The sequence below is a fragment of the Streptomyces sp. NPDC052114 genome (assembly GCF_040680155.1).
GTDB lineage: Bacteria > Actinomycetota > Actinomycetes > Streptomycetales > Streptomycetaceae > Streptomyces.
Genome location: NZ_JBFAWC010000014.1, coordinates 57,143 through 112,306, shown reverse-complemented (window position 1 = coordinate 112,306; position 55,164 = coordinate 57,143). Strand labels below are relative to the sequence as shown.

The 55,164-nt window shown below is 71.0% G+C and carries 53 protein-coding genes, 1 tRNA gene and 2 riboswitches (2 of these 56 only partly in view); of the genes, 25 read left to right on the top strand and 29 right to left on the bottom strand.

What is annotated here, in order from left to right; translation table 11 throughout:
* The 4 genes from AB0L89_RS28740 to AB0L89_RS28725 form a co-directional block, all read left to right on the top strand.
* Nucleotides 1-135 carry the final stretch of an SH3 domain-containing protein gene (locus AB0L89_RS28740; RefSeq protein ID WP_365146894.1) on the top strand. Its footprint begins 228 nt before the window's first position, so only the last 135 of its 363 coding nucleotides appear in the window; the start codon falls outside the window, past its left edge; it ends in the stop codon at nt 133-135.
* A gap of 25 nt (nt 136-160) precedes the next feature.
* Nucleotides 161-296: riboswitch (cobalamin riboswitch) on the top strand.
* Between the two features lie 38 nt (nt 297-334).
* Complete coding sequence (locus AB0L89_RS28735) at nt 335-556, top strand: CbtB-domain containing protein (protein ID WP_365146891.1); 222 nt, start codon at nt 335-337, stop codon at nt 554-556.
* A 22-nt stretch (nt 557-578) separates the two neighbouring features.
* Nucleotides 579-1,340, top strand: a complete 762-nt coding sequence (locus AB0L89_RS28730) for a CbtA family protein (RefSeq protein ID WP_365146888.1) — start codon at nt 579-581, stop codon at nt 1,338-1,340.
* Between the two features lie 99 nt (nt 1,341-1,439).
* Nucleotides 1,440-1,730 (top strand): hypothetical protein, encoded by a 291-nt coding sequence (locus tag AB0L89_RS28725; RefSeq protein ID WP_365146885.1) that lies wholly within the window; start codon nt 1,440-1,442, stop codon nt 1,728-1,730.
* 54 nt (nt 1,731-1,784) lie between these two features.
* On the opposite strand, the gene AB0L89_RS28720 is transcribed toward AB0L89_RS28725, so the two are convergent.
* Both AB0L89_RS28720 and AB0L89_RS28715 read right to left on the bottom strand, forming a co-directional pair.
* A complete protein-coding gene (locus tag AB0L89_RS28720; protein WP_365146882.1) occupies nt 1,785-2,366 on the bottom strand; it encodes a histidine phosphatase family protein in 582 nt (193 codons plus the stop codon).
* Nucleotides 2,367-2,427: 61 nt separating this feature from the next.
* The gene (locus AB0L89_RS28715) at nt 2,428-3,864 is read right to left on the bottom strand and encodes a short-chain fatty acyl-CoA regulator family protein (RefSeq protein WP_365146879.1); all 1,437 of its coding nucleotides are present in this window, start codon (nt 3,862-3,864) and stop codon (nt 2,428-2,430) included.
* Nucleotides 3,865-4,129: 265 nt separating this feature from the next.
* Here AB0L89_RS28715 and AB0L89_RS28710 point away from each other — a divergent pair, with 265 nt between their 5' ends.
* From AB0L89_RS28710 to AB0L89_RS28690, 5 genes are all read left to right on the top strand, one after another.
* Nucleotides 4,130-5,656 (top strand): MmgE/PrpD family protein, encoded by a 1,527-nt coding sequence (locus tag AB0L89_RS28710; RefSeq protein WP_365146876.1) that lies wholly within the window; start codon nt 4,130-4,132, stop codon nt 5,654-5,656.
* A complete protein-coding gene (prpB, locus tag AB0L89_RS28705; RefSeq protein WP_365146873.1) occupies nt 5,656-6,564 on the top strand; it encodes a methylisocitrate lyase in 909 nt (302 codons plus the stop codon). The genes AB0L89_RS28710 and prpB overlap by 1 nt, the downstream gene beginning before the upstream one ends.
* A gap of 110 nt (nt 6,565-6,674) precedes the next feature.
* Complete coding sequence (locus AB0L89_RS28700; RefSeq protein WP_365146870.1) at nt 6,675-7,829, top strand: bifunctional 2-methylcitrate synthase/citrate synthase; 1,155 nt, start codon at nt 6,675-6,677, stop codon at nt 7,827-7,829.
* Nucleotides 7,830-7,881: 52 nt separating this feature from the next.
* Nucleotides 7,882-8,034: riboswitch (cobalamin riboswitch) on the top strand.
* A 49-nt stretch (nt 8,035-8,083) separates the two neighbouring features.
* Complete coding sequence (locus AB0L89_RS28695) at nt 8,084-9,871, top strand: ribonucleoside triphosphate reductase (RefSeq protein ID WP_365146867.1); 1,788 nt, start codon at nt 8,084-8,086, stop codon at nt 9,869-9,871.
* Complete coding sequence (locus tag AB0L89_RS28690) at nt 9,868-10,464, top strand: anaerobic ribonucleoside-triphosphate reductase activating protein (RefSeq protein ID WP_365146864.1); 597 nt, start codon at nt 9,868-9,870, stop codon at nt 10,462-10,464. Before AB0L89_RS28695 ends, AB0L89_RS28690 begins: the two co-directional genes overlap by 4 nt.
* Nucleotides 10,465-10,478: 14 nt before the next feature.
* Here the strand turns inward: AB0L89_RS28690 and AB0L89_RS28685 are convergent, their stop codons facing one another.
* On the bottom strand, nt 10,479-11,669 hold the full coding sequence (locus AB0L89_RS28685) for a cytochrome P450 (RefSeq protein WP_365146861.1): 1,191 nt from the start codon (nt 11,667-11,669) through the stop codon (nt 10,479-10,481).
* A gap of 184 nt (nt 11,670-11,853) precedes the next feature.
* On the opposite strand from AB0L89_RS28685, the gene AB0L89_RS28680 reads away from it, so the two are divergent.
* The 4 genes from AB0L89_RS28680 to AB0L89_RS28665 all read left to right on the top strand — a co-directional run bounded on the left by AB0L89_RS28680 (nt 11,854) and on the right by AB0L89_RS28665 (nt 15,549).
* Complete coding sequence (locus AB0L89_RS28680; protein ID WP_365146858.1) at nt 11,854-12,528, top strand: helix-turn-helix domain-containing protein; 675 nt, start codon at nt 11,854-11,856, stop codon at nt 12,526-12,528.
* Nucleotides 12,529-13,115: 587 nt separating this feature from the next.
* Nucleotides 13,116-14,162, top strand: a complete 1,047-nt coding sequence (locus AB0L89_RS28675) for a helix-turn-helix transcriptional regulator (protein WP_365146855.1) — start codon at nt 13,116-13,118, stop codon at nt 14,160-14,162.
* Nucleotides 14,162-14,647: a hypothetical protein gene (locus AB0L89_RS28670; RefSeq protein WP_365146852.1), complete on the top strand. Its 486-nt coding sequence runs from the start codon at nt 14,162-14,164 to the stop codon at nt 14,645-14,647. The genes AB0L89_RS28675 and AB0L89_RS28670 overlap by 1 nt, the downstream gene beginning before the upstream one ends.
* A 98-nt stretch (nt 14,648-14,745) precedes the next feature.
* A complete protein-coding gene (locus tag AB0L89_RS28665) occupies nt 14,746-15,549 on the top strand; it encodes an SAM-dependent methyltransferase (RefSeq protein ID WP_365146849.1) in 804 nt (267 codons plus the stop codon).
* Between the two features lie 5 nt (nt 15,550-15,554).
* Here the strand turns inward: AB0L89_RS28665 and AB0L89_RS28660 are convergent, their stop codons facing one another.
* Complete coding sequence (locus tag AB0L89_RS28660) at nt 15,555-16,469, bottom strand: helix-turn-helix transcriptional regulator (RefSeq protein ID WP_365146846.1); 915 nt, start codon at nt 16,467-16,469, stop codon at nt 15,555-15,557.
* A gap of 89 nt (nt 16,470-16,558) precedes the next feature.
* Complete coding sequence (locus tag AB0L89_RS28655; RefSeq protein WP_365146844.1) at nt 16,559-16,795, bottom strand: DUF397 domain-containing protein; 237 nt, start codon at nt 16,793-16,795, stop codon at nt 16,559-16,561.
* 195 nt (nt 16,796-16,990) lie between these two features.
* Here AB0L89_RS28655 and AB0L89_RS28650 point away from each other — a divergent pair, with 195 nt between their 5' ends.
* From AB0L89_RS28650 to AB0L89_RS28640, 3 genes are all read left to right on the top strand, one after another.
* On the top strand, nt 16,991-17,536 hold the full coding sequence (locus AB0L89_RS28650; protein ID WP_365146841.1) for an ATP-binding protein: 546 nt from the start codon (nt 16,991-16,993) through the stop codon (nt 17,534-17,536).
* Between the two features lie 42 nt (nt 17,537-17,578).
* A complete protein-coding gene (locus AB0L89_RS28645; RefSeq protein WP_365146838.1) occupies nt 17,579-18,403 on the top strand; it encodes an alpha/beta hydrolase in 825 nt (274 codons plus the stop codon).
* Nucleotides 18,404-18,517: 114 nt separating this feature from the next.
* Nucleotides 18,518-18,730: a DUF4287 domain-containing protein gene (locus AB0L89_RS28640; RefSeq protein ID WP_365146835.1), complete on the top strand. Its 213-nt coding sequence runs from the start codon at nt 18,518-18,520 to the stop codon at nt 18,728-18,730.
* Between the two features lie 25 nt (nt 18,731-18,755).
* On the opposite strand, the gene AB0L89_RS28635 is transcribed toward AB0L89_RS28640, so the two are convergent.
* The 3 genes from AB0L89_RS28635 to AB0L89_RS28625 form a co-directional block, all read right to left on the bottom strand.
* A complete protein-coding gene (locus tag AB0L89_RS28635; protein WP_365146832.1) occupies nt 18,756-21,527 on the bottom strand; it encodes a tetratricopeptide repeat protein in 2,772 nt (923 codons plus the stop codon).
* An 11-nt stretch (nt 21,528-21,538) separates the two neighbouring features.
* Nucleotides 21,539-21,985, bottom strand: a complete 447-nt coding sequence (locus tag AB0L89_RS28630; RefSeq protein WP_365146830.1) for a hypothetical protein — start codon at nt 21,983-21,985, stop codon at nt 21,539-21,541.
* A 166-nt stretch (nt 21,986-22,151) separates the two neighbouring features.
* Nucleotides 22,152-22,224: transfer RNA gene (locus tag AB0L89_RS28625), tRNA-Gly, on the bottom strand.
* 237 nt (nt 22,225-22,461) lie between these two features.
* Here AB0L89_RS28625 and AB0L89_RS28620 point away from each other — a divergent pair.
* Entirely contained in the window at nt 22,462-24,330 is a 1,869-nt protein-coding gene (locus AB0L89_RS28620; protein WP_365146827.1) for a serine/threonine-protein kinase, read from the top strand.
* A gap of 252 nt (nt 24,331-24,582) precedes the next feature.
* On the opposite strand, the gene AB0L89_RS28615 is transcribed toward AB0L89_RS28620, so the two are convergent.
* The 4 genes from AB0L89_RS28615 to abc-f form a co-directional block, all read right to left on the bottom strand.
* Nucleotides 24,583-25,092 carry a hypothetical protein gene (locus tag AB0L89_RS28615; protein ID WP_365146824.1) on the bottom strand — a complete coding sequence of 170 codons (510 nt, stop codon included), beginning with the start codon at nt 25,090-25,092 and terminating at the stop codon, nt 24,583-24,585.
* A gap of 152 nt (nt 25,093-25,244) precedes the next feature.
* Nucleotides 25,245-25,805, bottom strand: coding sequence for a CGNR zinc finger domain-containing protein (locus tag AB0L89_RS28610; protein WP_365146821.1), 561 nt, complete (start codon nt 25,803-25,805; stop codon nt 25,245-25,247).
* A gap of 78 nt (nt 25,806-25,883) precedes the next feature.
* The gene (locus AB0L89_RS28605; RefSeq protein WP_365146818.1) at nt 25,884-27,509 is read right to left on the bottom strand and encodes an ATP-binding cassette domain-containing protein; all 1,626 of its coding nucleotides are present in this window, start codon (nt 27,507-27,509) and stop codon (nt 25,884-25,886) included.
* 79 nt (nt 27,510-27,588) lie between these two features.
* The gene (abc-f, locus tag AB0L89_RS28600) at nt 27,589-29,223 is read right to left on the bottom strand and encodes a ribosomal protection-like ABC-F family protein (RefSeq protein WP_365146815.1); all 1,635 of its coding nucleotides are present in this window, start codon (nt 29,221-29,223) and stop codon (nt 27,589-27,591) included.
* Between the two features lie 612 nt (nt 29,224-29,835).
* Between abc-f and AB0L89_RS28595 the strand changes: the two genes are divergently transcribed.
* Complete coding sequence (locus tag AB0L89_RS28595; protein ID WP_365146812.1) at nt 29,836-30,288, top strand: cupin domain-containing protein; 453 nt, start codon at nt 29,836-29,838, stop codon at nt 30,286-30,288.
* A 7-nt stretch (nt 30,289-30,295) separates the two neighbouring features.
* Here the strand turns inward: AB0L89_RS28595 and AB0L89_RS28590 are convergent, their stop codons facing one another.
* Together AB0L89_RS28590 and AB0L89_RS28585 are read right to left on the bottom strand one after the other, a co-directional pair.
* Nucleotides 30,296-31,372, bottom strand: coding sequence for an alpha/beta hydrolase (locus AB0L89_RS28590; RefSeq protein WP_365146809.1), 1,077 nt, complete (start codon nt 31,370-31,372; stop codon nt 30,296-30,298).
* Nucleotides 31,373-31,566: 194 nt separating this feature from the next.
* Nucleotides 31,567-31,929, bottom strand: coding sequence for a hypothetical protein (locus AB0L89_RS28585; protein ID WP_365146806.1), 363 nt, complete (start codon nt 31,927-31,929; stop codon nt 31,567-31,569).
* A gap of 315 nt (nt 31,930-32,244) precedes the next feature.
* Here AB0L89_RS28585 and AB0L89_RS28580 point away from each other — a divergent pair, with 315 nt between their 5' ends.
* A complete protein-coding gene (locus tag AB0L89_RS28580) occupies nt 32,245-32,442 on the top strand; it encodes a hypothetical protein (RefSeq protein ID WP_365146803.1) in 198 nt (65 codons plus the stop codon).
* Between the two features lie 50 nt (nt 32,443-32,492).
* Here the strand turns inward: AB0L89_RS28580 and AB0L89_RS28575 are convergent, their stop codons facing one another.
* Complete coding sequence (locus tag AB0L89_RS28575; RefSeq protein WP_365146800.1) at nt 32,493-33,749, bottom strand: oxygenase MpaB family protein; 1,257 nt, start codon at nt 33,747-33,749, stop codon at nt 32,493-32,495.
* Between the two features lie 45 nt (nt 33,750-33,794).
* Between AB0L89_RS28575 and AB0L89_RS28570 the strand changes: the two genes are divergently transcribed.
* Together AB0L89_RS28570 and AB0L89_RS28565 are read left to right on the top strand one after the other, a co-directional pair.
* A complete protein-coding gene (locus AB0L89_RS28570; protein ID WP_365146797.1) occupies nt 33,795-34,412 on the top strand; it encodes a TetR/AcrR family transcriptional regulator in 618 nt (205 codons plus the stop codon).
* A gap of 236 nt (nt 34,413-34,648) precedes the next feature.
* Nucleotides 34,649-35,329, top strand: coding sequence for a DUF4232 domain-containing protein (locus AB0L89_RS28565; protein ID WP_365146794.1), 681 nt, complete (start codon nt 34,649-34,651; stop codon nt 35,327-35,329).
* A 37-nt stretch (nt 35,330-35,366) separates the two neighbouring features.
* On the opposite strand, the gene AB0L89_RS28560 is transcribed toward AB0L89_RS28565, so the two are convergent.
* The 7 genes from AB0L89_RS28560 to AB0L89_RS28530 all read right to left on the bottom strand — a co-directional run bounded on the left by AB0L89_RS28560 (nt 35,367) and on the right by AB0L89_RS28530 (nt 43,277).
* Entirely contained in the window at nt 35,367-36,458 is a 1,092-nt protein-coding gene (locus tag AB0L89_RS28560) for an NUDIX domain-containing protein (RefSeq protein ID WP_365146791.1), read from the bottom strand.
* Nucleotides 36,459-36,470: 12 nt separating this feature from the next.
* On the bottom strand, nt 36,471-37,145 hold the full coding sequence (locus AB0L89_RS28555; RefSeq protein ID WP_365146788.1) for a hypothetical protein: 675 nt from the start codon (nt 37,143-37,145) through the stop codon (nt 36,471-36,473).
* Between the two features lie 37 nt (nt 37,146-37,182).
* Complete coding sequence (locus tag AB0L89_RS28550) at nt 37,183-37,314, bottom strand: hypothetical protein (RefSeq protein ID WP_365146785.1); 132 nt, start codon at nt 37,312-37,314, stop codon at nt 37,183-37,185.
* Between the two features lie 71 nt (nt 37,315-37,385).
* Nucleotides 37,386-39,662 carry a glycosyl hydrolase family 18 protein gene (locus AB0L89_RS28545; RefSeq protein ID WP_365147246.1) on the bottom strand — a complete coding sequence of 759 codons (2,277 nt, stop codon included), beginning with the start codon at nt 39,660-39,662 and terminating at the stop codon, nt 37,386-37,388.
* A gap of 542 nt (nt 39,663-40,204) precedes the next feature.
* Nucleotides 40,205-41,185 (bottom strand): AraC family transcriptional regulator, encoded by a 981-nt coding sequence (locus AB0L89_RS28540; RefSeq protein ID WP_365146782.1) that lies wholly within the window; start codon nt 41,183-41,185, stop codon nt 40,205-40,207.
* 233 nt (nt 41,186-41,418) lie between these two features.
* Nucleotides 41,419-42,546 (bottom strand): FAD-dependent monooxygenase, encoded by a 1,128-nt coding sequence (locus tag AB0L89_RS28535; protein ID WP_365146779.1) that lies wholly within the window; start codon nt 42,544-42,546, stop codon nt 41,419-41,421.
* 161 nt (nt 42,547-42,707) lie between these two features.
* Nucleotides 42,708-43,277 carry a helix-turn-helix domain-containing protein gene (locus AB0L89_RS28530; RefSeq protein WP_365146776.1) on the bottom strand — a complete coding sequence of 190 codons (570 nt, stop codon included), beginning with the start codon at nt 43,275-43,277 and terminating at the stop codon, nt 42,708-42,710.
* 87 nt (nt 43,278-43,364) lie between these two features.
* Between AB0L89_RS28530 and AB0L89_RS28525 the strand changes: the two genes are divergently transcribed.
* Nucleotides 43,365-44,258 (top strand): NADP-dependent oxidoreductase, encoded by an 894-nt coding sequence (locus tag AB0L89_RS28525; protein WP_365146773.1) that lies wholly within the window; start codon nt 43,365-43,367, stop codon nt 44,256-44,258.
* Nucleotides 44,259-44,529: 271 nt separating this feature from the next.
* On the top strand, nt 44,530-45,654 hold the full coding sequence (locus AB0L89_RS28520) for an NAD(P)/FAD-dependent oxidoreductase (protein WP_365146770.1): 1,125 nt from the start codon (nt 44,530-44,532) through the stop codon (nt 45,652-45,654).
* A 50-nt stretch (nt 45,655-45,704) separates the two neighbouring features.
* On the opposite strand, the gene AB0L89_RS28515 is transcribed toward AB0L89_RS28520, so the two are convergent.
* The 5 genes from AB0L89_RS28515 to AB0L89_RS28495 form a co-directional block, all read right to left on the bottom strand.
* Nucleotides 45,705-46,235, bottom strand: coding sequence for a VOC family protein (locus AB0L89_RS28515; RefSeq protein ID WP_365146767.1), 531 nt, complete (start codon nt 46,233-46,235; stop codon nt 45,705-45,707).
* Nucleotides 46,236-46,807: 572 nt separating this feature from the next.
* Nucleotides 46,808-47,641, bottom strand: coding sequence for a PIG-L family deacetylase (locus tag AB0L89_RS28510; RefSeq protein ID WP_365146764.1), 834 nt, complete (start codon nt 47,639-47,641; stop codon nt 46,808-46,810).
* Between the two features lie 339 nt (nt 47,642-47,980).
* The gene (locus AB0L89_RS28505) at nt 47,981-49,594 is read right to left on the bottom strand and encodes a thiamine pyrophosphate-binding protein (RefSeq protein WP_365146761.1); all 1,614 of its coding nucleotides are present in this window, start codon (nt 49,592-49,594) and stop codon (nt 47,981-47,983) included.
* A gap of 81 nt (nt 49,595-49,675) precedes the next feature.
* Nucleotides 49,676-50,809, bottom strand: a complete 1,134-nt coding sequence (locus AB0L89_RS28500) for a chorismate mutase (protein WP_365146759.1) — start codon at nt 50,807-50,809, stop codon at nt 49,676-49,678.
* A 496-nt stretch (nt 50,810-51,305) separates the two neighbouring features.
* A complete protein-coding gene (locus AB0L89_RS28495) occupies nt 51,306-51,812 on the bottom strand; it encodes a MarR family transcriptional regulator (RefSeq protein WP_365146756.1) in 507 nt (168 codons plus the stop codon).
* A 63-nt stretch (nt 51,813-51,875) separates the two neighbouring features.
* Here AB0L89_RS28495 and AB0L89_RS28490 point away from each other — a divergent pair, with 63 nt between their 5' ends.
* A complete protein-coding gene (locus AB0L89_RS28490; protein ID WP_365146753.1) occupies nt 51,876-52,736 on the top strand; it encodes an alpha/beta hydrolase in 861 nt (286 codons plus the stop codon).
* Between the two features lie 62 nt (nt 52,737-52,798).
* On the opposite strand, the gene AB0L89_RS28485 is transcribed toward AB0L89_RS28490, so the two are convergent.
* Nucleotides 52,799-53,995, bottom strand: a complete 1,197-nt coding sequence (locus AB0L89_RS28485) for an epoxide hydrolase family protein (protein WP_365146750.1) — start codon at nt 53,993-53,995, stop codon at nt 52,799-52,801.
* A gap of 103 nt (nt 53,996-54,098) precedes the next feature.
* Between AB0L89_RS28485 and AB0L89_RS28480 the strand changes: the two genes are divergently transcribed.
* The gene (locus AB0L89_RS28480) at nt 54,099-54,698 is read left to right on the top strand and encodes a CGNR zinc finger domain-containing protein (protein WP_365146748.1); all 600 of its coding nucleotides are present in this window, start codon (nt 54,099-54,101) and stop codon (nt 54,696-54,698) included.
* Between the two features lie 21 nt (nt 54,699-54,719).
* Here AB0L89_RS28480 and AB0L89_RS28475 read toward each other — a convergent pair whose 3' ends face one another.
* Nucleotides 54,720-55,164 carry the 3' portion of a class I SAM-dependent methyltransferase gene (locus AB0L89_RS28475; RefSeq protein ID WP_365146745.1) on the bottom strand. 323 nt of this gene lie beyond the right edge of the window, so the window shows 445 of its 768 coding nt (coding positions 324-768); the start codon falls outside the window, past its right edge — the gene reads right to left on this strand; it ends in the stop codon at nt 54,720-54,722.

Genomic DNA, 55,164 nt, shown 5'->3' with positions numbered 1-55,164 from the left:
ACGGAACTGCCCACGGCCGCGGGGGACACCCTGGAGGTGGTCGCCGAGGACCGTGCGAGCGGCTGGCTGTGGTGCCGGAACTCCGACGGGCGGGAAGGGTGGGTGCCGGTCAGCAGCCTGATGACCGACCGGTGAGGGGCCGCCCCCTCTTGGCCATGAACGCGACACACGGTAACGTCGTGCTGTTGTCGACGACGGTCGGCGGAAGCCGGTGGGAATCCGGCGCGGTCGCGCCACTGTGTGCGAGGGCCTTCGGGCCCTCGTGAGCCAGACCCGTGACGGTCGTCCTGTGCACCACCGAGATGGGACGCGAATTCCCAGAGGAGGCTCCGCCATGGCGCAGCACGTCGCCCCGCCGACCGCCACCACCCCTGTCGTGCCGGACAGGCTGCCGTTGAAGGTGATCGCTCCCTGGGCGGTCTTCTTCGGGATCCTGATGCTGGTCCTGTTGTACTTCGTCGGCGCCGAGCAGGGCGCCGTCTCCGTGTTCAGCGGCGCGGAGGTCCATGAGTGGGTCCACGACGCCCGCCATCTGCTCGGCTTCCCCTGCCACTGAGCCGGAGGAACGCCGCGCGCTCATGAACTCCGCCACCGTACGCAATCTGCTCGTTCGGGGCATGCTCGCCGGCCTGGGGGCCGGCGTGCTCGCCCTCGTGATCTCCTACTGGCTCGGCGAGCCGAACGTCGACGCCGCCATCGGCTTCGAGGAGGCCCACGCCGCCCACTCCCACGGCGACGAGGTCGAACTCGTCTCGCGGAGCCTGCAGTCCACGGCCGGTCTCGCCACCGGCATCCTCGTCTACGGCGTGGCCTTCGGGGGCATCGCCGCGCTCGCCTTCTGTTTCGCCCTCGGGCGGGTGGGCCGCTTCGGCCCGCGCGCCACGGCGCTGCTGCTGTCCGGATGCGCCCTTCTTGCGGTGTACGTCGTGCCGTTCCTGAAGTACCCGGCCAATCCGCCCGCCGTCGGCAACCCCGACACCATCGGCAAGCGGACGACCCTGTACTTCCTGATGATCGTGCTCAGCGTGCTCCTCGCGATCGGTGCCACCATCCTCGGCAAGCGGCTCGCGCCACGGATCGGCACCTGGTACGCGACGGTGGCGGCCGTGCTCGGCTTCGCCGTCGCGGTCGGTATCGCGTTCGCCGTCCTGCCGGTGATCAACGACGTGCCGGGGAACTTCCCGGCCGCGCTCCTGTGGCGGTTCCGGCTCTCCGCCCTCGCCACGCAGATCGTGCTGTGGGGCGGATTCGGCCTGATCTTCGGTGAGTTGGCGCAGCGTCTGCTGCGGCCGGGGTCCGCGGACGTCGCCTCCGGACAGGCGGTGTCCACCGGGCGGTGACCCGGTCGACCCCAGCGGCGAGTGAGGGCCCACGGAACCTTCCGGGGGCCCTCTCGCGTTACACCGGGACCATGGACCGGCGTCGAGCAGAGGAGCCGAGTGAGCAGACGACTTCAGCCGCGCCACATCGTTCTCGGCGGCCGTGACGCGGTCGCCCTGACTCCTGAGGAGTACGACCAACTCGTCGCGAGCCGACGGCAGATCGGCGGACAGAGCGCGAAGGTCCGCGTCCTCGCCCAGCAGGCCAAGCGGATCGAAGGCCTGCTGCGCGACCTGGAGGAGCTGACCGGGGAGTGCACCGAGGCGGCATGCGCCGCCGTCACCGAGGCCGACTGCCCGCGCTGTGCCCTCGCGGCGCTGCTGCGGCGCTTCCGTGAGGGCCGGTACTGAGCGGCGGGGCCGCGGGGGGCCGGGCGGCGCACCGAGCCGAAGGGCGCACCCGGCTCATGCCGGGGGCAGCGGTCTGCCGAGCCGTACGTTCCAGCGGCCGCTCCGGCCGCTCAGCTCCGTGACCGTCAGCGGTGCCACATCGCAGCGCCAGTACGCGGACGGGGGCGCTCCCAACGCGTGCACCACGGCGGCGCGGACGATCTCCGGCTCCACGACGGCCACCACCGGACCATCACCCGTCGCCGTCGCCGTCGCCGTGAGCCAGCGCTCCACGCGCGTGCACACGTCGACCACGGACTCCCCGCCACCGGCCCCGAAGTCGGGTTCGCCGAGCCACCGGGCCACGTTCTCCGGCTCGTCGGCGCTGACGTCGGCCAAGGTCCTGCCGCGCCACCGTCCCACGTCCGGCCCGGCCAGATCTCCCGGTGCGTCCGCCGCGGCGAGACCAAGGGCGGCGGCCGTCTCGCGGCAGCGCCGGGTGCCGGACGTGACCACCAGGGCGGGCGCCGGCAGTGACCCGGCCGCCGCCTCCGCGGCCGTACGGCCCGAGGCGTCGAGCGGTGACCCGTCGTCGAAACGGGCTTGCCTCAGCGACTCGTTCAGGGCGGGGGAGACGAGCAGGACACGGCGGGTCACGGTGCTCTCCTCGGACGGGGGCAGGGGCAGGGGCAGGGGTGTGCGGGGGCCGGGTGGTGGGTCAACGGGCGCGGCTCTCGACGGGATACGGCACGTACGTCCGCCGGTCGGGGTCGATGGCGAGCCGCCCGCCGGCCGGCGGCCGGGCCCGCTGGGCGCAGTCGCGGCGTTCGCAGATGCGGCAGCCGAGGCCGATCGGTGTGGCGGCGCGGGGATCGTCCGGGGCGAGTCCGGCGGCGTAGACGAGCCGATGGGCGTGGCGCAGTTCGCAGCCGAGCGCCACGGCGAACTCCGCCCGGGGCGCGTGATGCCCGTGGCCGCCGCGGGTGACGGTCCGGGCGATCCAGAAGTGCCGTTTCCCGTCCGGCATTTCGGCGACCTGCGTCAGCACGCGGCCGGGTGCCGAGAACGCCTCGTACACCGTCCACAGGGGACACGTGCCGCCGAGCCGGGAGAAGTGGAAGTCGGTCGCGGACTGCCGTTTGGAGATGTTCCCGGCCCGGTCGACGCGCAGGAAGGAGAAGGGGACGCCCCGTCGCCCGGAGCGTTGCAGGGTGCTCAGCCGGTGGCAGACGGTCTCGAAGCCGACGCCGAAGCGGGCCGACAGCAGTTCGATGTCGTGGCCGCTCTCCTCGGCCGCCGCGTGGAAGGGCGTGTACGGCATGAGCAGTGCGCCCGCGAAGTAGTTCGCGAGGCCGATCCTCGCCAGCTCCACCGCCTCGGAGGAGTGCAACTCGGCTGCTTCGGAAGATAGTTGAGCGAGCAGCGGGTCATGCTCCAGCAGTGCCAGCTGGGTGGCGAGCTGAAAGGCGCGCTGTCCCTCGCTGAGCCAGGCGGACAGGAACAGCAGGCCCGCGTGACGGTCCAGTCGGCGCGCGTCCGTGCCACGGTCGGGGGAGGCCCGCACCACCTTCAGGCCGTGGCGTCGTGCGAGGCGTGCGGCGAGCGGCGCGGCGGCCTGCCCGGGACACAACTCCAGCTCCTCGGCCAGCTGTTCGGCCGCCGTGTCGAGCGCCTCGAAGTGATTGTGGTGCGCGTAGAAGAAGTCGCGTACGTCGTCGTGCGGTTCGGAGAACGGCGGCGTCCCGGGAGGTGCCGTGCCGAGGACCGCGGTCTGCGCGGCCGCCTCGCGGTAGCGGCGGTGCAGAGTCACCAGGGCGCGCGCCACCTCCGGATGGTCACGGGCGGCGTCCGCGATGTCCTCGGCGGAGGGCGGCGGCGCGCCGCAGGCCTCGTCGGCGAGGGCGGTGCGCAGATCGGTGGCGAGCCGGTCCTCGTCGGCGTCCGAGAAGTACTCGGGGTCGACACCGAACACCTCGGCGACGCGCAACAACACCGATGCCGTCAGCGGGCGTTGGCTCTGCTCGATCTGGTTGGCGTAGCTGGTGGAGATGCCGAGCGCGCGGGCCATGTCCACCTGGTTCATGCCGGCCTCACGGCGTAGGCGGCGCAGCTTCGCGTGCGCGTAGATCTTGTGACCGGCGGGACGCCGGGGCATGCGGCACCTCCTCGTCGTACGGCGAGTCCTGCGGTCGTACCGCTCGTCGTGCAACGGCCACGGCACATGCTTCGGCCCGCACGTCTCTGCGAATCTAGCATCCGCATGTTTCGCAGAATTCGCCGATCCGCGACGCCGGCCTGTACGGATTCCGCAGCCTTGACCGGTGGCCCGGCGGGCGTACGGCGGGCAGGCTCACCTCAACCGCACCGGGCAGCCATGCCCCCGCCGTCGGGCCTCCACCGCCCCCGCCGTGAGGAGCCACGTGATCGAGCATCACGTCCGTGTCCACCCCAGCGCCGACCGACTGCCCCGCGAGGACCAACTCGCCTGGAAGCTGGCGGCCGTCGCCACCGCCACCGACGAACCGGACGCGCAGAGCGCCGAGATGGCCGTGAACCGGGTCATCGACAACGCGGCGGTCGCCGTCGCCTCCCTGACCCGCCGCCCGGTCGCGGTGGCACGGGTCCAGGCCACTGCCCACCCTCCGGCCACCGCCCACCCCCAGAGCCCGCCCGGAGCCGCGGTCTTCGGCGCCCGGGCCCGCGTCTCACCGGAGTGGGCGGCCTGGGCCAACGGCACCGCCGTACGCGAGCTCGACTTCCACGACACCTACCTGGCCGCCGACTACTCCCACCCCGGCGACAACATCCCGCCCCTTCTCGCGGTCGCCCAGCACACCGGCCGCACCGGCGCCGACCTGCTGCGGGGCGTCGTCGCCGCGTACGAGGTCCACGTGGCGCTGGTCAGGGGCATCTGCCTGCACGAGCACCGCATCGACCACGTCGCCCATCTGAGCGCCGCGACCGCCTGCGGACTCGGCGCGCTCCTGCGGCTGCCCACCGAGACGGTGTACCAGGCGGTGCAACAGGCCGTGCACACCACGACCGCCACCCGGCAGTCCCGCAAGGGCGAGATCTCCAGCTGGAAGGCGTACGCGCCCGCCTTCGCCGGAAAGACCGCGATCGAGGCCGTCGACCGGGCGATGCGCGGCGAAGGCGCGCCGTCCCCGCTCTACGAGGGCGAGGACGGGTTCCTCGCGTGGTTGCTGGACGGCCCGAGCTCCGACTACACCGTCCTGCTGCCCGGTCCTGGCGCACCGCGCCGCGCGATCCTCGACACGTACACCAAGGAGCACTCGGCCGAGTACCAGGCACAGGCCGTCATCGACCTCGCCCGGCGCCTGCGGGAGAGGACGGGCCCGCTGGACCGCGTGCGCTCCGTCGTCCTGCACACCAGCCACCACACCCACCACGTCATCGGCTCCGGCGCGCACGACCCGCAGAAGTACGACCCCACGGCCAGCCGGGAGACCCTCGACCACTCGGTGCCGTACATCCTCGCCGTCGCCCTGGAGGACGGCGCCTGGCACCACGAGCGTTCGTACGCCCCCGAGCGCGCCGGGCGCCCCGCGACGGTCGCGCTGTGGCGCAAGATCAGCACGGTCGAGGACCCCGCATGGACGCGCCGCTACCACGACCCGGACCCGGAGCGCCGCGCCTTCGGCGGGCGGGCGGTCGTCACGCTCGACGACGGCTCGGTGATCGAGGACGAGCTCGGCGTCGCCAACGCCCATCCGGCCGGGGCCCGCCCCTTCGACCGCCCCGCCTACACCGCCAAATTCCGCACCCTCACGGAAGGGACCGTCGTACCGGACGACCAGGACCGCTTCCTGTCGGCTGCCGCACACCTCCCGCGACTGGCGGCGGCGGACCTGGACGCGCTGTTCCCCGCCGTGGACACCGAGGCACTCGCCGCGTACGACGCACAGCTCCCGAAGGGACTCTTCTGATGCCGTTCCCCACGCGCACGACTCCCGGCGAGCGCCGCCGCGCGTTCCGGGCACAGTTGGCGGGCGGGCGGCTGGTGCGGATGCCGGGCGCGGTCAATCCGCTTTCGGCCCGCCTCATCCAGGACACCGGCTTTGACGGCGTGTACCTCTCCGGCGCGGTGCTCGCCGCGGACCTGGGCCTGCCCGACATCGGCCTGACCACCTCCGTCGAGCTCGCGGCCCGCGCCCAGCAGACGACCCGGGTCACCGACCTGCCCGTCCTCGTCGACGCCGACACCGGCTTCGGCGAACCGCTGAACGCGGCCCGCACCGTCCAGCTCATGGAGGACGCGGGAGTTGCCGGGCTCCACCTGGAGGACCAGGTCAACCCCAAGCGCTGCGGACACCTCGACGGCAAGACCGTCGCACCCCGCGAGGAGATGGTCCGCCGGATCAGGGGTGCCGTCGACGCCCGCCGCGACCCCGACTTCCTGCTCATGGCCCGCACCGACGCCCGCGCGGTCGAAGGGCTGGACGCGGCGATCGAACGGGCCAGGGCGTACGTCGACGCCGGAGCCGACGCGATCTTCCCCGAGGCACTCGCCGACGAGGCCGAGTTCGAGGCGTTCCGGGCGGCCGTCGACGTCCCCCTGCTCGCGAACCTCACCGAATTCGGCAGGACCCCGCTCCTCGACACCCGCACCCTGGAGAACCTCGGCTACAACATCGCCCTCTATCCGGTCACCCTGCTGCGCCTGGCCATGGGCGCCGTCGAGGACGGCCTGCGCACCCTCGCCGCCGAGGGCACCCAGCAGTCCCTGGTCTCCCGCATGCAGACCCGCTCCCGCCTGTACGAGCTGCTCGGCTACGAGGAGTACGGGGCCTTCGACTCGGCCGTCCTCGGCTTCACGCTCCCGCCCGGCACCTGACGCGCCCGACGTACCCCATGCACCCCACGCGCCTGTCGCATCTGACGCGCGCCACACACCTGACGCACCTGTCGCACCCGACGAACACGACGCTTCGGAGGCACTCACCCATGCCCACCACCGCACCCGCGATCCACCGCGGCCTCGCCGGTGTCGTCGTCGACACCACGGGGATCTCCACCGTCGTCGAGGAGTCCAACTCCCTGACCTACCGCGGCTATCCGGTCCAGGACCTGGCCGCCCACCGCTCCTTCGAGGAGGTCGCGTACCTGCTCTGGCACGGCGAACTGCCGGATACCGGGCAGCTCCGTGCGTTCGAGGCCCGCGAGCGCGCCCTGCGCCCCCTCGACCGCACCACCTCCGAGCTGCTCGCCCGGCTGCCGGAGACCTGTCACCCCATGGACGTCCTGCGCACCGCCGTCAGCTTCTTCGGCGCCGAGGACCCCACCGAGGACGACGGCAGCCCGGCGGCGCACCGGGCGAAATCGCTCACCCTGCTGGCCAAGCTGCCCACCGTGGTCGCCGCCGACCAGCGCCGCCGCCGCGGCCTCGCGCCGATCCCGCCCGACTCCGGCCTCGGGTATGCCGAGAACTTCTTCCACATGTGCTTCGGCCGCGTACCGGACCCGGACGTCGTCCGCTGCTTCGAGATCTCCCTCGTGCTCTACGCCGAACACAGCTTCAACGCCTCGACGTTCACCGCCCGCGTGGTCACCTCCACGCTCTCCGACCTCTACAGCGCGGTCACCGCGGCGATCGGCGCGCTCAAGGGACCCCTGCACGGCGGCGCCAACGAGGCCGTGATGCACATGCTGAACGAGATCGGCGAGCCGGGGGGCGCCGAGCGGTGGCTCCAGGAGGCACTGGCCGACCGGCGGAAGATCATGGGCTTCGGCCACCGCGTCTACCGGCACGGCGATTCCCGCGTGCCGATCATGCAGGAGGCCCTGGACCGGCTCGTCACCCGCGCCGCCGACCCCGGGGCGGCCCGCCTGGCGGCCCTGCACGACGCCCTGCGCCGGGCCATGCTCTCCGCCAGGGGCATCCACCCCAACCTCGACTATCCGGCCGGTCTCGCCTACCACCTGATGGGTTTCGACATCCCGGTCTTCACCCCGGTCTTCGTGCTGAGCCGCGTGACCGGCTGGACCGCCCACATCACCGAACAGCTCGCCCACAACGCGCTCATCCGGCCGCTGGCCTCCTACGACGGTCCCGCCCGGCGGCCGGTGCCCCCGACGTCCCGGGACCAAGGTCATCGCTGAACGGACCAAGGTCACCCAACATCTGCCACCGGCATGTCGGACATAGCACTACATGTAGTGTGACGGCGTCGGTTCGGCCACCGGCGGCGACGAGCCGCCCGTGGCCGGGACAACAGGGAATCCGGTGCGAATCCGGAGCTGCCCCGCAACGGTATGGACGCCCCGGCGTCCGAGTCCGACACCTGCCGACGGCCGCCGCGCGCGGATCGTGCGCGCGGTGAGGGAGATTCCGGACGCCTCGTGGGAGGGCCGACGTGACGCAGATCGACGCCGTGGAATCGGTGACCGAATACCTGGACCGCAGCGACTGGCGGGTCAACGCCAACGCCAACCAGGGCTATTCGCTCGGCGGACTCATACTCAACACGGCCGGCAAGGTCGTCGCCAACTACTGGCTCGACCAGGTGTACCCGGAAGCCGTGGGCCGCGCCCACCGCGACGGCGACCTCCACCTCCACGACCTGGACATGCTCTCCGGCTACTGCGCGGGCTGGTCGCTGCGCACCCTGCTCGCCGAGGGCTTCAACGGAGTGGCCGGGCAGATCGACTCGGCGCCGCCCCGGCACTTCGCCTCGGCGGCCGGACAGATCGTGAACTTCCTCGGCACCCTCCAGAACGAATGGGCGGGCGCGCAGGCGTTCAGCTCCTTCGACACGTACATGGCGCCGTTCGTGCGCGTGGACTCCATGACGTACGCCCAAGTGCGTCAGTGCGTGCAGGAGATGGTGCACAACCTCAACGTGCCGTCGCGCTGGGGGACCCAGACGCCGTTCACCAACCTCACCTTCGACTGGACCTGCCCCGAGGACCTGCGCGGACAGACGCCGGTGGTCGGCGGCGAGGAGATGCCCTTCACGTACGGCGACCTCCAGGCCGAGATGGACCTGATCAACCGGGCGTACATCGAGGTCATGACGGCCGGTGACGCGACCGGGCGCGTCTTCACCTTCCCGATCCCCACGTACAACATCACCCGCGACTTCCCCTGGGAGAGCGAGAACGCCGAGCGGCTGTTCGCGATGACGGCGAAGTACGGACTGCCGTACTTCCAGAACTTCCTCAACTCCGAGTCGGAACCCGGCATGATCCGCTCGATGTGCTGCCGCCTCCAGCTCGACCTCACCGAACTGCTCAAACGCGGCAACGGACTCTTCGGCAGCGCCGAGCAGACCGGATCGCTCGGTGTCGTCACGGTCAACTGCGCCCGGCTCGGTCATCTGCACGCGGGCGACGAGACGGGCCTGTTCGACGCCCTCGACCGGCTCCTCGGACTCGCCCGCGACAGCCTGGAGATCAAGCGGGTCACCGTCCAGGACCTGATCGACGGCGGTCTCTTCCCCTATACGAAGCGGTACTTGGGGACGCTGCGCAACCACTTCTCCACCATCGGCGTGAACGGCATCAACGAGATGATCCGCAACTTCACGCACGACGCCCACGACATCACCACCCCCGAGGGGCACGCCCTCGCCGTCCGGCTCCTCGACCACGTCCGCGGGCGCATGGTCGAGTTCCAGGAGCGGACCGGCCACCTGTACAACCTGGAGGCCACTCCCGCCGAGGGCACCACCTACCGCTTCGCGAGGGAGGACCGCCGCCGCTTCCCCGGCATCCTCCAGGCGGGCACCGGCACCAACCCGTACTACACCAACTCCAGCCAACTGCCCGTGGGGTGGACGGACGACCCCTTCGAAGCGCTGGAACGCCAGGACGAGCTCCAGACCAAATACACCGGCGGCACCGTCCTCCACCTCTACATGTCCGAACGCGTCTCCACCCCCGAGGCCTGCCGCGTACTCGTCCGACGCTCCCTGGAGCGCTTCTCCCTGCCCTATCTGACCGTGACGCCCACCTTCTCGATCTGCCCGGAGCACGGCTATCTGGCGGGCGAGCACGCCAACTGCCCCACGTGCGGCGGCGCGTGCGAGGTGTGGACACGCGTCATGGGCTACCACCGGCCGGTCGAGTCCTTCAACATCGGCAAGAAGGGCGAGCACGCCGAGCGCACGCACTTCCGGGAGGCACCGGCGGTGCGGGCATGATCCGTGTCGGCGGCTGGTCTCGGCTGTCCACCTGCGACTGGCCGGGCAAGCTGGTCACGACGGTCTTCTGCCAGGGCTGCCCCTGGCGCTGCGGCTACTGCCACAACCCCGAACTCCTCGATCCGCGAGGCGCCCCGGTGCACCACTGGGAGGACGTCCTCGCCCATCTCGCCCGCCGTCAGGGGCTGTTGGACGGCGTCGTGTTCTCGGGCGGCGAGCCGCTGCGCCAGGCCGGTCTGGCGGACGCGGCGCGCGAGGTCCGCGACCTCGGGTACGCCGTGGGCCTGCACACCGGCGGGGCCTTTCCGCGCCGCCTGGAAGCACTGCTCGCCGCCGGTCTCGTCGACTGGGTCGGATTCGACGTCAAGGCGCACCCCGACACGTATGAACGCGTCACCGGGGCGCGCAACAGCGCCGCTCCGGCGGTACGCGGCCTGCGCGCCGTCCTCGACTCCGGGGTCGCGCACCAGATCCGGACCACGGTCGACCCGGCGCTGCTCGACGAACGAGACGTGGCGCGGCTGCGCGCGTGGCTGGGCGGGCAGGGGGTGCGGGCGCACGTGAGGCAGGAGGTCCGGTACGTGACCGGGTAGGTCCGGGGGAGCGCTCACACGTCCCAGGTGACCGGAAGGCTCTTCACGCCGAAGATGTCCGCGAACTCCGGACGCAGGTCGACCTCGTCCGCCGGCACGGCCAGGCGCAGCGTCGGGAAGCGGGCGAACAGCGCGGGGAACGCGACGCGCATCTCGACGCGCGCCAGCTGCTGTCCCAGACACTGGTGGACGCCGTGACCGAAGGCCAGGTGGCCGCCGTCCTGCCGACCGAGGTCGAACACATGGGGATCTGTGAAGCGCTCGGGGTCGTGATTGGCGGTGTGGTACGACAGCACGACCGTCGTGCCCGCCTCGATGGTCCGGCCGCCGAGCTCGACGTCCACGAGCGCCGTCCTCATGAACGACTTGGCGACGGTCAGATAGCGCAGCAGCTCCTCCACGGCCCGGTCGGCCAGCGCGGGATCGGCACGCAACTGGGCGAGTTGCGCGGGGTGTTGGAGCAGCGCGAAGGTGCCGAGGGCCAGCATGTTCGCGGTGGTGTCGAACCCGGCCGCCAGCAGGATCAGGGCGACGCCCTGGAGCTCCTCATCGGTGAGATCGCTGTCGGTGAGGTCGCTGAGCACGTCGTCGGTGGGATGCGCGCGCTTGGCCGCGACCAACTCCGCGAGGTACCGCTGGGTCGCGGTGTAGGCCTCGGTCAGCTTCTCCTCGTCCGGCTCTCCGCTCAGGAACGTCTCGATCTGGTCCTGGAAGGAGGCCCGGTCCTCGTACGGAACGCCGAGGAGCTCACAGATGATGATGGCGGGGATGGGCTTGGCGAACGCGGTCACCAGGTCGGTCGGCGGCCCGGCCTTCTCCATGGCGTCCAGTCGGGCGGAGGTGATCTGCTCGACCCGCTCGGTGAGCTGCCGCATGCGCCGCACCGTGAACTTGCCCATCAGGGGCTTGCGGTAGCGCCCGTGCCGCGGCTCGTCCATGAGGAGGAATTCGCCGGGCGGCGCCGGAGGCAGCTCGAAGTCGACCACGTTCATCAGCTCCTTGCGGGCGCTGAAACGCGGGTCGGCCAGCACCGACCTGACCATGTCGTATCCGGTGATCAGCCAGCCGGGTGGGCCGCCGGGGTGGGTGAAGCGACTGATGGGGCCGTGCCGGCGGGCGTCGCGCAGCTCGGCCGGCGGGTCGAACGGACAGCCCTGCTGACGTGTCGTCGGGAGCGCCGTGACGGCGTGGAGAGATTCACTCATGGCCATTCCTCTTCTCGCGCCATTGCATGTTCAACGCGCCTCGAAAGCTACGTTGCGTTCAGAATTCCTGTCAATTGACTGAATGCTGTTTTGGCAGTTCAGAGCGGTTAAATTGATGCAATGACGCTGAAGCCAAATGCAACGAAGCGTTGCAATGGGCGATGGCGAAGGCAATACTGACGGCATGCCAGGAGGACGGTTGACCCAACAGGAACGCCGACGCATCGCGGCCGGACTCGCCGACGGCCTTTCGTACGCCGAGATCGCGAGGCGGCTCGACCGGCCCACCTCGACGATCAGCCGGGAGGTCGGGCGCAACAGCGGCCCCGACGGCTATCGGCCGCAGCGGGCCCACGAGGCGACGGCCCATCGGGCGCGCCGCGGTACCCCGGCGCCCCCGGCCGGAGGCGCCGCGCCGGGCGGCGCGGAGCGAGAGGAGATCATCGGGATCGCGATGCGGTCCGGGCTGCCGAGGATGATGGCGCGCGTGCACGTCGATCTGCTGTTGTCCGAGGACGGCAGGCGGACCGCGGCCGAGCTGGCCCGTCGGCTGAAGGTCAGCCCCGCTTCCGTGTCCGTCTCCGTGAACTACCTGGTCCAGCACGGCCTGGTGCGGCGCGAGCGCGATCCGCGGCGGCCTCGGGACGTCTACGTGGTCGACGACGAGGCCTGGTACCACTCCATCGTGCTCAGTACGAGGCACACGATCGAGACGGCGCGTGTCGCGATGGCCGCCGCCGAGGAGTCCGGGGCCGACGGACCCGTGGGGCAGCGGCTGGCTCGCGCGGGCCTGTTCCTGGAGCGGATCGGCCTGGATTTGATGGCGTCGGCCGACCGCTGGCGCGGACTGCTGTCGTGAGGGGGTGCACAAGCAGTCGCGGGGGCGAGCCGGAGTGCGCCCTGTGGGTTTTCATGTGACGGCGCGGGCCGTGTGACGGCCATTTATTTGATACGGGCGATCAAGGCTGCTCCGAGCCGAATGGGAGGCGTTCCGAAGCGGTCAGAAATGAGCTCTTCTTCGAGAGAGTTGCTCGAAGTGAGGGTGGAGCACGGCGATTTCGTACGTCGTTGCGCCCGCTTAGCCGTAAGTGACTCACTCTGATGGCCGACCCCGCGCGCGGAACGCTAGGGTCACGCCGGAGAGGTGGCCCTGGTCCAAGGCCGGCACCTATCTACGGACCAGGGCCCCTCCTTTTTCTGGCCAGTCGCCCATCCCCGAGGGGAAAGAATGACTGAACACCATGTCGCCCACGGGACCGTAGTTCCAGGGACGAAGCCGGACGCTAGCAATGCCGACCGGTATTTCGCACACTGCCGTGCCTTCGCTGGCACGCCCGGCACCCACCCCTTTCCCGTACCGATCCCGGCCCGCGCACTGCCCGGGAGGAGGATGCGCCGATGAACGGCTCCTCGCGACCCACGCGATGCGCGGTGTGCGGCGCTCCTTTGACGCAGAAGCCGGGAGCCGGGCGGCACCGCACCTACTGCGACGCGGCATGCCGCCGCAAGGCCCAGCGACAACGGCAGGCGCGGAGCGCGCCCGCGGCGGAACGGCAGGGCCCCCTGGGGCAGGCGGTCGCCCTGGAGGTCCAGCGCCTGGCACGGCAACTGGTGGACGGGGAAGTGCGGGAGGAGGTCCTCGCCACGTTGCTGGAGCGCGCGGAAGCGATCCGTCGGGAGCTGGATATCTACACCGCGGCCGCGGTACAGGACGCCCGCCACCGCGGTGAGAAATGGGAGGCGGTCGGTCAGGCCGCCCACGTGGCGCCGGAAACGGCGCGGGCGCGCTGGGGCCCGGAGCGCGTGGCCCGGATGATCGACCGGCACGCCAACGAGAAGCGGATGGCTCCCGCCCGGCAGGGCCGCGGACGCCTCGCCCCGCACGCGGACGGGGAGACCCGAAGATCCCTCTCGGTGGTCGAGGATTCGGGCGGCATACGGAATGCGGATTCGGTGGGGCAACTGGCGTCCGCTCTGGCCCAGTTGCAGGCGGACAGTCCGCTCACCATCAAGGAGGTCGCGGAGTCCACCCGGCTCTCGGCCTCCTTCATCTCCCGTGTCCTGTCGGGGGACCGGGTGCCGTCCTGGGACCTGGTGTGCTCCCTCGCCGTGCTCTTCGAGGCGGACCCGGCCGACCTGCGCGTGCTGTTCGAGGCGGCGCACGGCATCGCGGCGCCGCTGAGGCAGCCCGCCGTGGGCGCGATCGCGCAGCTGCACGCGGCGGTCCGCGGCCTCTACCTGGCCGCGCACAGCCCGTCGGCGGAACAGATCGAACGGCGCAGCCGCCGGGCGGTCAGCGCGGCGGTGGCCCGCCGCACCCTGGCCGGCGTCGACGTCCCGGAGTGGGAGGTCCTGGCCGCGCTGATCGCGGCCCTCGGCGGCCGCCCGGCGGACATCAAACCGCTGTGGGAGGCGGTGCATTACTCCTTCCTCATGTGTGACGACCCCCGGCTTCCCGACGGCACCGCACACCGGCGCAGGGAGAGGATGTGATGACCTCGGACCACGCGCGCCGGGACGCGGCACAGACGGCGAGTGACCAGGGATTACGGGCGAAACGCGGGTCCCGGGGCGACCGGGCGCGGTCGCAGCGTGCCGTGCTGGCAGCCTTCGACGCCTTCCGGCAGCGTCACTATCAGCCATACCTGGAGTACGCGCTGCTGCGGCTGGGCCGTTCGGCCGCCGCCGAGTCCGCCGTCTCCGCGGCGTTCACCGAACTCGCGGTGTCCTGGCATCTGGTGCTCGGGAGCCCCGAACCGGCCGCCATCGCCTGGCGCATCCTCCACGAGCACGTCGACAACGCGCTCGGCCCGGCGGCGCGCGTCGCGGACGAGCCACGGAGGGGAGCGCTGCGCCGAGATGCCTGTCTGCTCCACGACGAGATGCACCTCAGCTGCGAGAGGACCGCGGAGGTGCTGGGGATCTGTCAGGCCGACCTCGTCGGGCTCCTGGCGCCCGCGGGCTGCCCCAAGGAGTGATATTCGGCCGACGACCGGTGCCGAGCCGTGGTCATGCTCCTACACTCTGTCGCTGTGGCGCACGTCACCGGACGTGCCGCGGACATTCGGGGGCGGACATGGACCTTCCGTACGGTGTGGACGTCAACACGCCGAGCGTGGCGCGCATGTACGACAGTCTGCTGGGCGGGAAGGACAACTATCCCGCCGACCGTGCGGCCTGTGAGGGCCTGCTGGAGCAGGTGCCGAGCATGCGCGAACTCGCTCTGAACAACCGGCAGTTCCTGCGCCGCGTCGTGCGGACCCTCGCCTCCGAGTACGGCATCCGCCAGTTCATCGACCACGGCTCCGGCCTCCCGACCCAGGAGAACGTCCACGAGATCGCCCAACGGGTCGATCCGGACAGCCGGGTGGTCTACATCGACAACGACCCGATCGTGCGGCGCATCGGCGGGCTGCTGCTGGAGCGCAACGCCAACACGGCCGTCCTCGAGGAGGACATGCGCGAGACCGAGAAGATCTTCACCAGTGAGCCGGTGCGCCGGCTGATCGATCTCAGCGAGCCGGTCGCCGTGCTGTTCGTGTCGGTCCTGCACTGCATTCCCGACAGTGACCGGCCGGCCGAGCTGGTCGCCCGGGTCGCCGACCGGCTCCCGGCGGGCAGCATGATGGTGGTCTGCCAGCTCGTGAGCGACGCGCCGCAGATCCGTCGGTTCGTGACGGACTTCATGGCGGAGCAGACCCGGGGGCACTGGGGGCGTGTGCGCGAGAAGAGCGACGTCGCCGACTTCTGCGCCCCGCTCGACCTGATCGACCCGGGCCTGGTGGAGGTCTCGACCTGGCGCCCCGGGCAGGACGACGTGCCTGCTCAACTGACCTGGGAATGGGAGGAGTACGGCGGCGTCGGCTTCGTCGGGCGGTGAGGTCATCAGCGCCAGTAGGCCAGCGCCTCCGTGAGGAGTGAGCGTGTGTGCCGGCTGAGCGAGGCCACGCCGCACAGATTGTTCAGCACGGCCAGGTAGCGCTCGGAGTTCGCCGGCTTCTCGTCGTAGAGCGCCCCCTCGTACTGCTCCAGATAGACCATGTCGGGCAGGTACTCCTGGGCGAAGAAGCGCAGATGGACGATGGGATGTCCGATCGCGCCGGCGGCTCCGGCCTCCAAGGGGGCGATGCGCAGGTGCAGTTGGAAGGGCAGCTCGTCGAGCAGGTCGAGCAGGTACTGGACCTGACGGAACATCACTCCCGGTGATCCGACCTGGCGGCGCAGCACCTCCGAGTCCATCACCGCGAGCAGGACCGGCGCGTCCCCGTCCCTGCGCAGCATGCGGAGCCGTTGCAGCCGCAGCCGGGCCCGCTCCTCGATCTCATGGGCGGGGGCGGTGGGGTGCGCGGCGCGGATGACCGTCTGCGCGTACTCCTCGGTCTGCAGCCAGCCCGGGACGAGCTGGGGTTCGTAGGAGATGATGCGCCGGGCGGCGGGCTCCATGGTCAGCAGGGGCCGCAGACAGGGCGCCGCGGCATGCGCGAAGGGCTGCCACGCCTCCGGCTGCGCCGCCTCGTGGGTGAGGAGCGCGATCCGCTCCCGCTCCCGCGGGTCCCGCACGCCGTACAGGTCCAGGAGCCGCTTGATGTCGCTCTGCTTGAGCGGGGCCAGGCCGGTCTCCATGCGGCTGAGCGTCGACTCCGACGCGGCGATGCGGCGGGCGGCCTGCCGTGAGGGCACCCCGGCGTGGTCGCGGCAGCGCCGCAGGTGCCCGGCCAGCGCCTTGCGGTGCGCGCCGGGGCCCCATTGGGGGCGATGCGGGAAACCGAGAATCGACGGCGCCGCCAGCTCGGCTGCCATACCGATAACACCCCTCCAAACTCTGCGGAGGGTCGAGTATGGCAGCGCGAGTCGGTCATGTCAGGAACTACCCATGGCCTGGCACTGAGTTACGGGAGCGTGAAATCGAATTCGCCGTCTTTCACCCCGCCGAGGAACGCCGAGATCTCACTCGGCGTGAAGATCAGGGCAGGGCCGTCGGGGAAGCGTGAATTGCGGAACGCGACCTCCCCGCCGTCCAGCTTGGTGACCTCCACGCAGTTTCCGTTCCCTCCGCTGCGTACGGACTTGCGCCAGGCGGCGCCTTCGATCGTGCTCGCGACCATGCCGTTGTGCACCTGCTGCATCGGTCTACCCCTTTTCCTTCGCGGCTCACCGGCCCGTCGGTCTCCCGCCGACGGAGCCGAGTCGACCTTCTGTGCGAATTCCAGGTCTCTGCAATTGCAGGGACCTGCTTGCCGTAACGAGCGTTCGACCGGAATAGTGACGGCAGTGACAGCACGTCGTGCGCCACGCACGGCAACGCTCTCGGGGGACGGACGATGACGCCGCAGCACAACGACACCCTCAGGCCGCGACAGCGGCTCGACCCGCCCGCGGACGGAGGGACGTCGCTGTTCCTCGGTGAGCCGCTGGCCACGACGAAGAACCTCGCCGTCGGCACCGGCTTCGGCAGCACCCCCTTCGCTGCCCGGAGCATTCCCGCCACCACCGACTGCTGCTACATCGCACGGCAGTTCACGCGCGGCGTGCTGCGGCGGTGGAACCTCCAGGAGGTCTGTGACGACACCGTCCAGATCGCCTCGGAACTCGTCGCCAACGCCGTGCGCCACGGCCGGCGCCGCACCGCCGCGGAGGCCGGGCGGACCGGTGTGTGGCTCGCCCTCGCCCCCCGTCCCCACACGCTCCTGTGCGTCGTCCGCGACTCCAGCCGCCGCCGCCCCCAGTACGCGCCGCCGCCCCCCTTGTCCGAACGCAACCGTGGACTCCCCATCGTCGAGGCGCTCGCGGCCAGTTGGGGCTGGACCACCGACGCGGACGCGCAGGGGAAGACCGTGTGGGCACGGGTGGCGCTTTCGGACGCGTAGGGCCAGGTCTCCATCAGGCGGGGCGGTTTGTACGGTGAAGCCATGCCGACCGGACCCGTCCCTGCCCCCGCCCGCCCCGTACGCGCCCACCTCACCACCCCCGACGGCCGACGGCTCTCCTACCTCGACTTCGGCCCCGTGGCGGGGCGACCGCTGCTCGCGCTGCACGGGCACCTGGGCGAGGGAGCCGACTTCGCGGGCCTCGCCGGGGCCCTTGGGCCGCACGGGTGGCGGGTCCTCGCCCCCGATCAGCGCGGGCACGGGGACTCCGACCGGGCGCGACGGTACGACCGGGACGGGTACGTCGACGACCTGCGCCTCCTGCTGTCTCACGTCGGCCTCGACCAGCGCGCCGTCACCGTCATCGGGCACTCCCTGGGGGCCGTCAACGCCTACCACCTGGCCGCCGACCATCCCGGCGCCGTCGGAGCCCTGGTGAACATCGACGGGCCCGCGCATCTGCCGGTCGTCGACCCCGCCCCGCTCGCCTTCCTCCTCGACCTGCCGTACACCGCCCCCACGCGCGACGAACTGCACGCCGCCTGCGGCCCGTTGGCGCCTCTGCTGGCGGGCGGCATGCGGCCGCACCGCGACGGCTGGCGGCTCGGCTGTCATCCCGAGGACATGGTCGACTCGGACACGAGGGTGCTCGGCGACCACTGGCCCTGGTGGCTGGGCACGGACTGCCCCGCGCTGCTCGTGCACGGCACCGCGAGCACGGTGCTGCCCACCGCGCAGGCGCGCGAGATGGCTGCCTGCCGCCCCGGCACCACCCTGGTGGAACTGGACGCCGACCACTGGGTCCACCTGCGGCGCCCCGAGGAGACGGCGGACGCGGTCCGCCGGTTCCTCGATGCCTGCCCGTGAGCCTGTCCGCGGATGCTCCCGGCGGAGCGGCGACACCGTCACAGACCTTGCCGATCGGGCACGGCGGATCAATAATCCAAGATCATCACGTACGGACGGACAGGACACCGAGACATGACTGAGCCGGTCAAGGGCCCCGCCAGCTATTTCCCCTCGATCGAGAAGAAGTACGGCCGCCCGATCGCGGAGTGGAAGGAGATGATCCGCTCCTCGCCCCTGACCAAGCACATGGAACTCGTCTCCTGGCTGAAGACGGAGCACGGCCTCGGTCACGGCCACGCCAACGCGCTGGTGGCCCACACCCTGGCGGAGGACGCCGGCAAGTGAACCGCCGCCGCACCGAGCGGCGGGCTCAGTCCGGCTTCTCCGCGGACTCCGCCGTCGCGGCTCCGATGCGGTTGTAGATGCGGGCGGCCCTTCGCAGGTCGGCCATCGCGGCCTCCAGTTCCCCCATGAGGACCTGACTGCGCGCCGCGCCTTCCAATGCGGTGGCCTCGTCGAGCGGGCTGCCCGCCCTGCGCGCGAGTTCGAGCGCCGTGCGATGCGCGGCGAGCCCTTCCCCGGCGCCCACCGCAGTGGTGCGCAAGGTCCCCAGGCTGTTCCAGACCTCGGCCTCGCCCTGGGGGTCGCCGACGGCCCGGAAGACGTCGAGGGCCTGGGCGTAGAGGTCGGCCGCGATGTCGTACTCACCGGCCGCCCAGTGGGTCCGTCCCAGGTCATGGAGGGCGTTGCAGCGGCCGTGCGGGTAGCCGATCTCCTCGAACAGCGCCAGGGCGCGACGGTGCAGTCCTGCGGCCGTCACGTGGTCGCCGGTCGCGAAGCGGACGCGTCCCAGGTTGTTGAGTCCGTTGGCCTCGCCGTGGCGGTCCCGCAGCGCCTCGAACAGCTCCAGGGCGCGCTCGTGGAGCGCCGCCGCCTCCGCGTAGTCGCCCAGGACGAAGTGCACCCGTCCGAGGTTGTTCAAGCCGTTCGACTGGCCGTGGCGGTCGCCCAGCTCCTCGAACAGCGCGAGCCCCCGCTCGTGCAGCGACTTGGCCGTCGGATAGTCGCCGGTCACGAAGCGGACGCGGCCGAGGCCCTGCAGGGCATTGGCCTGGCCGTGGCGGTCGCCGATCTCCTCGAAGCGTGCGAGCGCCTGCTCGTGGAGGGCGGTCGCCGCCGCGTAGTCGCCCGTCATGTAACGGACGAACCCCAGGCTCAGATAGGTGTTGCTCTGCCCCCGGCGGTCGCCCAAGGCGTCGAAGAGGGCGAGCGCGCGCTCGCTGAAGTCGGTCGAGGCCGCGTAGTCCGCCCTCATGTACCGCACATGCCCCAGGCCGTGCAGGGCGTTGGCCTGGCCGTGCCGGTCGTCGAGCTCCTCGTACAGCTCAAGTGCTCTTTCGTGGAAGCCCGTTGCCGTCACGTAGTCGTCCGCGATGGCGCGCACGCGGCCCAGGCCGTGCAGAGCAGTGGCCTGCCCGTGCCGGTCGCCGATCTCCTCGAACAGTGCCAGCGCCCGCTCGTGGAAGCCGGTCGCGACGGCGAAGTCGCCCGTCACACACCGGATGAAGCCCAGCTCGTCGAAGGCGTGCGCCTCACCGGACAGGTCGCCGCACGAGCGCGCCGCCCCGACGGCCCGCTCGTGCAGGGCCACGGCCTGCGGCCAGGGCCCTTCGCGCAGCATGAGCGGGGCCATGGCCGCCGTGAGCCCGACGACCTCCTCGGCCCGGCCGTGGTCCGCCGCGTGATCGAGGCAGGCCAGCACATTGGCCCGCTCGGTACGCAGCCAGGTCAGTGCCTTGCCCGCGCTCGGCAGATCGGGCGTGCCCGGGACGCGGGCCGAGATGATCTCCTCGGCCGACTCGACGGTGCGCCGGTAGTACGCGACGAGGCGCGCGACGGCGCGATCCCGGTCGTCGTCGGGGTCCTCCTCGGCGCAGCGGCGGGCGGCGAACTCGCGCAGGAGCCCGTGCAGACCGTACCGGCGGGGCGCTATCTCCTCCAGCAGATGGTCCGTGTAGAGGGCTTCGAGACCGTCGCGCGCCTGGGCGTCGGAACTGCCGTCGAGGGCGGCCGCGGCGCGCGCGTCGATGTCCGGGCCGGGATGCAGGCCGAGCCGCCGGAACAGCCGCCGCCTGGCCGGGGGCAGGTCGCGGTAGGAGAGAGTGAAGGCCGCGTCGACGGCGCGTTTGCCCGCGACCAGGTGGGCGAGCCGGTCCGCCGTGGCCGTGAACTCGGCGGCGAGATCGGCCAAGGTCCAGGTGGGGCGGTGGGAGAGGCGCCCGGCGAGCAGCACGATCGCCAGGGGCAGACAGCCGCAGAGCTCCACGATGGTGTCGACGACTTCAGTCTCGGCCGCGTCGTCGGTGGCGTGGGCCGTGGGGTGCGCGGCGCCGTGGGCGGTGGTGGTGCGGTGCGCGAGGCGCATGAACAGCGTCCGTGCCTCGTCGCGGGTGAGGGTGTGCAGGGACCACGGCTTGCCGCCGTCGAGGGAGACCAGCCGGCTGCGGCTCGTCACCAGGGTGAGGCAGCCCGATCCGCCGGGCAGCAGCGGTTCGATCTGGTCGCTGTCGGCCGCGTCGTCCAGGACGAGCAGCACGCGCCGACCGGCCAGTCGGTCGCGCCACAGACCGCTGCGCCCGTCGAGGGACGTGGGCAGGCCACGCGGGTCTATGCCGAGGCCCGCCAGCAGGGTGGCGAGGACGTCCACCGGATCGGCGGCGGCCTGCTCCGGCGCGTGAGCGCGCAGGTCGACGAAGAACTGTCCGTCGGGGAACTGGTCGGCGAGGAGATGGGCCGCGCGGGTCACGAGGGCGGTCTTGCCGACGCCCGCCATGCCGTCGACGGTGTGGATCCGCGCCCCGCCCGGCGCCGTCGCGCCCAGCAGTTGCCCCAACTCCTCGTCGCGCCCCGTGAAGTAGAGGGCGTCCCTGCGCAGTCCGTGGATGACGGAGGGCCGCACCGGGGCCGCCGCCTCGTGCACGTGGGTGGTCCTGTGGACGTCGCGCCCCGCCTGGTTGGCCTCACCCGCGCCCGCGGCGGCGGCCTGCTGCCTGACTCCGGGCGCCAGGGGGTTCCCTGCCGGGCTCATGGCTCCCGGGCCGTCGGCACCGGACGCGGGCGGCTGGTCCCCGGCACTGCTCATGGGGGCACTGCTCATGGGCCGTCCGCCGTCGGTACCGGTGGCTCACCGGGAGGGTGGTAGTGCACGTCCCGACCGGCCTGGATGCTGACGCCGCCGGACACCCTCGCCCTCTGCTCCACGGATGCCGCTCGGCCCGCCTCGGCCGCGCGCGACGCGGGGAGGAGCTGATGGTCCAGCAGATACCGGAGCTCGGCGGCCAACGCCGGGTCCTCGCCGACCAGTTCGTGCAGCCGCATGCGCCAGATCGCGACGAGCGCGGTCTCGATGTCGGCGTCGCCGCGACCGCGGGCGTCCACCACCTGACCTCTGAGCTCGTCGAGCCGCAGCGCGATGGAATCGGCCTGCTCGGGATGGGGCCGACGCCACAGCGCGACCATCGCGTCGCGCAGGTGTGCCCAGGCATCCGTGGCCATCGCTCCCACCAGAGCGGTACCCGCCGCCACCGTCACCGGATCCATCTCGCACCCCCCAGTGGAGCAGCTCCGCTTCCACTGTAGAAGGCCCGGGGAGAGGGAGGGAGGACACCGGAGAAGTCGGACGGACGCGTTGGGAGAGACCCTGTCCGAGCCCACGGCCCGCACAACGCACGAGGCCCATCCCGTCTGTACGGGATGGGCCTCGTCCTGGAGCGCCGGGCAGGCCTTGCACCTGCATTTCCCCGCAGGAAGCGGGGCGTCTTTCCTTGGACCACCAACGCATGAGCGGCGACCGGGATTCCGGCGGCGAACTCAAGATCAAACATAGCATGCCGTGCGCCCTGAACGCTTCGCTGTCTTGCGCTGCCCGGTGGTGATCCGGTGCCATGGCCTCTTGCGATGTGTGCTTGAGGTGACGGCCGAGGCTGCGGGGGCGGGACGGAATCCGCCGCGGAGGCGGCCGTCGTGAGACGGACGCTCTCACGCGTCCGGGAACGGGGACGTCGGTGCGCTCGGGTATGGAGCTGTCGGGAGTGGTGCTGGCGGGCCGCTACCAGTTGGAGCGGATGATCGGCCGCGGCGGCATGGGCGAGGTGTGGCTGGGCCGCGACTCCTCGATGCTGCGGCGCGAGGTCGCGGTGAAGGTGCTGCCCGCCCTGGCGGGCGCGGATTCGGTACGGCGCTTCCAGCAGGAGGCCGCCACGCTCGGGAGCCTCCAGCATCCCGGCATCACGGTCGTGCACGACGCGGGCCGGCACGACGGCTACCTGTTCATCGTCATGGAACTCCTCCAGGGGCAGGACGCGGCGCGTCTGATGGCGGGGCACAAGAACGGCCTGCCCTTGGAACGGGTGCTGAAGCTGTCCGGGCAGACGGTCGCCGCACTGACCGCCGCCCATGAACGCGGCGTGATCCACCGCGACTTGAAGCCGGCGAACCTCTTCGTGCAGACCGGCGACCGCGTCAAGATCTGCGACTTCGGCATCGCCCGCACCGCGGACACCGGCTCGTCGCTGACGACGACCGGCCATGTCGTCGGTACACCGGCCTACATGGCACCCGAGCAGTGCCGTGCGCAGACGCTCGATACCCGTACCGACCTCTACGCCCTCGGCTGCGTTCTCTTCGAACTCCTCACCGGGCGACCGCCGTTCGCCGCCGACGCGTCCGTCTACGACTTGATGCGATGGCATGTGGAGCAGACACCGCCGCTGCTGCGCGACGTACGCGCCGACGTCCCGGACCGCCTGGCGGATCTGGTGTCGGCACTGCTGGCCAAGGACCCCCACGCGCGCCCTTCCAGCCGCACCGTGGCCGCGGAACTCGCGCAGATCACCGGCCAGGGCTCAGTCGCCGGGTTGCCCCCGGAAAGGGTGTACGCGGGCGCGTCCGGATCCACCGTGCCGCCCACCCGGCCCTATACGTCCCACACCCCCGCGTCGAGGCCATCCGGCGAGCTGGTCCGCGCCTTCTCCGCGCACACGAGGCCGACGTCGTTGGTGTTCACGCCGGACGGGGGCTCCTTGCTCGTCGCCGCCGCTGTGAAGATCCAGATCAGAGACGCGCAGACCGGCGCGACGACTCGCACCGTGGAGCCTCCGCCCTCAATGCCTAGGCGGGTGGACCACTTTGCCGTGAGTGCGGACGGGCGCAGAGTGGCCACGGCCGGGCCTTCGGCGAAGTTCTGCCTCTGGGGGATGAAGCCCGGCGCACCCCGGCACGTGCTGCGGCATCCCGGCCTCATGCCGGTGCTGACCGCTCTCGCTTTCAGCCCCGACGGGAGCACCGTGGCCAGCGCCTGCTCGGAGTCCTGGACGGGTGCCGTCCTTTGGGACGTGCGTTCAGGTGAGCAGCGTCTCCTCCTGCGGTGGACCGGTTCCGGAGCCCAGAGGACGCACCTGGCGTTCAGCCCGGACGGCCGCGCGCTCGCCGTGGCGCGTGGCAGGTTGCTCCGTGTCTGGGATGCCGACACCGGAGTCCAGCGCACCGAGTTCCCGGCCATGGAACGGGATGCCATCGCCATGGCGGTGGCGTTCAGCCCGGACGGCAGGACGCTCGCCACCGGCTATGCGAGGTCCCGGTTCGGGCGTGGTGAGAAGGAGATGGTCCGTCTCTGGGACATGGGCACGGGCCAACCGCGCCGTGCTCTGGAAGGGTTCGGTGCCAAGTACGTGGGCGCGGTGGCGTTCAGTCCGGACGGCCGACTCCTCGCGGCCGGGGCCGAGGACAAGGCTGTCCGTCTGTGGGATGTCGGCACCGGAGCGTTGCTGTGCGTCCTGACCGAGCCCACTACGGCGGTGAACACGGTGGCGTTCAGTCCGGACGGCACCACATTGGCGGGCGCCGGTGACGACGGGATGATCCGGCTGTGGCGCGTCAGCGCCTGACCGACCGTGGAGGCGCCGTCCTCACGAAGACCCGACCGACGGGCACACACGTTTGAGGGGTACGGGTTCGCCGTGCGGGCGGGTGTGCGGGATAGGGGTGCGGGATACGGCGTGCGGGGCGCGGGAGGATTTGCTTGTGCCACCGTGCGGCCGATGCGTGGTAGGAGGTGCGAGGCCCAGGGCTCGATGCCGGAGAGCCAGAAAGCCGGAAAGCCCGACCGGCGGACCGGCGGCCCGGCGGACCGGTGGGCGTCAGCCCGCGTCAGCCGACCCCACGACGGTGTACATGACCGACCGCTGCTGCTTGTGGCGCTCGATGCGGGCCTTGGCGACCAGGGATTCGAGCGTGTTCCGGACCACCTGCGGTGTCGGCTCGCGGTGCGGATGCTTCTTCAGCAGTTCTTCCCGTAGTTCCTTCGCCGAGCGGGGTTCGTCATGGCCGTCGAGCAGCGTCATCAGCAGATCTCCGAGCAGTGGCCGGCGCGGATCTCCCTTCCCGTCGCTCTTCGGTTTCCCCTTTGCGCCATTCTTCGCTTTCGCGACCACTGGCTCGTCCTGCTTCTGCTCCGGCAGACGCTGTGCGATCGCGAGATCTTCGTACCGCTCGGCGAGGCCGAGGATGTCCGTCAGCAGGGTCTCCTCCTGCTTCAGCACCTCGATGCTCTTCGCCAACTCCTCCTGGCGCCTGCGGTTCTCCTCCAGTTCCGACGCGACCTGTTCCACGTACCGCGACCGGAGCTCGGCGGCTGACTGGCTGCTCACAACCGTTCACTCCCTCGATTGAATGATGCAGCGCATGGTACCCACGCCGAGGGACAGGGACAGACGTATGTCAACAACGGAGTATGCGTCGAACATGTGCCCCCGATCCTCTGGAGGCACACATGTCGCCGCTCGTGAGGCCCGCTCTCGCCTCAGGCGGTCACGGCGGGCGAGGTCTTCTTCCGCGCGCGGTACGCCGCCGCCTTGATCTTGTTGCCGCACGACTCCATGCCGCACCACTGGCGACGCATGCCCCGGGACCGGTCGATGTAGACGCGCGTGCACTCCGGGTTGCCGCACTCCTTCAGGAGCGGGACGTCCGGGCCGCTGAGCAGTTCGACGGCCTGGCGGGCGACGGTGGCCAGGGCCTGCCCGGGGGTCGCCTCGTTGTGCCGCCCGCTGACGGAGAGCTGCGGCGTCACAGGAATCTCGCGCGCGGCCGCGTTGAGCACGGCCAGCGCCTCGCGGTCGAACTCCTCGCCGAGGCGGCGATTGGTCAGGAGCCGGTAGAGGGCCTCGCGCACGGTCGTCGCCGCCAGGACGTCCGCCTCGCCGCCGGGCGTGATCGTGTCCACGAGTCCGGACTCCAGGTACCAGGCGTTGAGCCGCTCCGGGGTCACGAACATCTCGAACCGGGCGGAGCGCCGGGCACGGAGCGTGGCCGCGAAGTCGAGGGCCGGATGTCCGCATACGAAAACATGGTCGAGATTCACCGCGCCATCGTGACAAGTGAAGGTCGGCGAGCGCAAGAATCGTCACCGCTCCGAGCGGTGTCGCCCGGAGCGGTGCGGTTACTCCAGCCTGATCTCGCGCCCCTGCCATCGCCCGCGCAGCCACCGGTCGTGGCTCGCGAGGACGATCGCGCCCGGACCGCCGCCCAGGGCGTCCTCCAGTTCGTCGCACAGGCGGGGGGAGAGGTGGTTGGTGGGCTCGTCGAGCAGCAGCATGTGGGGCGGGCGCGCCACCAGGAGGGCGAGCGCGAGGCGTCGGCGCTGCCCGACGGACAGCCACTCGACGGGTTTGTCCAGGTCACCCGCGTACAGCAGACCGAGTGAGCGAAGCGGCGTCGCCTCGGCGCGCTCCGGGCCCAGCGACTGCTCGTAGGTGTCCCGGACCGTGCGGTCGGGCCGTTCGAACACGGTGTCCTGGGCGAGCAGCCCCACCGTCAGACGTCGCCTTCGGCGCACCACACCCTCGGCGTCCAGATGTCCGGCGAGTACGGCGAGGAGCGTCGACTTGCCCGCGCCGTTGCCGCCAGTGATCAGGAGGCGTTCGGTCGCCGACACCTCCAGCGCGTCCAGCGCGAGCCGGCCCGGCACCCGGACGTCCCGCAGCGCGATCAGGGGCACGGGGTTCTCCGCCCCGTCCTCGGCCTGCGCGGCCGGCGCCCCCGCCGCGAACCGCAGCGGCCGCGGTGGCTCGCCGACCTGGGCGCGCTCCAAGTCCTCCAGGCGTCGCGCGGCATTGCGCACCCGGCGGGAGATCTGGCTCTGCACCCGCCCCGCCCGGTGGCCGTAGCCCATCTTCTCGTTGTCGCGGGGACCCCGGTCGGGCGCGACGCGGCGCGCGGTCACGCCCGCGGAGTGGCGCAGAGCCTCCAGTTCCTCCTGCTCCTCGGCGTACCGCCGTTCCCAGCGCTCTCGCTCGGCGCGCTTCTCGGTCACGTACGCGCTGTAGTTGCCGCCGTAGCGGACCGGGCCTTCCACCGCCGGGTCGAGGTCGATCATGTCGGTGCAGACGGCGTCGAGGAACGCCCGGTCGTGGCTGGCGGCCACGACGGCTCCGGGCAGGTCCCGGAGCTGCTGTTCCAGGAAGGCGGCGGCGCCGTCGTCGAGGTGGTTGGTCGGCTCGTCGAGCAGCAGGGCCGACGGCCTGCGGACGAGCAGCGCGGCCAGGGCGAGCCGCCCGCGCTGCCCGCCGGAGAGCGAGCCGAGTGTGCGGTCGTGCCCGAGCGCGCCGAGGCCGAGGCCGTCGAGGACCAGGGCCGCACGGCGGTCGGCGTCCCAGGATTCGCGGTCCTGGGCCTGTTCGAGGCGCTTGCCGTAGGTGTCGAGGAGTTCCTGATGGCCGGGGGCGTCCTCGGGGAAGTGGGCGAGCTCCTCGCCGAGCCGTTCGAGCTCCGCGAGGTCCTCGCGGGCCTCGCGCAGGGCCTCGTCCAGCACCGCGGCGATGGTCGAGGCCGTGTCGAAGGGCATCTCCTGGTGCAGGAAACCGAGGTCGGCGGGGCGCGAGACGCTTCCCGCGTCGGGTTCGTCGACGCCGGCGAGGACGCGCAGCAGGGTGGACTTGCCGACGCCGTTCTCCCCGATCAGCCCGATGCGGTGGCCGGGGGACGCGGTCAGGGAGACGCCGTCGAGGACACGTCGGCCGCCGAAGGTGCGGACGACGTCATGGGCGAGCAGAGCGGGCTGGGGCACAGGTGATCCATCCGACGTGGGGGAGTGTCGGCCCGCTGGGCACAGGGCCTCGGCGCGGGCCAGTTCACACGTCCTCGGCTCACACCTCGGGGGCTCCGGTCTCCTGGAGCGCTCCGTCGGCCAGGCGCAGCCAGCGGTTCACCCCGATCTCGGCGAGGAACCGCTCGTCGTGGCTGATCACCACGAAGGCACCCCGGTAGGAGTCGAGGGCGCTCTCCAGCTGACCCGCGCTGACCAGGTCGAGGTTGTTGGTCGGCTCGTCGAGCAGCAGCAGTTGCGGGGCCGGTTCGGCGCACAGGACGCAGGCCAGGGTGGCGCGCAACCGCTCGCCGCCGGAAAGCACCCCGACGGGAAGGTGTGCCCGCGCGCCCCGGAAGAGGAAGCGGGCGAGCAGGTTCATGCGCTCCGCCTCCGGCCGCTCGGGAGCGAACGCGGCGAAGTTCTCCGCCACGGTGCGCTCCAGGTCCAGCAGGTCGAGACGCTGCGAGAGATACGCGATCCGGCCGTCGCTGCGCCTGATCTCCGCGTCGTCAGGGGTGAGTTCGCCGGTGATCAGCCGCAACAGAGTGGTCTTTCCGGCTCCGTTGGGCCCGGTCAGCGCGATGCGCTCGGGGCCGCGGACGGTCAACTCGACGCCGCCGTCGGCGAAGACGGCCCGGTCGCCGTGGTGGACCTGCATCCCCTTGCCGAGGAAGAGGTTGCGCCCGGCGGGCACCTGCGTGTCGGGCAGTTCCAGGGTGATGCGCTGTTCCTCGCGCAGGGCGCGCCCGGCCTCGCTGAGGCGGGCCTTGGCCTCGCTGACCCGGGCCGCGTGCATCTGTCCGGCCCGGCCCGCGGACTCCTGGGCGCCGCGCTTCATGTTTCCGGCGAAGATGCGGGGCAGACCGGCGCTCTTGAGGTTGCGGGCGGCGTTGCTCTGCCGGCGCTCGGCGCGTTCACGGGCCTGCTGCATCTCCCGCTTCTCGCGCTTCAGCTCCTGCTCGGCGTTGCGGACGTTCTTCTCGGCGACCTCCTGCTCGGCGCGCACCGCCTCTTCGTACTCGGTGAAGTTCCCTCCGTAGAGCCGCAGTTCTTCGCTGCCGAGCTCGGCGATGCGGTCCATGCGGTCGAGCAGCGCGCGGTCGTGGCTGACCAGCAGCAGGCAGCCGGTGAAGTCCGTCAGTACGTCGTAGAGCTTGTGCCGGGCCGCCAGATCGAGGTTGTTGGTCGGCTCGTCGAGGAGCAGGACGTCGGGTCGCCTGAGCAGTTGGGCGGCGAGCCCGAGGGAGACGACCTGGCCGCCGCTGAGCGTGCTCAGGCGGCGGTCCAGCGCCAGATCGGCCAGGCCGAGGCGGTCGAGCTGGGCGCGGGTGCGCTCCTCGATGTCCCAGTCGTCGCCGATGACGGCGAAGTGCTCCTCGCCCACGTCACCGGACTCGACGGCGTCCAGCGCGCGGATCACCGCGGCGACGCCGAGCACCTCGGCGACCGTGAGGTCACCGGTCAGGGGGAGGCTCTGCGGGAGGTGGCCGAGCGTGCCGTTGACCGTCAACGAACCGGTGGCGGGCTTGAGTTCACCGACGATCAGCTTGAGCAGGGTGCTCTTGCCGGAGCCGTTGGGGGCGACCAGGCCGGTACGGCCGGTGGTCACGGTGAAGGACAGGTCGTGGAAGACCGGGGCGTCGTCGGGCCAGGCGAAGGAGAGGTTCGAGCAGACGACGGCGGCGTCGGACATGGAAGTGACCTCGCGGGATGTGAGGGCAGATGACAGAGCTCTGCCCTGGGCAGCGTGGGAAAAGGGGTACGACAAAGGGGCCACGGCAGCGGCGCTCGTGCAGCGCCGTCCGACGGCCGGTCACATCCGGATCTCATCCGGAGATGTCGTCTTCACCCACCACGTCTGCGACTCCTCGATCAGGCGGTCAAGCGGTCAAGGTCATTCGCAGCGTAGCAGCCGCCGGTCGCGGCGCCGAAGTATTTCCCGCGCCGAGCGCCTCCCGTGCCGGGTGCCTCCCGTGCCGAGAGTTCCCCGTGCCGAGAGTTCCCCGCGCCTGGCGCCTCCCGTGCGCAGCGCTTCCCACATATGTGTGCATCGACATGTGACCTGCCACCTGCCACCTACTGCCTGCTGCCTGTCATGCACCGAGCTTTGACCGAAACCGGCCCCACTCATACCTGATGCCCGTTGACGATCCGAATCGACCCGTGCCAGCATCGTCACCTGTTGAACCGGTGTCGCTGTCGGGATCACTCCTCGGCTCCGACGCGTGCGCTCGTGCCGCGTTCCGTGACACCTCCCTGCCCTGGCCCTGACCGGGCTTTCCGAATGTTCGCCGAATCGAGGTTCATGATGATCAACCGACGTCTTCTCCTGCGTACGAGCGGCGCCGCGGCGGCCGGTGCGCTCGGCGCGGCCGCGCTGTCCACCAGCGCAGAGGCCGCGCAGCCTGTCGTGCCGCCCGCGGGCGCCCCCGGCCCGACCGACGGCGTCACGCGCACGCTCCTCCAGGAGCACCCCTCGCCCGCCGAGGGATGGGAAGCCGTACAGACACTCGTGCGGATCCCGCGGCACAAGGAGTCGGGACGGCACAGCCATCCCGGCGTCGAGGTCGGCTACATCATCGAGGGCGACGTCCTGATGCGGTTCGACGACAGGCCGCCCCTGCGGCTGCGCACGGGCGACCCGTTCTTCATCCCGGAAGGCGTCGTCCACAACGCCGTCAATGTCGGCAAGGTGACGACGATGATGCTCTCCACGTATGTCGTCGACGAGACGAAACCGCTGGTGACCACCTACTAGGCGGCGATCAGAGGTGGTCGGCGTCGACGACCGCCTGTGCGAAAGCTGTGGGCGCTTCCTGCGGGAGGTTGTGGCCGACGTCGGCGATGGTGCGGTGGTCGTAGCGCCCGGTGAAGTGATGGCGGTAGGCCGAGCCGTCGCCGGGGGGTGTGAAGGGGTCGAGCGCCGCGTCGATGGTGACGGTGGGGACGTGGATGGAGGGCTGCGCGGCGAGCCGCTTCTCGTACCGGTCGTAGCGGGGCTCGCCCTCGACGAGGCCGATGCGCCAGCGGTAGTTGAACAGCACGATGGCCGCGTAGTCCGGATTGCGGAAGGCCTGGGCTGTGCGCTCGAACGTGGCGTCGTCGAAATCCCAGTCGGGCGAGACGAGGGTCCACACATAGCGGCACAGGGCGATGCGGTCGTCCACGTTCTCCATGGTCTTCTTGCCGCGCTCGGTGGCGAAGTACCACTGGTACCACCAGTTGTGTTCCACGGCAGGGGCGGCCGGCTCCAACTGTGCCTTGAGATCGGTGATGAGGTAACCGCTTGCGGAGACAAGGGCCTTGACGCGCTCGGGCCACAGGGCGGCGATGATGTCGGCGGTGCGCGACCCCCAGTCGAAACCGGCGAGCACCGCCTTGTCGATCTTGAGTGCGTCCATCAGGGCGATGATGTCGAGGGCGACGGCGGACTGCTCGGCGCTGCGCGGGGTGCGACCGGAAAGGAACCGGGTGCCGCCGTGCCCGCGCAGGTAGGGGACGATCACGCGGTAGCCGAGGTCGGCGAGGAGCGGGGCGACGTCGACGAAGCTGTGGATGTCGTACGGCCAGCCGTGCAGGCACAGGACGACGGGGCCGTGGGCGGGTCCGAGCTCGGCGTAACTGACGCTGAGGGAACCGGCCTTGACTCGCTTCAGGTCGCGGAACGCGGTGTGGGTGCCGGGGGCGACGACCGGCACGGTCCGGGCGGTGCCGCCGGAGGCGCCGCCCGGTCGGGACGAGGCCGTCGCGGCGGATGCCCGGCCGTGCGGGCCGGAGAGTGAGATGGCCGCCGCGCCGGTGCCGAGGCTCGCGGCCTTGCTGAACGTACGCCTGTCGATCATGGGAAACCCTCCGTCGAACGTGTCCGGTCATCCGGCCGTGCCGGGAAGCAGCCGCTCGCGTCGGCTGTGCGTGGGCGAGGCGGCGTCGGCGCAGCGACTTTGGCACACGGGCCGTCACCCGTCAAACGGGTGACGGCTTGTGGTGCGGGCGGTTCTCGGTCACTCGGCCGGGGTGTTTCGCGCGGGCGTTGCCGCTACGCCGGGACCACGCGGTAGCTCAGGGCCGCGTACGGCAGGTTGGACTGGGTGAGTGATCCGCTCGCCCACGGGGAGGCGCCGGTGCAGCCCGCTCCGGGGTACACCACCACGGACGCGGAGCCGTTGGCGATCTGGAGGGAACGGGCCGGCGTCGGCAATGTGTGGCACGTGCCGAAGTCGCCGAGGTCGACCGTCGTCGCCGTCCCCGTGCCCTGGGTGCCGGAGTAGAGATACGCCCCTTCCTGCAACGGAGGCCAGCCGGTGGCGTTCGCGGTTCCTGCCCCGAGGCCCATCAGGGCGAGGGCCATCGTTGCGGCGGCGGCGGTGGAGGCGCCGAGCTTTGCTCTGGGGGTGAACATGCGGACTTCCTTTCGCGTGCGAGGAGAACACTCGACATGTCGGCGCGACGCGTTCGGGCGAGCGCGGCCGGAGGCGAACTCTTGCAGGTTCAATCACGTGTTCACGAGAGGGGATCCAGTCACATGTGAGGGCGGGTGAGGGGTGTGGCCTGATGTCCCCCTCCGGATGTCCGCGACTCAGGCGCGTCACCATCTTGACAGGTGACGCATGCAGGGTGTGTGCTGATATCCGTCGGCGGCAGCGATGGAGGCATCGCCCGCGATCGGTGACGCAGCGAGGAGGAGGAGAGTGGCCATGAAGAGGGAACTCGGTTCATGAGCAGGGAAGTTGCGGGCGAGTCCGCCGCGGCGGCGACGCGCAGGGAGCGTTTCGGCAGCCTCCCCGAGCGCATCCGCTTCGAGGACATGACCGAAGAGGTGGAGGCCGGACACGGCGGCGGGGAGAAGGGTTCGTACGACTCGGAACGCTCGTGGAAGTACTACTCGTGCCTGGCGCTCGACATGGGGCTGTAGCCCGGACTCCGGGGGCACACCTTCACGAGGCGTGAAGCACACGTGTGCCCTCAGGCAGTGGCCTCACGCTTCGCCTCCGGCAGGTGGGCCACGGCGGCGGGGCCGTCGTGGAACATCGAGGCCAGCTGCCGGTCCTGCACCCGCGCGCCGCGCGCTTCGAGCCGCCTCCGGCCGCCGGGCAGTACACCGAACACCCGGTACCGCACGGTATTGCCCGCCAGCGCGAGCAGCAGGCCCCAGGGAAACCGGAGGCGAAGCCCCAGGTCGCGCATGCCGTCCTTGCCCATGAAAGCGGTGAGGAGGCTCGCCTGACGGGCCCGCTCATAGCGTTGGTGGAGGCGCTCGACGGCGGGACCGCGGTGCCCGAAGCCACGCTCGGCCTGCGCGTCGAGGGTCAGCCGGGCCAGATCCCGGCCGGCCTGGGTCTGCCCGGCGGCGGCCAGCAGGATGTGGTGGTTCCAGCGGTGCCGGACGCTCTCGACGTCGGTCAGCCACTCCGGCGCGACGCCCATCAGCCAACCCACGTACCGCCACAGGTGCATGAGGTCGTCCCGCTGCCCGCGGGTCAGCCGTACCCCGAGCCCGAGACAGCCGACGATGACGGTCGCGTCGAAGAGCCCGAGCGTGCCGGCCTGATTGACGGGAAGGCCCCAGCGCTCCGTGTCCCAGCGCGGTTCGAAGCGGGCGTTGACCAGGGCGTGCATGGCGCGCACATGGACCGTGAGGCGCCAGCCCTCGGCGCCGGGACGCAACCCTCCGGCCCGGGTGACGGCATGCGTCCACTTGGTCGTCTCGCCGAGACGCCGCAGGGTCGTCCCGCCCGTCAACCCGCCGGTCAGCACCAGGAGATCGGCCGGCCCACCGAAGCGGTAGCCGCCGATCAGGGACAGCAGGGTCAGCACGTCGCCGCTGTTGCGGCCCAGATAGCGGTACGCCGCGCCGCCGCGCTCGATCCGCTCCCAGTCCACCCAGTCGGGCACGGTCGTCGCGTGATCGCAGAACGCCCGCAGCGCGGGCGGCAGATCGCGCGGTACGTCGGGGGCCGCGCGCAGCGCCTCGCCGATCTGCGCGTGCGTGACCCGGCCCGGATCGCCGGCCGGCCGTCGCATCGCCTCGGCGAGGGCGGCGCCCAGTTCGTCGCGCTGGAGGAGAGCGTCCCCCACCCGTTCCATCAGCGCCTCGTCGACGTCCTTGTCGACGTCGGCGAGGAGGAACAGCCCGCGGGCGATCCTGCGGCCGCGCTCCTCGGCCTCCCGGAAGCGACGGGGAAATCGCGCGGTGCCACGGACCTCGCCTCTCTGCGTCATGCATTCCTTTGTAACGCGAACATTTACTCGCATACAATTCGCGTCATGCGGAAGCAGCCCCGGCAGGAGCGGTCCCGGCAGATGGTGGAGCGGATCGTCGCGGCAGGGCGGTCGGTACTGGCCCGCGACGGCTACGCGCGCTTCGTGACCACGCGGGTCGCGGACGAGGCGGGCATCAGCCCCGGCTCCCTCTACCAGTACTTTTCCAACAAGGACGAACTGCTCGCCGTCCTCATGGAGCGGTACTGGGCGGAGACGGGCGACCGGGTGACGGCCGCGCTGGCCGACCGGCTCACCGAGCCGCCCGAGCGGCTGATCCCCAACGCGGTGGAAGCGCTGCTGTCCGCGCTCGAACACGACTCGCAACTGCTTCGCGTTGTGACCGAGGAGGTCCCGCCCCGGTACAGCGAGGTCCATCTGCACGCTCTGCGGCGCCGCATCCAGGACCTGGGCTCGGCCTACCTCGCGGGGCGCGCGCCGGGGGAGCGGAGCGGGGCGACCCGGTCCTGGGTGCTGGTCGCCGCGATGGAGGCGCTCAGCGTCCGCTGGGTCCTCGAACGGCCCGCCATTCGGCGCGAGGAACTGGTCGAGGAGCTCACCGCGCTGGCGACGAACTACATGGCCGGTTCCGCTCGGTCTCCCCGACCCGCATCGTCTGCGTGACCTGAGTCCCTGAATTCCCTGAGCTCTCCGAGTCCTCCGAGTTCCCTGAGCGACCGCGGCCACTGAGCGCCCGTCCCAGACGGGCGTTCCAGGGGATACGTGTTTCAGCAGGTCAGAGGCGATGTGAGCGTTCCACCGTCCCGAGTTGCCCGCGAGATCTTTGCAAGTGGTCCTGCGGCTGGTTCTCATCTCTCTCGCGTGCCGTCCGGCACGCACACGCAATGCAGAGGGAACCCATGAAGTTCAAGCGCACCGCTCTCCGCTCGACGGCCGCCGGCCTCACGCTGGTCGCCGCTCTGGCCCTGACGGCCTGCAACGACGACGACGGCACGGCACAGGGCGCCCCTTCGGCCGCGTCCAGCGGATCCTCTTCGGGCGGTGGTTCGGAGTCGGGCGGGGGTTCCGGCTCGGGCGGTTCGGAGCAGGGCGGGGACAAGGACTCCGGGGGGCAGGGCACGAGCGCCGGGAGCGGTTCTGACGCGACCGGCAAGATGGGCAAGTGCCGTACGGACGCTCTGGACATCACGGCGTCGGACAGCACGATCGACGGCGACCCCGAGGCCTCCGTCGCGGTGACGATGAAGAACGGCGGGGGCCGGGACTGCACGATGTCGGGGTTCGCGGGCGTCGACCTGAAGACCAGCGAGGGGGATCTGTCCGCGAAGCGCAGCGGTGCGCCGGCCGAGCAGATGGTCCTCAAGGACGGGGAGGCGGTGTCGTTCGGCATCACCTACCCGATGAACGACTCGGGTGGCTCCGGGGTCAGCGTCACCGGGCTCGTGGTGACCCCGCCGGGCGAGACGAAGTCGTTCAGTCTCGAATGGCCGGGCGAGGACACCCTGCCCGTCACGGACGGTGCGGGCTCCCCGGTGAAGGTCGGCCCGATCGGCAGCGCGGGGCAGGGCGGGGCGAGCTGACCCTGCTCTCGTCGGCCCGCTCGGAGTTCCGGGCGGGTCAGGGCCGGGGTTCGGATGAGGACGGCCGGACTTCGGGCGAGGATGCCGGGCGGGCGAGCGTGCGGTGCACGGGTGGGAGGCCCTTCAGGAGACCGGGACACGCGGTGTCCAGGACGTGGGCGGAGGGTGTGAACAGAGCGCCGGCGAGGGCGGGGAGGTCGGCGGGACGGTGCCATTCCCAGCGGTGGATCAGGTGGGGCTCCGTCACGGTGGGGGTGCCCCGGTGTCCGGTGACGCGGACGGCGGCGGTCAGGCGCAGGACGCCGTGGGTGGTGTCCATCAGGACGGCGAGCACCTGGGCGTCGTCCGCCGAGGCCGCCAGCCCGGTCTCCTCGGCCAGTTCGCGTACGGCTGCCTGCTCGAAGGACTCGCCCGGGTCGGGCTTGCCGCCGGGCAGCTCCCACACCCCGTGCACGGAACGCCCCAGCAGTACGCGGCCGTGCTCGTCGGTGACCACGACACCCGCGCCGATGAGTCCCTGTGGCGTGGGCCGCCCCCGGTCGGCGAAGGACACGGGGGCGGGGGAGGGCTCCCGGAGCGTCAGTACGGCCATGCCGTCGACGTCGACCCGATCGGCGGTGCCCCAGCCGGCGGTGAGCAGAGCGATCTCCTCTTCGTCGAGGGCGATGTCGCGACGGTCGGCGGGGAGGGCGCTCGCGAGCGGGGTGATGACGCAGACTGTGCCGCCGGGGCGCAGAAGTTCGCGCAGGCGGTTCAGCAGCCAGGTGCGGTTGGCGAGGAAGGCGTAGCTGAGACGGAAGGTGATCAGGTCGTACGTGGCGTGGGGCAGGTCGGCGAGGCTGTCGTGTTCGATGTCGTGGCGCAGGAAGCGCAGGTCCGCTCCTGGCGGGGTCTGAGCGGCGGCGATGTCGATGGCCGAATCCGCGTAGTCGACGGCGTCGACCGCGTACCCCATCTCGTGCAGATGGCGGGCCAGTTCGCCCAGGCCGCAGCCCACGTCCAGGGCGACAGCGGGCCGCTTCGGGCGCAACTGGGCATCCAGCGCGGCGCGTTCGTCCTCGGTCAGGGGCCGGAATTTCTTGCCGTCGGCGTAGTGGTCGTGCCATTCGGCCTGTTCCGTGTATCCCACGTGGGCGGCTCCCTAGTCTCCGGACAGAGCGACAGGGTCCTCATTCTCGCCGAGTGCCACGGTCGTGGTGATCCGGGTGGCGGCGGGAGCGCGCGGCACGGAGCCGAACCCGAAGCGGACGGCCGGTTCGACCGGTGCGAGGGAGCCGAGGTCCTCGCCCTCGAAGACCGCCTCCAGAGCGGAGACCGGTAGCAGGTCCTTCGCGCCGTACCACTCACGGCGGCCTTGACCGGCGGTGCCACGGGTACGTACGCCTGCCAGCAGTACGCGGGCGGGCACATCGGTCAGCGCGCTCCACGCCGGACGACCGGCGAGCGGACCGGGCACGGCCCGCAGCAGCAGCCCCAGAGGCCCGCGTCGGCCGGTGGTGAAACGCAGGTCGAGCGGTCCCGCCGCGACCGTCCATGTGACGTCCGCGACGCGGACGCCGACCGGCAGGACACGGACCGCGTCGAACATGTACGTGCGGCGGATGAAGTCGGCGATCCCCTGCGTGGGAGCCAGCAACAGCCGCTCGCCGTCCGGCCGTTCGACCATGAGGTCACTGAACGCCCCGAAGGGTGAACGCTGCCAGTGCCCGAGCACGATCCGTGTGCCGGAGGACGTCCCGAGGCCCACGATCCAGCCGTCGAAACGCAGCCGAGCGGACCTGTCCTTGCCGGTGAAGAGCCCAGTCGTACGTGCCACAAGGCCCCAGAGTAGGCGGAGCGACGACCGTCGGCGATCAGAGCGCGCCGGTGGTCCACCCCTGCGAAAGACGGACGACCGCGGTGCCGCCGCCCAGGTCCACCGTCGTCCTGTCGGGCGGCGCGCCGTTCCGCGACCACGGCTGCCTGGAGGTGGTGGTCGAGGACAACCTGGCTGCACCTGACGGCAGCGGAAGGGCCGCCTCGGAGGGGGACTCCGACGCGGCCCCGATGGATGCGGCTACTTCAGGCCGCGGTCCAGCGTGTTGAACAGGAGGTTGTTCGACGTGTCTCCGGACATCTCCCAGATCATGCCGCCGAGCAGGCCCTTGGACTTGATGTACTGGGTCTTCTTCTCGATGGACCAGGGGTCGTCGAAGGACCACCACTGGCCGTTCGCTCCGGTGTAGCCGTAGGTGGAGATGGACTGCTCGTCGTGGTAGACGGTCAGGTTCGGGAAGGCGGCGACGAGGTTGTCGTAGCCGCGGGTGCCCGCCTCCTCCTGGAACTGGCCCGGCGCGGCGCCGTTCGCGCTCTGCCATTCGCCGTGCGCGCCGCCGTCGGCGACCTGCTGCCAGCCGCGCCCGTAGAACGGGAAGCCGATGGTCAGCTTGCGCGGCTTGATGCCCTGATCGGTGTACGCCTTCACGGCGTCGTCGATGCTGAAGTCACTGGCGTACGGGCTCTGCGCGTCCTTGTACAGGTTGGCCTGGTGGCCGGTGCGGTTGGGTTCCCAGGAGTTGTCGCTGCCCGCGCCGTGGAAGTCGTATCCCTGGACGTTGCCGAAGTCCAGGTACTTGAAGACCTCCTTGAGGTCCCAGCCGTCGTTGATCTTCTTGGCGTCGGCCGGGGTGAACGCGGTGAGCAGGCGGTGGCTGCCGCCGAGCGCGTCGAGCTGCTTGCGGAACTCGGCGATCAGCGCGGTGTTGTTGGCCTTGTCGTCCGTGCTCCAGTGGTTGCCGGGGTGTCCGTCCGGCGAGCCGGGCCACTCCCAGTCCAGGTCGAAGCCGTCGAAGATGCCGGCGGCGACGCCGTCACCGCCAGCGCCGTTGTACGCGGGCAGATTGCCCTTGATGTACATGTCGATGCAGGACTTGACGAACTTCTTCCGCGACTCGTCCGTCTTGGCGACATCGGAGAAGTACTTGGAGTACGTCCAGCCGCCGAGCGAGACGAGCACCTTGAGCTGCGGGTGCTTGGCCTTGAGCTTCTTCAGCTGGTTGAAGTTGCCGCGCAGCTTGCCCCAGCCGTCGTCCGCGACGCCGTCGACGGACTGCCCGGCGGGGAAGGCCCGGCCGTAGTCGGCCTCGGCGTCCCCGGCCCCGTCGCCCTGGTTGGGGTCCTGCGGGTTCTGCGTGGTGCCCTTGGTGACACCGTTGAGGCAGGTCAGGTTCTTGGGGTCGATGTTGGCGAAGGCGTAGTTGATGACGTCGAGTTTCGCCGCGGCGCCGGACGTCTCCAGGTCCCGTACGAAGTACTGCCGGCCGTAGATGCCCCACTGCACGAAGTAGCCGACCTTGGCGTAACCGCCCTGTCCGACGGCCTCCTTGGTGGTGACGGACAGGGTGTTGCTCGCGGGGGACGCGTTGTCGGCCGCGTCCCGCGCCTTGACGGTGAAGGAGTACTCCGTGTCGGGCGCGAGTCCGGTCACCGTGCTGGTGAGGGTGTCGGCGGGCAGGCTCTCCACGAGGGTCGTGCCGCGGTAGACGTCGTACGCGGCGACGCGCTGGTTGTCGGTGGCCGCGTCCCATGCGAGCTTCACGGTGCTCGAAGTGACTTCGCCGGTACGGAGGTTGCGGGGCGCGGTGGGCGGCACGGTGTCGGTCGCCGGGTCCACGGTGGTCGCGCTGACGGGAGGGCCGGCCTCGCCGGTGTTGCCGCGCGAGTCCTTGGCCCGGACGCTGAACTGGTAGGCGGTCGCCGGTTCCAGGCCGCGCACCGTGGCCTGGGTGGTGGCGCTGGCCGCCACGACGGTGGTCCCGCGCAGCACCTCGTACGAGGTGACGGGGAAGTCGCCCTGTACGGCCGCCGTCCACTTGAGGCTGACCGTACGGGCGGTGGCGTCGGCGACACTGAGGCCGGTGGGGGCCTTCGGGGGCACCGCCGCGGTGCCGTCGCACTTGTCGCCGTTGATGAGGCAGCCGGTGGGCGGCTTGAGCTGGCCGCTGCCTCGGAAGCTGTAGCTGTACGGTTCGGTATCACGGCCCGCCGGGACGCGGGCGTTGTAGTACGCGGGCGTCACGACCACGTGCCTGCCCTTGACCTCGGCGGTGCCGTGGGTGTGATCGCTGATGGTGACGCCGTCGGGCAGGTCGAACTCCAGGGACCAGGTGTCGACGGCGGTGTCACCGCTGTTCTTCACGATGAACTTGCCGCTCCAGGACGTGCCGCTGCCCTCGCTGACGAAGGTGGCGGTGAGCTTGGCGGCCGCGTGGGCGGGGGCGGCGAGCGAGGTGAGTCCGGCCAGCGCGAGTGCGAGCACGGCGAGGACGGCGATGAGGCGTCGGGGTGAGGCCAGGACCTCGCGAGGTCTGGCTGCGGATCTGAGTGGGGACACGGCTCTCCTTGGGGGAGGTGAGGCGTCCGTCCGTGCCGGGCCTGCCGAGGCCGGGGCGTTCGGGCTGGTCGGGAGGCACTCCTTCGGTTCGCGTCCGTGTGTCCGCCGCCGCCGGCGGTGTACGAGGGCGGCGGTGGATGCGGGAACGGTCCGATGGGACGGGGGTCGGACGCGCTTCCTGCGGTACAGACCTCTTAGAGAACCACCCTCCGTGGGCATGTCAACGCGGACGCAAGGGCCCTGGACCGTACCAATTCGGCGGCGCCGGACACTCCGCCACGCTCCCGCGCCCGCAATGGACTGGACCAACCCGGCGAGATTTTGCTTCGGCTTGACCCCAGTGGAACCCCAGTAGAACCCCAGTGGAAAGGCCACGGACCGATCGGGGTCCGGGGCGTTCGGCACGCATCGCACGGAGCCGGTGTCCGCACGGTGACGTCGTACTTGTGCAGGGTGGCGGGCTCCTCAGCCTGAAGGGGGATGTCTGATCGGGCGCGACCGGGTCACCTACGGGCCGCCGTGGCGGAGGGCAGTTCGGCGAAGCGGTCGCGGTACTCGCTGGCGAAGCGGCCGAGGTGCGAGACACCCCATCGGTAGGCGATGGTGCCGACGGGGTCGGTGGAAGCGAGGATGTCCTCACGAATCCGGTCGAGCCGCAGGTTGCGTACGTAGGACAGGGGCGAGAGGCCGAGCCGGTCGCGGAATGCGGAACTGAGGGTCCGCGGGCTGCAACCCGCGGCCTCGGCGATGGCGTCGAGGCCGATGCGCTCGGCGAGGTTCGCTTCGATGAACGCGAGGGCCGCCCGCAAGGGGCGCGGGTGGCCGGTGCGCGGACCGTCGCGCAACTCGCCGGTGTGCGAGTGCGGTTGGGCCAGGAGCAGGGCGGTGACCAGGCAACGCAGCTGGCTGCGCTGCATCTCCGCGCGCTGGAACAGAGGGTCTTCGGAGTCCAGTTGTTCAAGGAGGGAGTGGACCAGTAGCCGTACCGCTCTGCCCTTGGGCTCGGCCAGGTCGAGGGCGAAGTCGAAGCGCACGGTGGACACCGGCGGACGCCCGGTCAGCGCGGCGAACTCCTGGTCGACCAGGGCGGCATCGATCCGCAGGCCCAGGAACCGCGTGCTCCTGCCGCGCAGGGGCCGCAGCTCCTGGGTGTCCCCGGGGTTGGCGACTCCCGCCGTCGCCTCGTCGAGGGTCGCCCGCAGTCCGCCGCACGATGCCGAGAGGGCGCCGGAGACACCGATGTTGACGAAGTAGGAGCCGCGGTGACGGCCCTCGGCCGAGGCGACGCGCACGTCGAGCGGCGAGGCGAAGCAGCCCACCGCGAAGTCGTGCGCGGCGACGCCCCGCAGTTCGTGAACGCCGCCGCACAGCTCGCCCAGGGGCGAGGTGGCGATCGAACCGCCGAACAGGCGGGTGGCGGCGTTGAGCAGGTCGGCGGGGTTCCGGGAGCTGGTGATGAGGTGGTTGCGCAGCGGCGTCGGCACGGTGGTGGGGTACCTCCCTGGGTCCTGAGGCCTGAGCTCTGAGTCCTCAGTCCTGAGGCCTGAGTCGGCGGGCGCCCATTGTCGGCTTGCCGGTCGCCGGGTTCCGTCGCGGACGTACGGATCCAGCCGCACTGATCGGGTCGTACCGATCGGGTCGTACCGATCCCGTTGTACGGATCCGGTCGTACCGACCCAGTCCCGCGAGCCGCGGAGGCGCCCTTCGCGCCGGACGACTACGCGGGCTCGGCCATGAGCCGGTGGCAGGAGTCGGCCAGTGGATACGCCTCCTGGTGTCGCCGCGCCTGCTCCAGGCCGACGATCGACACCGAGGTCTCCACGAGCGATCGGCACCGACGCGTTCGCCGGTCGACGAACGCGTCGAGCCCCGCGCCGACAGACCCGTGCCGCGCGAGTTCCTGGGCCAGCACCAGCCCGTCCTCGACGGCCAGGGCGGCTCCACTGGCCATCTGCGGTGCGGGCGCATGCGCGGCGTCACCGATGACCACGCCGTTGCCCCGGTTCCAGGCGCCCTCCAGGAGCGCCGTGAACACCGGGCGGCGTACCACCGATTCCGACGCGCGCACCAGGGAGCGGATCTCCTCCACCCGGCCCGGGAAGGGCTCGAGCAGGTGCCGCAGACGCGGGGCGAGTTCGGCGTCGGGCAGGACGCTCGGCTCCACTCCGTTCTCCGTCAGGAACACGTATGCCTGCCTGTCCGAGAGGGGTACGAGGCCGGCCGTGTCGGCGGTCCCGGCGAACTGGTGGATCCCGGTGGCCCACGCCGGGCGGGGCACCAGGGCACGCCAGACCATCTGGCCGTGAAAGGCGAGCGGGGCCTCAAGCCCCAGCAGGCCCCGCACCGACGAGCGGATCCCGTCCGCGCCCACCAGCAGGGCGACCCTCCGCACCGACCCGTCCGACAACCGCACGCGGACCGACTCCCTCTCCTGGTCCACCGCGACAACGGTCACTCCGTGGTGTATCACTGCACCGCACCGCTCGGCTTCCGCGCGCAGGACGCGGTGCAGTACGGGACGCGCGATGCCGGCCATCGCCGGTCGCCGCGCACCGATCAGGCGCGGCAACTCGACCTCGCCCGCCGACTCGCCCGCCACGTCCATGTGCGTGATCGTGCTCATCCCGTAGCCCTCGGCCAGACACGTGTCCGCAAGTCCCAGCCGGTCCAGCGCGCGCAGCGAAGGACCGGTCAGGCACAAGCCCCACCCGGAAGGTGCCTCCGGCGGGCCGATCTCGGCGATCTCGACGTGCCATCCGTCGCGCGCCAGGGCGGTGGCCGCTGTCAGTCCGGCCACGCCCGCACCCACGATCACGGCCGTCCGTGCACCGCGACACCTGCCCATGTACGCCTCCAAAGCGCCGATTTCTTCGAAACCGTAGGGCGCGTAGGGGCTCCGGCTCATCCGAATCGGGCGGCGGTCATCCGCTGTCGGCAAGGGATCAGTCCGAAAGTCTCACGCAGCGTCGGACGTGACCGTGTCCCCCCGCGACCGCTCGCGCCAGATCAGGCGACTTCCCAGGCGGCCTCGACCATCTGGAAGATCTCGTCCACGGCGGCCTGCGGGTCGGCCGCCTCGCGGGCCAGCGCATAGGCGTCGATGACGAACCTCGCGATCGTCCGGCAGGCCGTCGCGCTCTGCGGCAGGTCGGGATCGGCGACGAGGGCCGTGGCCAGCGACTCCGCGTGGCGCAGCCGCATCGACTCCTCGTACTCCCGCAGGGCGCGTGACTCGTCGATCATGCGGTAGACCGGGGCCGAGCCGTCGGCCGTGCAGTGCCGGACCATGGCCCGGATCTGATCGCGCAGCGCGGGGACGAGCGGCTCGTGCGGGGCCCGGCCGGTGACCGCCTGGACGAGGCGCTGCTCGAAGTCCTGGTCCTGCTCGAAGACCAGGGCCTCCTTCGAGGCGAAGTGGGAGAAGAGCGTGGTGACGGCCACGTCGGCCTCGGCGGCGACGTCTCGGATGCCCACCGCGTCGTACCCGCGTTCCAGGAAGAGCCGTAGCGCGGTGTCGGCGATCTTCTGGCGGGTCGCGGCCTTCTTGCGCTCACGGCGCCCGGTCGGCGTGGTCATGTCCTGACGCTATCAGGTGCACATCGCTAACGGTTTCGAAACCCTAACGGTTCTAAAACACTAACCGTTAGTGTTACGGTCGGCGGCATGAAGAGAGTGAGCTTCGCCGAGTTCGGCGGTCCGGATGTCCTGCACCTCACCGACGCCGAGGAGCCCCACGTGGGCCCCGGCCAGATACGCGTCGCCGTACGGGCGGCGGGCGTGAACCCGGTCGACTGGCGGATCCGGGAAGGCCAGTTCCAGAAGGTCCGCCCGATCGCCTTGCCTGCCGGAGTGGGGCAGGACGCCTCCGGAGTCGTGGACGAGGTCGGCGCGGGTGTCGACGGGGTGGCGGTCGGCGACCATGTGTTCGGGCGAGGTGTGAACACCTACGCCGAGTTCGCCGTGCTGTCGGCATGGGTGCCGATGCCCGAGGGCCTGACCTTCGAGGAGGCGGCCGGGTACCCCTCCGTGGTGGAGACCGCGCTGCGCATCCTCCGCGAGGTCGGCGTGCGGCCAGGGCAGACGCTGCTGGTCAGCGGCGCCTCCGGGGGAGTCGGATCGGCGGCGCTGCAGATCGCCCGGGACCGCGGCATCACCGTGATCGGCACGGCCGGGGCCGCGAACCAGGACTACCTGCGGAGCCTGGGCGCCCTCACCACGACGTACGGCGAGGGGTGGACGGACCGGGTGCGGCGGCTCGGCCCGGTCGACGCGGCGCTCGACCTGGCGGGCTCGGGCGTGATCCGCGAGCTCGTCGAACTGACCGGGGACGCGCAGAAGGTCATCTCCATCGCCGACCTCGGCGCACCGGATCTCGGGGTCCGGTTCTCCGGCGTGACCGGGAACGTGCCGGCCGCCCTCACCGTGGCCGCCGACCTCATCGCGCGAGGAAAGCTCCACATTCCGGTCGAGAAGACGTACGCGCTCGTCGAGGCGGCGGCCGCGCACGCCGACAGCCAGGCCGGACATACGCGCGGGCGCCGGGTCATAGCGGTCTGAGGCGTAGTTGTCGGGGCGGGGGTCGGGGCGAGTGCCGGCGGGTGTCGACGGGCCTTGGCGCGTGCCAGCGGGTGTCAGCGCGTGCCGGCGGGTGCTGCCGGGGCGAACGGCCCGGCGGGCAGCCGTTGTTCAGCCCTCCCGTCCCGCTGTCCGCCCTTCCACCCTTCCGCCCTTTCGTCCTTCCGTCCGTCTGCGCTTCCAGTGCCGCTGCCTGCCGGGCGGTCCACCCGCCCGGCAGGTATGCGGCACACCGAGACACCCAAGGAGCCTCATGCACACACCTGTCACGATCATCGGCGCCGGACTCGGCGGTCTCGTCCTGGCCCGCGTCCTGCACCTCCACGGCATCCCGGCCACGGTCTACGAGGCGGAGCCGTCCGCGGCGGCGCGTTCGCAGGGCGGGATGCTCGACATCCACGAGCGCAACGGCCAACTCGCCCTCGACGCAGCCGGTCTGATGGACGAGTTCCGCGGCCTCATCCTGGAGGGCCGACAAGCGATACGTCTGGTCGGCCGCGACGGAACCGTCCTGTTCGACAAGCCGGACGACGGCACGGGCGCGAGCCCGGAGGTGCAGCGCGGCGAGCTGCGCCGGATCCTGCTCGACTCGCTCCCCGTCGGAACCGTCCGATGGGGCCACAAGGTCACTGGAGTCCGTGCCATCACCGAGGGTCGCCACGAGGTGACCTTCGAAGGCGGCGCAACCGTCGTCACGAGCCTGCTGGTCGGCGCGGACGGCGCATGGTCACGCGTACGGCCGCTGCTTTCCGATGCCACACCCGCATACGTCGGCCGGTCCTTCGTCGAGACCCACCTGCACGATGCCGACACCCACCACCCGGCCACCGCGAAGGCGGTCGGCGGCGGGACACTCGTCGCGCTCGACCCGGACGCCGACGGCAAGTGGTTCGTGGTGCACCGGGAACGGGGCGGGACCCTTCACGCGTACATCACGCTCACCAAGCCGCTGGACTGGTTCGACACCATCGACTTCACCGATGGCGCCGCGTCCACCGCGCGGATCGCGGAGGAGTACGCCGGCTGGGCGCCGGAACTGACGGCACTGATCACCGCCGACCGGAGCACGCCGGTCTTCCGTCCCCTCCATGCCCTGCCGGTCAGGCACCGCTGGAACCGGGTGCCGGGCGTGACCCTGCTGGGCGACGCCGCCCATCTCTCGACACCCAACGGCGAAGGCGCGGGCCTCGCGATGCAGGACGGCGCCGAGCTCGGAAAGGCCATCGCCGCGCACCCCGACGACATCGAGACCGCGCTCGCCGCGTACGAACGAGGCCTGTTCCCCCGCGGGGCCGAGGCCGCCGCCGCGGTCGCCCACGATCCCACGCCCCAGGAGATGCTCGCGTTCTTCACGGGCCGGGGGCGGGAGGGAATCTGACGGTGCCGCGGAGGCGAGCGCCTGCGATCGCTTCGGTTCGGCGCCAGGTGTCAGCGCCACTGGTTGTTGCTGGTGTGGTCGCCGGCGAGCCAGCGGGCGAGGTCGGCGTGTGCCGTGGCGCGCCGCTCGTCGTCGATCTTCTCCACGTCGGGGTGGTCGACGGCGAACTCCAGTATCAGCCCGTTGGGGTCCGTGACATACAGCGAGACGCAGTACCCGTGGTCGATCACGTGGGCGTTCGTCTCCGCACGGCCGGCCGTGGTGATGCGCTCGCGCATGGCTTCCTGGGCCGCCGCATCGATCTTGAAGGCGACGTGGCGTATGGGGGTGGAATTGATGTCGGTCTTGAACTCCGCCTGGTCCTTGGGGTCGGCGAACTGGAAGAAGGCGAGTGCGCTGCCGTCGGCCAGGCCGTAGAGGGTGTGGCTGTAGACGCGTTCGGTCCCGGACAGCACCTCTCGCTCGGTCCACGTGGCCACCAGGGGCAGGCCGATCACGTCCTCGTAGAAGCGCCGGTTGGCTTCCTGGTCGTCGGTGATCCAGGCGTGGTGGTGGAGGCGGAGCGGCAGGGTCTGGCTCATCTCGGGTCATCTCCGTTGGTCAGAAGGGGTGTTGGGTCGGGTACCTGGGTGGTCGCCGACGCTCCGACCAGCATGCGCCTGAAATAGGTTGAATGTTAAATCAAATCAAGCCATGGTGTGCCCGGCGAGATGCCGACCGGCCGTCGGTCGGCCTGCGAGGCCGGAAACGGGTGACTGGTGTTGACCGGGGCGGGGCCCCCGGGGGTTCATCCGTGCCAGGGCGGGCCGTCTGCCCGGCGTGAGTGGAGCCGCGCACTGCGAGGGCTCTGACCTGGCCCGATGCGGCACTCTTCCGCTCTGTGTCCCGTAGGGCGGTCGCCAGATGGCCGACATTGGCCCGGTGCGCCGACGGTGGCGAGAAAGGGCTGAGCGGCAATCGACATGGGGTGGCATCCCGACAGGAGGGCCTGCGACCGCCCGGCGGCCGGGCCGTTGAGCCGGATGGGACCCGGCCTGCCGCAGGGTATGGAGCCGGCCCCCGACGACGCCGTCGTCGAGGGCCGGTCGCCCCGGTCACGGGCTGCCGTGGCGGATCCCGTGGGATCACTCCTGGCTCTGGTCGTACCGAGTGATCAGCGCAGTCCGGCGAAGAGGTCGTTCTCGGGTACGGGCGCGCCGGTGGTGTCCTGGACGCGTACGAACGTCTCCATGCCCATGAACTCGCCGAACCTCTCCTTGCCCATCCTGAGGAAGAAGATGTTCTCGCCCTGGCTGGCGTGCGCGGCCAGTGCGTCGAACTTCTGGCCGCTGAACGCGGTGGTGTCCACCCACGTCGTGACCTCGTCGTCGGGGAGACCGATCTTGGCCATCGCGGCGGTCTCGGCAGGATCCGGTTCCGGCATGTCCTCGTGGAACTCGCGCATGATCTCCCCGAACCGCTGCATCGACGAGCGCGGCATCGTCGTCCAGTACACCTTCGGCGTCAGCTCGGTCATCTCCAGCGCCGCCATCGTGATGCGGTGGGCCTGGATGTGGTCGGGGTGGCCGTAGAAGCCGTTCTCGTCGTAGGTGACGACCACATCGGGCCGGTAGTGCCGCATCAGGTCCGCGAGCCGGGCGGCGCCCTTCTCCACGGGGGTCTGCCAGAAGGAACCGGGGGCGTCATTGCTCGGCCAGCCCATCATCCCGGAGTCGGCGTAGTCCAGCATCTCCAGATCGCTGATCTTCAGGACGTCACAGCTCGCCTCGAGTTCCTGACGACGCATCACGGCGACGGCCGACGGGTCGTGCCCGGGATCGCCCGGCTTGGCACCTCCCGCCCCGTCACCGCAACCGCCGTCGGTACACGTCACCAGAACCGTGCGGATTCCTTCCGCCGCGTATCGCGCGAGGACTCCTCCGGTTCCGGTGGCCTCGTCGTCGGGGTGGGCGTGCACTGCCATGAGCGTCAAAGGCCGGTCGGTCATGAAAGGTCCTCCTGCGGAAGTACGTCTTGGTCCGGGTGCGCGGCGGGCGTACCGCGATCCTGGGATCCGGCACCTGTCGGACAGGACGACCGTGGGGTCATTCTGTCCGCGCCCGTAAAGTGCCGGCCCCTCGGACGGTGCAACAGCGCTGGCCGGACCTGGTGTTCCCGCCGTGGTCGACCTTTGATCCGCGACCCTCCGGAGCCCGGGGCGCGCTGTCGTGTGCTGGCGCAGAGACCGCTGTCGGCCGGGGCGGCGACCTCACCGGCGCGTCAGGCACGGCCCTAGGCGGCGTACGGCCATAGGGGCGGCGTACGGCAGGACCCGGATCGTCCGGGCTCATCCATCGGGCTCCGCCTCGTCGAGGACGGCCTCGACGAGGAAGGGAGCACCGGAGCGGTAGCCGTGCCGCAAGGCCTCCACGAGTTCCGTACTCGTGGTGACGCGACGGGAGGGGACTCCCATGGACTGCCCCAGCGCGCAGAAATCGACCGCAGGCCGGGTCAGGTCCATTCCCAGGAGGTGCCGGGCTCCCGGTTCGCGGTGGTGCCAGTTGTCCTTCAGGACGCGGTACTCGCGGTTGTTGGCGACGACGAAGCCGATCGGCAGCCCCAAGTGCGCCGCGGTCCACAGGGATTGTGGGCAGTACATCGTCGCGCCGTCGCCGATCGTGCACAGCACTCGTCCGCCCGGGTGGGCCAGGCTGACGCCGACGGCGGCGGGCATGGCCCAGCCGAGGCCGCCCGAGACCCACTGGTACCGGTTGGCCTCGTCCAGGCGCAGGGCCGCGCGAATGCTGCGCGCGGCGTGCGGTGCCTCGTCGACGACCACGGTGTCCTCGGGAAGCGCGGCAGCCAGGGCTCCTGACAGAGCCTCCAGGTCAAGTGAGCCGTCCTTCGGGCAGGTTGGTGCGGGGGCCGTTGCCCGGATGTGGTCCTGGGAGGGCAGCGCTGCGATCAGGGCGCGCAGCGTGGGCCGGAGGTGTCCGTGCAGAGCGCGGTCGACCGGGGTGTCGAGGCCGGGGCCTGCCGGGTCGGCGGTGATCTGGACGACGTGGGTGTCCTCGTCCAGCAGCGGGCCGGGGGCGTAGGGGTAGTAGAGCGGGAAGGTGCGGGATCCCGCGACGAGCACCAGCCGGAACGGCGCGAGCGCGGCGCGGATGCCCGGCAGATGCGTGGGCAGATAGCCGCGCCACAGCGGGTGCGCGGTCGGGAAGGGGTTGGTGGCGGGCCAGCCGGAGCCCCACACCGGCACGCCGAGGGCTTCGGCGAGGGCCACCCCCTCGGCGGGGGCGTGGCGCGCCAGCTCGTCCCCGAAGACCAGCGCGATGTCGTCGGCCGGGGTTTCGTTGAGCAGTTTGGCGAGGTCGTCCGTCGGCGCGGCGGCGGCGTACTGGATGGTCGTGCGGCGGGGCGGGGGCGGACCGACCTCGTCCAGCAGGTTCATCGGCAGCGACACGAAGGCGGGCCCGGCCGGGGGCGCTTGCGCGATGCGGAAGGCGTGGCGCAGGACTTCGCCGAGCTCCTCGCGGGTGCTGACCTCGTGGGCCCACTTGACGGTGGCCGTGGCCATGCCGGTCAGATCGCCCGCGAGCACCGGGTCGCGGATGAGGTGGCGCAGATCCTGCTGGCCCGCGGTGACCACCATCGGTACGCGGGCGGCCGCGGCATTGGTCAGAGCGCCGATGCCGTTGCCCAGTCCGGCCGCGGCGTGCAGATTGACGAAGGACGGACGGCCGGTGATGCGGGCATGGCCGTCCGCCATGGCCACCGCGGAGGCTTCTTGCAGCGCGAGGACGTAGGAGATGTCGTGCTGGTCGGCCAGCTGCTGGATCAGGGGGAGTTCGGTGGTCCCGGGGTTGCCGAAGACGTGGTCGACGCCTTCGTCCCGAAGAACGCGCAGCACGAGTTCGGCGCCGCTCGGGCGCGCTGAATCGACGTCAAGTGTCGTCATGAGAGCTCCAGATGGAGGGTGGGGGGAATGCCCTGCGCCCCGAGCAGCCGGGGGAGGGGGAAAGGGCAGGGTGCGTTCGGCTCAGGATCCGGTCGGTCGCGCGGTGGGCGCGGCGGCCGGGTACGTGCCGATCATCCGCAACTGGTCGCAGGGCTCGCCCAACTCGACCCACGTGCGCACCAGCCGGAGGTCGGCCGCGTGTCCGCGGCAGTCCAGCCACAGCAGGTGGCCCGCTGTCCCCGCGGGCAGGGTGTGCAGCCCAAGGACTTCGGTGTGCGTGCGCGCGAGACACTCGACGACGTCGGTCAGTGACCGGGTGGACACCGTGACGGCCAGGGTGGTGACGTCGTTCCCGGACGGCTCCGGAAGTACGGAGGCGCGGCGCACCAGGGCGAAGCGTGTGACGGGTACGTGCGATGCGTCGGGGGACGCGAGGACGCTCAGGCGGTAGTGCTCCGCGGCCCGGCGAGTGCACACGGCGGCCTCGTACGGGGCATCGGCCTTGAGCAGCCCGGCGGCCGAGGCGGAGGTGGAGGCGACCGCTGTCGTGGCCGTCCACGGCAGCAGGGAAGCGAGCCACTTCTGGGTCTGGGCCAGCGCGTGGGGGTGACTGGCCACGGTGGCCACGTCGGTCAGCCGGGTACCGGGGGCGGCCGCCAGCACCCAGTCGACCGGGAGGCGCAACTGCCCTGAGACGGCGACCTCGTCGGTGGCCGCGAGGGCGCGGATGCTGTCGTGGACGGGCCCGGAGACGCTGTTCTCCAGAGGCAGCACCGCCTCTTCGACGCACCCGTCCAACAGGCCGCGCATCACGTCGTTCAGTGTGTCCAGGGGCACCAACTCCCGCGCGGCGACAGGGCCGAGCAGCTCGGCTGCCCGGTGCGAGACGGATGCAGCCGGCCCGAGGAAGGCCCGCCGGGCGTGTGAACGGCCGGAGGAGGTCGCGGGGACGGGGTCCCGTCCGCGACAAAGGCGCAGCAGACTCAAGGCGATGTCGCGCCCGGCCGGACCCAGACTTTGGTGGTACCTCCTGACGACGACGTTCTCACGCCGGTTGTCGGTGCGACATCCTCCTTCCGCGATGCGGGCCGACTGCACCAGCGCCGAGAACGACACGCGCTCTTTGAGGATGCGCACGATCTGGCGGTCCAGTTCGTCGAGACGCTTCCGCGCCTGGGTGATATCCCCTTCAGGAGTATTTTCGAGGTGGGACATGGGGTGCTTTCCGCTTGCGGCAGCGAGTCACTTGCAGGGCCCGCACGCTGTGCCGGCAGGCGCCCTATCCGGTCCCCGCCGCGCCACTACCAGTACGCGGGGGACCACTTCGCTCGGCGGTCGTATCCGGCTCGCGGCGGGTGCGCGTCGTTTCGTGCGCGGTGAGCACGTGAATCCGTGGCGCGTCCCTTCCGGCGGAAGGCGGCATACGTCGACACGAGGCCGAGGTCGTCTACTCAGTGAACTCGCGTTCACCGCGCTTCACCAGGCCTGGAGCGGGGCGCAATGGTCAAGTACGAGGCACGACGCGGGGAAAGGCGCGCGGCACTGAACCCTTGAAGGAAACATGCTTCTTGAGCCCTGTTGATCCAACGCGGTGCGTCCGCACGCCCCGCATGGAAGTCTGCGAAGGGGGCAGGACCGTCGGCCGCTGCGACCGCTCCGGCTGCTTCGGTGGATCACCGTCCTCCGCGCGCAGGCGGTTCCTCGGATGCGGTCACTTGTTCTGATCCGTGCCGAGGACGGTGTGGGCGGCCGTCAGGAAGCGTTGCACGGTGTCCCGTTCGGCGGGGCCGAAGGAGTCGAGCACGCCCAACAGCCCGTCGATGACGGGCCCGAAGAACTCCTGGCCCAGGCGGATCGCCTCCGGCTCGACGCGCAGCAGGACCCGGCGCCGGTCGCGGTCGTCGCGGACCCGGGCCACATGCCCGTGCCGCTCCAGCCGGTCGATCACGGCCGTGGTGCCGGCCGAGTTGAGGCCGAGGCGGGCTCCGAGCAGGCCTGCGGTGGCCGCCTCGCCGGACCGGGCCGCGTCGAGGAGACAGATCAACGCCCGTACGTCGGTGTGGTGCATGGCGTTCCGGGCGGCGAACTCGGCCTGGTGCAGGCCGAACTCGACGGTGACGGCGCGCAGCAGGTGAACCAGGCGCAGAGTGTCCGGCTCCTGTGGTCCGCGGCCGCTTCGGCCGGCCCTGCCGCGGTCCTCTTCCTGGTTGTCGTCCACATCGCCTCCGCCTAAGATCTCTCGCTGAGCGAGATTATCGTTGGGCGAGAGAATGGGGTCAACATGTCCGCGACCGTGCCCGATTCCTTCCGGGCCGCCTACGAGGAGGTCCTCGACCAGTGGCCCGGACCGGTCGACCGCGCCGACCTGCCGACGCCCTACGGACGCACCCGGGTCAACAGCTGCGGCCCGACCACGGCGTCGCCACTCGTCCTGCTGCCGGGCGGCGGGGCCACCTCCACGGTGTGGGGCGCCTGCGCCGCGGCCGGGCTCGCCGATCGCTACCGGATGCACGGCGTCGACCTGATGGGGGATCCGGGGTTCAGCGTGCCCGAGCCCGGGCGTCCGCTCCGCTCCGTCGACGACCTCGCGGACTGGCTCGACGCGGTGCTCGACGGGATCGGACCGGCGGGCCCCGACGCCGGTCCGGTGCTGCTCGGCGGGCACTCGTACGGAGCCTGGATCGCCGCCCACTACGCGAGCCGGCGGCCGGAGCGGGTCGCCGGTCTCGTCCTGCTCGACCCGACCCGGGTCTTCACCGGTTTCCGCCCCGGCTACGTCCTGCGCGCGCTGCCGATGCTGGCGCGGCCCACCCCGGCGCGTATCCGTTCCTTCCTCGCCTGGGAGACCGGCGGAGCCGTCCTCGACGCGGCCTGGCTGCGGCTCCAGGAGGAGAGGGCCGACTTCCCGGCCGTCCGCCCGGTCGGCGGGCCGATGCCGGACCCGGCCCCGCTGCGGGAGGTGCCGGTGCGCGTGCTGCTGGCGGGGCGCGCCCGGTGTCACGACCCCGGCCGCGTCGCCCGGACCGCCGCCAAGGTGCTCCCGGGAGCGCGGACCGAGATCCTCCCGGAGGTCTCGCACCACGCGTTCCCGCTGGCCGCGGCCGACGGGATCGCCCGGCGGCTGGACGGCCCGGCCGGGTGAGGTGGGCGCTCGCGAGGCGGGGCCTTGCGTGACAGGGCATCGGGGAGGTCACCCGACCACGTTCACCGCCGAGCGGCCAGCACTGCCGCGAGGCCTTCTCGCAGGTCCCTGACGAAATACTCGGGAACCTCCAGTGAGGGGAAATGCCCTCCGGCCTCCGGCTCGCTCCATCGGACGATCCGCCGGTACCGCTGCTGTGCCCAGGGGCGTGGACACTTCTCGACGTCGCGGGGGTACGCGGTGATCGCCGACGGGACGCCGACCCGCAGTTCGGGGTCCAGCGAGTTGTGGCTTTCGTAGTAGATGCGGGCCGCCGACGCGCCGGTCCGCGTCAGCCAGTACAGGGTGACGTCGTCGAGAATCCTGTCCCGGGACATCGTCTCGAACGGGCTGTCCTCGGTGTCCGACCACTCGGCGAACTTGTCGAGGATCCAGGCAAGCAGCCCGACCGGCGAGTCGACGAGCGAGTAGCCGATGGTCTGCGGTCGGGTCGCCTGCTGCTTCGCGTACGCCGCGCGGGTGCGCCAGAAATCGCGGGTCTCCTCGGCCCACGTGCGCTCGACCTCCGTCAGCCCGTCCGTCGTCGAACCGGGCGGCCCCTCCGCGAACGTCGTGTGGATGCCGAGAACGTGCGCCGGGAACCTGCCGCCGAGAACCGTGGTGATATTGCCTCCCCAATCGCCGCCGTGGGCGGCGAACTCGGGGTAGCCGAGCCGTCCCATCAGCTCCACCCACGCGGCCGCGATCCTTTCGGTGCCCCACCCGGTGGTGGCCGGCTTGTTGCTGTAACCGAAGCCGGGGAGCGACGGGACCACGACGTGGAACGCCGGCGCGTCGGTGTCTTCTGGATCCGCCAACTCGTCCACCACATCGATGAACCGGGCAATGCTGTCCGGCCAGCCGTGCGTCAGGACCAGGGGAGTGGCGTCCGCGCGCGGGGAACGGCGGTGCAGGAAATGGATCCCCAGACCGTCGATGGTGGTGCGGAACTGACCGATCTGGTCGAGGCGCTCCTCGAATGACCGCCAGTCGTACCCGGTGCGCCAGTAGGTGATGACATCGACGAGATCGGCGAGAGGAACGCCCTGTTCCCATCGGTCGGGACCGGGGCCGCCACCGGGTCCGGGGCCGGGCGCGGCGCGATGGACCGTCTCGGGCTCCGGCAGTCGCGCCGCGGCGAGCCGTGCGCGGAGATCGTCGAGGTCCGCGTCGGTCGCGTGGGCTTCAAAGGCTCGCACGTCGCTGGTCGGGCGGGGCATGGCACCTCCTGGCCGTCGTGGCATCGGCCACGATCTGTAGTGAACCGGCTAAGGCGGTTCTAACAGCTCACCGAGTCGTCCCGCAACCGGCTAAGGTGGTTCCATGCGCGCTGGATTCCCTGATTTCCGCCTCGGTACGGTGCTGGCGACGAGCTTCACGGGGACTCTGTCGGAGCGTCATGGCGACGCCGTGGAGCGCATCCCCACGCCGCAGCGACTCGTCGACTGGCTGGCGGTGTACGGCCTCGCCGTGGACTCCTGCACCACCGCCCAGCTCGACCGCGCCCGGGAACTGAGGGAGTCGATTCACGCCGTCGCGACAGCGGCCGCGGTGCAGGACGCCCTCCCCGTGGCCGCTGTCCACGTCATCAATGACTTCAGCGCTCGGGGGCGGGCCGCGGCGGTCCTGACGCCCGAGGGCGAGCGGCAATGGCGGCTCGGCTCGACGTCCTGCGTGGAGGATGCCCTGGGTGTGATCGCCGCCGACGCGATCAGCATCGTCGCTGGCGAGCGAGACGGAAAACTGGCCCTGTGCGCATCACCGACCTGCCGGGCCGCCTTCTTCGACGCCAGTCAGAGTCGCAGCCGTAAGTGGTGCGACATGAACACGTGCGGAAACCGGCAGAAGAAGGCGCGTTTCAACGCCAACCAGCGGAAGAACTTCAACGCCAGCCAGCTTAAGAACTCCAACCCAGCGGAGTGATCGTTCACGTGGGATGAGGGCCTATCGCTCGTCACGCCGACGTGCCAGATGGACGGTGATGTCGGCTTCCATCTCGACCACCGCGGGCAGCACCCGCTTGATCCGGCTGAACACCTCTCCCCGTTCCGAAGGGGGCAGTACGAGATAGGCCGAGATGGTGGAGAGGTGGCCGAGGTAGTCGTCGGCGCTCATCGCGTAGCGCCGTTCGATGACCGACTGCCGCACGTCGGTGAACCACTGAGAGTGTCGGAGTTCCGTACCCGGCCACTGCAGGGCATGCCCCGGGGGTGTTCCGTCAGGGGACGGGATGTCGTCGCTCTCCAGGAACGGTGCCCGCGCCCTGCGAACGTCTTCCTCGACGGCCGGGTCCGCCGGCCGCAGGGGTCCGCCGAACGAGGCGAAGACACCGCCGGGCTCCACCAGCGCGGCCATGCGTGACCACCGACCCTCCGGCTCGGTCCAGTGG

Excerpts from the sequence above, each read along its gene's own strand:
- AB0L89_RS28735 (WP_365146891.1), top strand. The coding sequence starts at position 335 with ATGGCGCAGCACGTCGCCCCGCCGACCGCCACCACCCCTGTCGTGCCG.
- AB0L89_RS28730 (WP_365146888.1), top strand. The coding sequence starts at position 579 with ATGAACTCCGCCACCGTACGCAATCTGCTCGTTCGGGGCATGCTCGCC.
- AB0L89_RS28715 (WP_365146879.1), bottom strand. The coding sequence starts at position 3,864 with ATGCCCCGGCGTCCCGCCGGTCACAAGATCTACGCGCACGCGAAGCTG.
- prpB (WP_365146873.1), top strand. The coding sequence starts at position 5,656 with ATGCCGTTCCCCACGCGCACGACTCCCGGCGAGCGCCGCCGCGCGTTC.
- AB0L89_RS28700 (WP_365146870.1), top strand. The coding sequence starts at position 6,675 with ATGCCCACCACCGCACCCGCGATCCACCGCGGCCTCGCCGGTGTCGTC.
- AB0L89_RS28690 (WP_365146864.1), top strand. The coding sequence starts at position 9,868 with ATGATCCGTGTCGGCGGCTGGTCTCGGCTGTCCACCTGCGACTGGCCG.
- AB0L89_RS28685 (WP_365146861.1), bottom strand. The coding sequence starts at position 11,669 with ATGAGTGAATCTCTCCACGCCGTCACGGCGCTCCCGACGACACGTCAG.
- AB0L89_RS28680 (WP_365146858.1), top strand. The coding sequence starts at position 11,854 with ATGCCAGGAGGACGGTTGACCCAACAGGAACGCCGACGCATCGCGGCC.
- AB0L89_RS28670 (WP_365146852.1), top strand. The coding sequence starts at position 14,162 with ATGACCTCGGACCACGCGCGCCGGGACGCGGCACAGACGGCGAGTGAC.
- AB0L89_RS28665 (WP_365146849.1), top strand. The coding sequence starts at position 14,746 with ATGGACCTTCCGTACGGTGTGGACGTCAACACGCCGAGCGTGGCGCGC.
- AB0L89_RS28660 (WP_365146846.1), bottom strand. The coding sequence starts at position 16,469 with ATGGCAGCCGAGCTGGCGGCGCCGTCGATTCTCGGTTTCCCGCATCGC.
- AB0L89_RS28655 (WP_365146844.1), bottom strand. The coding sequence starts at position 16,795 with ATGCAGCAGGTGCACAACGGCATGGTCGCGAGCACGATCGAAGGCGCC.
- AB0L89_RS28650 (WP_365146841.1), top strand. The coding sequence starts at position 16,991 with ATGACGCCGCAGCACAACGACACCCTCAGGCCGCGACAGCGGCTCGAC.
- AB0L89_RS28645 (WP_365146838.1), top strand. The coding sequence starts at position 17,579 with ATGCCGACCGGACCCGTCCCTGCCCCCGCCCGCCCCGTACGCGCCCAC.
- AB0L89_RS28640 (WP_365146835.1), top strand. The coding sequence starts at position 18,518 with ATGACTGAGCCGGTCAAGGGCCCCGCCAGCTATTTCCCCTCGATCGAG.
- AB0L89_RS28635 (WP_365146832.1), bottom strand. The coding sequence starts at position 21,527 with ATGAGCAGTGCCGGGGACCAGCCGCCCGCGTCCGGTGCCGACGGCCCG.
- AB0L89_RS28630 (WP_365146830.1), bottom strand. The coding sequence starts at position 21,985 with ATGGATCCGGTGACGGTGGCGGCGGGTACCGCTCTGGTGGGAGCGATG.
- AB0L89_RS28620 (WP_365146827.1), top strand. The coding sequence starts at position 22,462 with ATGGAGCTGTCGGGAGTGGTGCTGGCGGGCCGCTACCAGTTGGAGCGG.
- abc-f (WP_365146815.1), bottom strand. The coding sequence starts at position 29,223 with ATGTCCGACGCCGCCGTCGTCTGCTCGAACCTCTCCTTCGCCTGGCCC.
- AB0L89_RS28595 (WP_365146812.1), top strand. The coding sequence starts at position 29,836 with ATGATGATCAACCGACGTCTTCTCCTGCGTACGAGCGGCGCCGCGGCG.
- AB0L89_RS28590 (WP_365146809.1), bottom strand. The coding sequence starts at position 31,372 with ATGATCGACAGGCGTACGTTCAGCAAGGCCGCGAGCCTCGGCACCGGC.
- AB0L89_RS28585 (WP_365146806.1), bottom strand. The coding sequence starts at position 31,929 with ATGTTCACCCCCAGAGCAAAGCTCGGCGCCTCCACCGCCGCCGCCGCA.
- AB0L89_RS28580 (WP_365146803.1), top strand. The coding sequence starts at position 32,245 with ATGAGCAGGGAAGTTGCGGGCGAGTCCGCCGCGGCGGCGACGCGCAGG.
- AB0L89_RS28575 (WP_365146800.1), bottom strand. The coding sequence starts at position 33,749 with ATGACGCAGAGAGGCGAGGTCCGTGGCACCGCGCGATTTCCCCGTCGC.
- AB0L89_RS28570 (WP_365146797.1), top strand. The coding sequence starts at position 33,795 with ATGCGGAAGCAGCCCCGGCAGGAGCGGTCCCGGCAGATGGTGGAGCGG.
- AB0L89_RS28565 (WP_365146794.1), top strand. The coding sequence starts at position 34,649 with ATGAAGTTCAAGCGCACCGCTCTCCGCTCGACGGCCGCCGGCCTCACG.
- AB0L89_RS28535 (WP_365146779.1), bottom strand. The coding sequence starts at position 42,546 with ATGGGCAGGTGTCGCGGTGCACGGACGGCCGTGATCGTGGGTGCGGGC.
- AB0L89_RS28530 (WP_365146776.1), bottom strand. The coding sequence starts at position 43,277 with ATGACCACGCCGACCGGGCGCCGTGAGCGCAAGAAGGCCGCGACCCGC.
- AB0L89_RS28525 (WP_365146773.1), top strand. The coding sequence starts at position 43,365 with ATGAAGAGAGTGAGCTTCGCCGAGTTCGGCGGTCCGGATGTCCTGCAC.
- AB0L89_RS28520 (WP_365146770.1), top strand. The coding sequence starts at position 44,530 with ATGCACACACCTGTCACGATCATCGGCGCCGGACTCGGCGGTCTCGTC.
- AB0L89_RS28515 (WP_365146767.1), bottom strand. The coding sequence starts at position 46,235 with ATGAGCCAGACCCTGCCGCTCCGCCTCCACCACCACGCCTGGATCACC.
- AB0L89_RS28510 (WP_365146764.1), bottom strand. The coding sequence starts at position 47,641 with ATGACCGACCGGCCTTTGACGCTCATGGCAGTGCACGCCCACCCCGAC.
- AB0L89_RS28505 (WP_365146761.1), bottom strand. The coding sequence starts at position 49,594 with ATGACGACACTTGACGTCGATTCAGCGCGCCCGAGCGGCGCCGAACTC.
- AB0L89_RS28500 (WP_365146759.1), bottom strand. The coding sequence starts at position 50,809 with ATGTCCCACCTCGAAAATACTCCTGAAGGGGATATCACCCAGGCGCGG.
- AB0L89_RS28490 (WP_365146753.1), top strand. The coding sequence starts at position 51,876 with ATGTCCGCGACCGTGCCCGATTCCTTCCGGGCCGCCTACGAGGAGGTC.
- AB0L89_RS28485 (WP_365146750.1), bottom strand. The coding sequence starts at position 53,995 with ATGCCCCGCCCGACCAGCGACGTGCGAGCCTTTGAAGCCCACGCGACC.
- AB0L89_RS28480 (WP_365146748.1), top strand. The coding sequence starts at position 54,099 with ATGCGCGCTGGATTCCCTGATTTCCGCCTCGGTACGGTGCTGGCGACG.